At 68.6% G+C, this 57306-nt stretch carries 53 protein-coding genes and 1 pseudogene (2 of these 54 only partly in view); 20 read left to right on the plus strand and 34 right to left on the minus strand.

The window, feature by feature from the left end:
- A protein-coding gene (locus ABW16_RS04920; RefSeq protein ID WP_047317998.1) for a PPE family protein crosses the window boundary here: on the minus strand, positions 1–307 show its 5' portion. The gene continues 1244 nt to the left of window position 1, outside the view; 307 of the gene's 1551 nt are visible here — the first part of the coding sequence; it begins with the start codon at positions 305–307; the stop codon falls past the left edge of the window.
- A gap of 169 nt (positions 308–476) precedes the next feature.
- On the opposite strand from ABW16_RS04920, the gene ABW16_RS04925 reads away from it, so the two are divergent.
- On the plus strand, positions 477–977 hold the full coding sequence (locus ABW16_RS04925; RefSeq protein WP_047317999.1) for an NUDIX hydrolase: 501 nt from the start codon (positions 477–479) through the stop codon (positions 975–977).
- Here the strand turns inward: ABW16_RS04925 and ABW16_RS04930 are convergent.
- The gene (locus ABW16_RS04930; protein ID WP_047318000.1) at positions 952–1875 is read right to left on the minus strand and encodes a heme o synthase; all 924 of its coding nucleotides are present in this window, start codon (positions 1873–1875) and stop codon (positions 952–954) included. The two genes, ABW16_RS04925 and ABW16_RS04930, sit on opposite strands and share 26 nt — an antisense overlap.
- A gap of 207 nt (positions 1876–2082) precedes the next feature.
- Here ABW16_RS04930 and tkt point away from each other — a divergent pair, with 207 nt between their 5' ends.
- The 6 genes from tkt to ABW16_RS04960 are packed head-to-tail and all read left to right on the plus strand — an operon-like array spanning position 2083 to position 8983.
- Positions 2083–4182, plus strand: coding sequence for a transketolase (tkt, locus tag ABW16_RS04935; RefSeq protein ID WP_047318139.1), 2100 nt, complete (start codon positions 2083–2085; stop codon positions 4180–4182).
- Between the two features lie 45 nt (positions 4183–4227).
- A complete protein-coding gene (tal, locus tag ABW16_RS04940; protein WP_047318001.1) occupies positions 4228–5340 on the plus strand; it encodes a transaldolase in 1113 nt (370 codons plus the stop codon).
- A 4-nt stretch (positions 5341–5344) separates the two neighbouring features.
- Positions 5345–6901: a glucose-6-phosphate dehydrogenase gene (gene zwf, locus ABW16_RS04945; RefSeq protein ID WP_047318002.1), complete on the plus strand. Its 1557-nt coding sequence runs from the start codon at positions 5345–5347 to the stop codon at positions 6899–6901.
- Positions 6898–7809: a glucose-6-phosphate dehydrogenase assembly protein OpcA gene (gene opcA / locus ABW16_RS04950; protein WP_047318140.1), complete on the plus strand. Its 912-nt coding sequence runs from the start codon at positions 6898–6900 to the stop codon at positions 7807–7809. Before zwf ends, opcA begins: the two co-directional genes overlap by 4 nt.
- Positions 7806–8552, plus strand: coding sequence for a 6-phosphogluconolactonase (gene pgl / locus ABW16_RS04955; RefSeq protein WP_047318003.1), 747 nt, complete (start codon positions 7806–7808; stop codon positions 8550–8552). The genes opcA and pgl overlap by 4 nt, the downstream gene beginning before the upstream one ends.
- Before the next feature lie 32 nt (positions 8553–8584).
- Entirely contained in the window at positions 8585–8983 is a 399-nt protein-coding gene (locus ABW16_RS04960; protein ID WP_047318004.1) for an ATPase, read from the plus strand.
- A 6-nt stretch (positions 8984–8989) separates the two neighbouring features.
- Here ABW16_RS04960 and ppsA read toward each other — a convergent pair whose 3' ends face one another.
- Both ppsA and ABW16_RS04970 read right to left on the minus strand, forming a co-directional pair.
- Entirely contained in the window at positions 8990–11281 is a 2292-nt protein-coding gene (gene ppsA, locus ABW16_RS04965) for a phosphoenolpyruvate synthase (RefSeq protein ID WP_047318005.1), read from the minus strand.
- Between the two features lie 28 nt (positions 11282–11309).
- The gene (locus tag ABW16_RS04970) at positions 11310–13346 is read right to left on the minus strand and encodes an erythromycin esterase family protein (RefSeq protein WP_047318006.1); all 2037 of its coding nucleotides are present in this window, start codon (positions 13344–13346) and stop codon (positions 11310–11312) included.
- A gap of 245 nt (positions 13347–13591) precedes the next feature.
- Between ABW16_RS04970 and ABW16_RS04975 the strand changes: the two genes are divergently transcribed.
- Together ABW16_RS04975 and ABW16_RS04980 are read left to right on the plus strand one after the other, a co-directional pair.
- The gene (locus ABW16_RS04975) at positions 13592–14026 is read left to right on the plus strand and encodes an Hsp20/alpha crystallin family protein (RefSeq protein WP_047318007.1); all 435 of its coding nucleotides are present in this window, start codon (positions 13592–13594) and stop codon (positions 14024–14026) included.
- Between the two features lie 24 nt (positions 14027–14050).
- Complete coding sequence (locus ABW16_RS04980) at positions 14051–14953, plus strand: universal stress protein (RefSeq protein ID WP_047318008.1); 903 nt, start codon at positions 14051–14053, stop codon at positions 14951–14953.
- Between the two features lie 27 nt (positions 14954–14980).
- Here the strand turns inward: ABW16_RS04980 and secG are convergent, their stop codons facing one another.
- From secG to ABW16_RS05045, 14 genes and pseudogenes are all read right to left on the minus strand, one after another.
- Positions 14981–15214: a preprotein translocase subunit SecG gene (gene secG, locus ABW16_RS04985; RefSeq protein ID WP_047318009.1), complete on the minus strand. Its 234-nt coding sequence runs from the start codon at positions 15212–15214 to the stop codon at positions 14981–14983.
- Between the two features lie 43 nt (positions 15215–15257).
- Positions 15258–16043: a triose-phosphate isomerase gene (gene tpiA / locus ABW16_RS04990; protein WP_047318010.1), complete on the minus strand. Its 786-nt coding sequence runs from the start codon at positions 16041–16043 to the stop codon at positions 15258–15260.
- Positions 16040–17275, minus strand: a complete 1236-nt coding sequence (locus tag ABW16_RS04995) for a phosphoglycerate kinase (protein ID WP_047318011.1) — start codon at positions 17273–17275, stop codon at positions 16040–16042. Before ABW16_RS04995 ends, tpiA begins: the two co-directional genes overlap by 4 nt.
- Positions 17276–17282: 7 nt before the next feature.
- Positions 17283–18305, minus strand: coding sequence for a type I glyceraldehyde-3-phosphate dehydrogenase (gene gap, locus ABW16_RS05000; RefSeq protein ID WP_047318012.1), 1023 nt, complete (start codon positions 18303–18305; stop codon positions 17283–17285).
- Between the two features lie 49 nt (positions 18306–18354).
- Positions 18355–20115, minus strand: a complete 1761-nt coding sequence (locus tag ABW16_RS05005; protein WP_047318013.1) for a DUF3556 domain-containing protein — start codon at positions 20113–20115, stop codon at positions 18355–18357.
- 75 nt (positions 20116–20190) lie between these two features.
- On the minus strand, positions 20191–21168 hold the full coding sequence (whiA, locus tag ABW16_RS05010; protein ID WP_024443533.1) for a DNA-binding protein WhiA: 978 nt from the start codon (positions 21166–21168) through the stop codon (positions 20191–20193).
- Entirely contained in the window at positions 21165–22244 is a 1080-nt protein-coding gene (locus ABW16_RS05015; protein WP_047318014.1) for a gluconeogenesis factor YvcK family protein, read from the minus strand. Before ABW16_RS05015 ends, whiA begins: the two co-directional genes overlap by 4 nt.
- Positions 22241–22321, minus strand: a pseudogene (locus ABW16_RS27090) (hypothetical protein); the annotation flags it as partial. The pseudogene ABW16_RS27090 and the gene ABW16_RS05015, both read right to left, overlap by 4 nt.
- A 5-nt stretch (positions 22322–22326) precedes the next feature.
- Positions 22327–23262 (minus strand): RNase adapter RapZ, encoded by a 936-nt coding sequence (rapZ, locus tag ABW16_RS05020; protein ID WP_047318015.1) that lies wholly within the window; start codon positions 23260–23262, stop codon positions 22327–22329.
- Positions 23259–25217: an excinuclease ABC subunit UvrC gene (uvrC, locus tag ABW16_RS05025; protein WP_047318016.1), complete on the minus strand. Its 1959-nt coding sequence runs from the start codon at positions 25215–25217 to the stop codon at positions 23259–23261. Before uvrC ends, rapZ begins: the two co-directional genes overlap by 4 nt.
- A gap of 68 nt (positions 25218–25285) precedes the next feature.
- A complete protein-coding gene (locus tag ABW16_RS05030) occupies positions 25286–25705 on the minus strand; it encodes a PH domain-containing protein (protein ID WP_047318017.1) in 420 nt (139 codons plus the stop codon).
- A gap of 47 nt (positions 25706–25752) precedes the next feature.
- Positions 25753–26235 carry a 6,7-dimethyl-8-ribityllumazine synthase gene (gene ribH, locus ABW16_RS05035; protein ID WP_047318018.1) on the minus strand — a complete coding sequence of 161 codons (483 nt, stop codon included), beginning with the start codon at positions 26233–26235 and terminating at the stop codon, positions 25753–25755.
- A complete protein-coding gene (locus ABW16_RS05040) occupies positions 26236–27513 on the minus strand; it encodes a bifunctional 3,4-dihydroxy-2-butanone-4-phosphate synthase/GTP cyclohydrolase II (protein WP_047318019.1) in 1278 nt (425 codons plus the stop codon).
- A gap of 96 nt (positions 27514–27609) precedes the next feature.
- A complete protein-coding gene (locus ABW16_RS05045) occupies positions 27610–28218 on the minus strand; it encodes a riboflavin synthase (RefSeq protein WP_047318020.1) in 609 nt (202 codons plus the stop codon).
- Between the two features lie 41 nt (positions 28219–28259).
- On the opposite strand from ABW16_RS05045, the gene ABW16_RS05050 reads away from it, so the two are divergent.
- A complete protein-coding gene (locus ABW16_RS05050) occupies positions 28260–28958 on the plus strand; it encodes an LppX_LprAFG lipoprotein (RefSeq protein WP_047318021.1) in 699 nt (232 codons plus the stop codon).
- On the plus strand, positions 28958–30499 hold the full coding sequence (locus tag ABW16_RS05055) for an MFS transporter (protein ID WP_047318022.1): 1542 nt from the start codon (positions 28958–28960) through the stop codon (positions 30497–30499). Before ABW16_RS05050 ends, ABW16_RS05055 begins: the two co-directional genes overlap by 1 nt.
- A 45-nt stretch (positions 30500–30544) precedes the next feature.
- Here the strand turns inward: ABW16_RS05055 and ribD are convergent, their stop codons facing one another.
- From ribD to fmt, 4 genes are read right to left on the minus strand one after another with little or no spacing between them, the layout of a single operon-like run.
- Positions 30545–31576, minus strand: a complete 1032-nt coding sequence (ribD, locus tag ABW16_RS05060; RefSeq protein WP_047318023.1) for a bifunctional diaminohydroxyphosphoribosylaminopyrimidine deaminase/5-amino-6-(5-phosphoribosylamino)uracil reductase RibD — start codon at positions 31574–31576, stop codon at positions 30545–30547.
- On the minus strand, positions 31573–32250 hold the full coding sequence (gene rpe / locus ABW16_RS05065) for a ribulose-phosphate 3-epimerase (protein WP_200900616.1): 678 nt from the start codon (positions 32248–32250) through the stop codon (positions 31573–31575). Before rpe ends, ribD begins: the two co-directional genes overlap by 4 nt.
- Positions 32251–32254: 4 nt before the next feature.
- On the minus strand, positions 32255–33661 hold the full coding sequence (locus tag ABW16_RS05070) for an RsmB/NOP family class I SAM-dependent RNA methyltransferase (RefSeq protein WP_047318024.1): 1407 nt from the start codon (positions 33659–33661) through the stop codon (positions 32255–32257).
- A complete protein-coding gene (gene fmt / locus ABW16_RS05075) occupies positions 33658–34590 on the minus strand; it encodes a methionyl-tRNA formyltransferase (RefSeq protein ID WP_047318025.1) in 933 nt (310 codons plus the stop codon). The genes ABW16_RS05070 and fmt overlap by 4 nt, the downstream gene beginning before the upstream one ends.
- Positions 34591–34846: 256 nt before the next feature.
- On the opposite strand from fmt, the gene ABW16_RS05080 reads away from it, so the two are divergent.
- Both ABW16_RS05080 and ABW16_RS05085 read left to right on the plus strand, forming a co-directional pair.
- On the plus strand, positions 34847–35665 hold the full coding sequence (locus tag ABW16_RS05080; RefSeq protein ID WP_047318026.1) for a class I SAM-dependent methyltransferase: 819 nt from the start codon (positions 34847–34849) through the stop codon (positions 35663–35665).
- 30 nt (positions 35666–35695) lie between these two features.
- Complete coding sequence (locus ABW16_RS05085) at positions 35696–36190, plus strand: MarR family transcriptional regulator (RefSeq protein WP_047318027.1); 495 nt, start codon at positions 35696–35698, stop codon at positions 36188–36190.
- Here the strand turns inward: ABW16_RS05085 and ABW16_RS05090 are convergent.
- The 3 genes from ABW16_RS05090 to ABW16_RS05100 all read right to left on the minus strand — a co-directional run bounded on the left by ABW16_RS05090 (position 36187) and on the right by ABW16_RS05100 (position 40837).
- The gene (locus tag ABW16_RS05090; protein ID WP_047318028.1) at positions 36187–37689 is read right to left on the minus strand and encodes a bifunctional aminoglycoside phosphotransferase/ATP-binding protein; all 1503 of its coding nucleotides are present in this window, start codon (positions 37687–37689) and stop codon (positions 36187–36189) included. The genes ABW16_RS05085 and ABW16_RS05090 overlap by 4 nt on opposite strands.
- A 70-nt stretch (positions 37690–37759) precedes the next feature.
- Entirely contained in the window at positions 37760–38644 is an 885-nt protein-coding gene (locus ABW16_RS05095; protein ID WP_047318029.1) for a universal stress protein, read from the minus strand.
- Positions 38645–38791: 147 nt separating this feature from the next.
- Positions 38792–40837, minus strand: a complete 2046-nt coding sequence (locus ABW16_RS05100; RefSeq protein WP_082133960.1) for an erythromycin esterase family protein — start codon at positions 40835–40837, stop codon at positions 38792–38794.
- A 604-nt stretch (positions 40838–41441) separates the two neighbouring features.
- Here ABW16_RS05100 and ABW16_RS24195 point away from each other — a divergent pair.
- From ABW16_RS24195 to ABW16_RS05115, 3 genes are all read left to right on the plus strand, one after another.
- On the plus strand, positions 41442–42299 hold the full coding sequence (locus ABW16_RS24195) for a DUF732 domain-containing protein (RefSeq protein ID WP_082133968.1): 858 nt from the start codon (positions 41442–41444) through the stop codon (positions 42297–42299).
- 109 nt (positions 42300–42408) lie between these two features.
- Positions 42409–43392, plus strand: coding sequence for an Acg family FMN-binding oxidoreductase (locus tag ABW16_RS05110; RefSeq protein ID WP_047318031.1), 984 nt, complete (start codon positions 42409–42411; stop codon positions 43390–43392).
- An 8-nt stretch (positions 43393–43400) separates the two neighbouring features.
- The gene (locus tag ABW16_RS05115; protein ID WP_268768019.1) at positions 43401–44264 is read left to right on the plus strand and encodes a universal stress protein; all 864 of its coding nucleotides are present in this window, start codon (positions 43401–43403) and stop codon (positions 44262–44264) included.
- Between the two features lie 25 nt (positions 44265–44289).
- On the opposite strand, the gene ABW16_RS05120 is transcribed toward ABW16_RS05115, so the two are convergent.
- On the minus strand, positions 44290–46242 hold the full coding sequence (locus ABW16_RS05120; protein ID WP_047318143.1) for a primosomal protein N': 1953 nt from the start codon (positions 46240–46242) through the stop codon (positions 44290–44292).
- 176 nt (positions 46243–46418) lie between these two features.
- Here ABW16_RS05120 and ABW16_RS05125 point away from each other — a divergent pair, with 176 nt between their 5' ends.
- Positions 46419–47777 carry a DUF4226 domain-containing protein gene (locus ABW16_RS05125; protein ID WP_047318033.1) on the plus strand — a complete coding sequence of 453 codons (1359 nt, stop codon included), beginning with the start codon at positions 46419–46421 and terminating at the stop codon, positions 47775–47777.
- Between the two features lie 24 nt (positions 47778–47801).
- Here ABW16_RS05125 and ABW16_RS05130 read toward each other — a convergent pair whose 3' ends face one another.
- Positions 47802–48524, minus strand: a complete 723-nt coding sequence (locus ABW16_RS05130; RefSeq protein WP_167344261.1) for a lysoplasmalogenase — start codon at positions 48522–48524, stop codon at positions 47802–47804.
- Here ABW16_RS05130 and ABW16_RS05135 point away from each other — a divergent pair.
- The 3 genes from ABW16_RS05135 (at position 48523) to ABW16_RS05145 (ending at position 51394) form a co-directional block, all read left to right on the plus strand.
- Positions 48523–49449 (plus strand): alpha/beta hydrolase, encoded by a 927-nt coding sequence (locus ABW16_RS05135; RefSeq protein WP_047318034.1) that lies wholly within the window; start codon positions 48523–48525, stop codon positions 49447–49449. The two genes, ABW16_RS05130 and ABW16_RS05135, sit on opposite strands and share 2 nt — an antisense overlap.
- Before the next feature lie 4 nt (positions 49450–49453).
- Complete coding sequence (locus tag ABW16_RS05140) at positions 49454–49840, plus strand: VOC family protein (RefSeq protein WP_047318035.1); 387 nt, start codon at positions 49454–49456, stop codon at positions 49838–49840.
- A 69-nt stretch (positions 49841–49909) separates the two neighbouring features.
- Positions 49910–51394, plus strand: coding sequence for a flavin-containing monooxygenase (locus ABW16_RS05145; RefSeq protein WP_047318036.1), 1485 nt, complete (start codon positions 49910–49912; stop codon positions 51392–51394).
- Positions 51395–51469: 75 nt separating this feature from the next.
- On the opposite strand, the gene metK is transcribed toward ABW16_RS05145, so the two are convergent.
- The 7 genes from metK to mihF all read right to left on the minus strand — a co-directional run.
- Positions 51470–52681, minus strand: a complete 1212-nt coding sequence (gene metK / locus ABW16_RS05150; protein WP_047318037.1) for a methionine adenosyltransferase — start codon at positions 52679–52681, stop codon at positions 51470–51472.
- Between the two features lie 198 nt (positions 52682–52879).
- Positions 52880–53494: a TetR/AcrR family transcriptional regulator gene (locus ABW16_RS05155; RefSeq protein ID WP_047318038.1), complete on the minus strand. Its 615-nt coding sequence runs from the start codon at positions 53492–53494 to the stop codon at positions 52880–52882.
- Positions 53491–54849: a hydroxysqualene dehydroxylase HpnE gene (gene hpnE, locus ABW16_RS05160; protein ID WP_047318039.1), complete on the minus strand. Its 1359-nt coding sequence runs from the start codon at positions 54847–54849 to the stop codon at positions 53491–53493. Before hpnE ends, ABW16_RS05155 begins: the two co-directional genes overlap by 4 nt.
- 91 nt (positions 54850–54940) lie before the next feature.
- Positions 54941–56194: a bifunctional phosphopantothenoylcysteine decarboxylase/phosphopantothenate--cysteine ligase CoaBC gene (coaBC, locus tag ABW16_RS05165; RefSeq protein ID WP_047318040.1), complete on the minus strand. Its 1254-nt coding sequence runs from the start codon at positions 56192–56194 to the stop codon at positions 54941–54943.
- A gap of 22 nt (positions 56195–56216) precedes the next feature.
- A complete protein-coding gene (rpoZ, locus tag ABW16_RS05170) occupies positions 56217–56537 on the minus strand; it encodes a DNA-directed RNA polymerase subunit omega (protein ID WP_047318041.1) in 321 nt (106 codons plus the stop codon).
- A gap of 67 nt (positions 56538–56604) precedes the next feature.
- On the minus strand, positions 56605–57207 hold the full coding sequence (gene gmk, locus ABW16_RS05175) for a guanylate kinase (protein WP_047318042.1): 603 nt from the start codon (positions 57205–57207) through the stop codon (positions 56605–56607).
- A gap of 7 nt (positions 57208–57214) precedes the next feature.
- A protein-coding gene (gene mihF / locus ABW16_RS05180) for an integration host factor, actinobacterial type (RefSeq protein ID WP_003932123.1) crosses the window boundary here: on the minus strand, positions 57215–57306 show its 3' portion. It continues 226 nt past the right edge of the window; the window shows 92 of its 318 coding nt (coding positions 227–318); its start codon lies off the right edge, out of view; it ends in the stop codon at positions 57215–57217.

A 57306-nucleotide genomic window follows, 5' to 3' on the forward strand; every position in this document is an offset into this window, starting at 1 on the left:
TCGGCATCGTGGCCAGCGCGCTGACGTAGGCCCCGGCGGCCGTCTCGTACTGGGCCGCGGTCGCCACGCTGTCAGCGCTCGCTTGCGTCAGCCACGCCAAGTACGGCGCATGAGCCGCCACATACGCCTGCGCACTGGGACCTTGCCACGCCCCGGCCTGCACCGACCCCAGCAGCGCCAGGAGTTCATCAGCGGCGTCGGTGTACTCGGCTCCCAGCGCCGACCACGCGGACGCGGACGCCAGCAGTGGGCCGGGCCCCACTCCGGCGCTCAGCAAGGCGGAGTGCACCTCCGGAGGAGATGCCATCCATGCCGGCGCCGGGGCGGTCACGGCCGACCGCTCAACGGACTGTTGAACATGATTTTCATTATCGACAATTGAATACCCGCTGCGACGGTCAACGCAAGAGACACCACCTCCGCGTTGCCTCAGATGACGGCGTGATGTGAATGACCCGACTGGCACGATCAGTCACATGCCAACTCCACAGTTCATCGTCGACCTCCGCACCCACATCGGCCATGCCCCGCTGTGGCTGATCGGTGTGACGGCAGTGGTTATCCGCGGCGACGACGTGCTACTCGTCGAACGCGCCGACAACGGCATCTGGGCGCCGGTGACCGGGATCGTCGACCCAGGAGAAGAGCCGGCTCACGCCGCCGTCCGGGAGGTCGCCGAGGAGACCGGTGTCACCGCGGCGCCCGAGCGGCTGGCCTGGGTGCACGTCACCCCACCCATCACCCACGTCAACGGCGATCAGGCGCAGTACCTCGACCATGTCTTCGTGATGCGCTGGGTGGCGGGCGAGCCCTACCCCGCCGACGACGAGAGCACCGACGCGCGCTGGTACCCGTGCACCGCTCTACCCGACATGCCCGAGCGGATGCGGATGCGTATCAGCGCCGCGCTCGACCCGAGCCGGGAAACCCAATTCGAATGGAGCGAGGAGCCTAGAACAGGGTGGGCAGGCCGATGACGGAGTCCACCGCCAGCGCGCAGAAGACCAGCGCCAGGTAGTTGTTGGACTGCAGGAAAAGCCGCAATGGCTTGACCGGTTCACCACGACGTACGCCCGCGTACAGCTGGTGGGCCATCGCCAGGAACCACGCACCAGCCACCACCGCGACCGTCGCGTACAGCCAGCCCGCGGCGGGCACCAGCGCCAACGTGGCCAGCACAGTCGCCCAGGTGTAGAGAACGATCCGGTGGGTGACCACACGCTCGCTGGCGACCACCGGCAGCATGGGCACCCCCGCCGCCGCGTAGTCCTCCTTGTAGCGCATCGCCAGCGCCCAGGTGTGCGGCGGCGTCCAGAAGAAGATCACCAGGAACATCACCAGCGCGGGCCAGCCGATGGTGCCGGTGACCGCCGACCAGCCGATCACCACCGGCATGCAGCCGGCCGCCCCGCCCCAGACCACGTTCTGGGAGGTACGCCGCTTGAGCATCATCGAGTAGACCAGCACGTAGAACGCGATGGTGGCCACGGCCAGCAAGCCCGACATCAAATAGGTGGTGCGCCACAGCCAGACAAACGAGCCGGCACCGAGCGCCAGGCTGAACACCAGGGCGTTGCGGGTCGGAACTGCGTCGCGAGCCAGCGGACGGCGCGCGGTGCGTTTCATCACCTTGTCGATGTCGGCGTCGACCACGCAGTTCAGCGCGTTGGCGCTGGCGGCAGCCAGCATCCCACCGATCAGCGTGTTGAAGATCAGCAGCGGATTGACCGTGCCACGGTCCGCCAGCAGCATCGCCGGAATGGTCGTGACCAGCAGCAACTCGATGATTCGGGGCTTGGTCAGCGACAGGTAGGCCAACAACGTGCTACGCACAGCGCGTATTCGGCGCGGCTCAGCGCGCTCGCGAATACTCACGTGATGACTCCTAGGATGGCAGCTGCGACGCCAGCTTCTACTACGGACGATGGTAGACCGCCTGGCCAGGTCGGCCGAATCGCAGGGTCAATTCACGGCGAATCCACACGACGACGCCGACCTGCAACACCGCGCGTGCCCGCATTAGGCTGAGAACCAACCCGGCTTGTTGTGAAGACCTATCTCGAAGATGAGGACCCGAAGTTCGTGACCACTGCTGCTGAGATCTCCGCTCTTACCCGCCCGCACCACCCCGCAGACTGGGCCGAGATCGACTCCGTCGCAGTCGACACCGCCCGGGTGCTGGCCGCTGACGCGGTGCAGAAGGTCGGCAACGGCCATCCGGGCACCGCGATGAGCCTGGCGCCGCTGGCCTACACGCTGTTCCAGCGGGTGATGCGCCACGACCCCTCCGACACCGAGTGGCTGGGCCGCGACCGGTTCGTGCTGTCCTGCGGTCACTCCAGCCTGACCCTGTACATCCAGCTCTACCTGGGCGGTTTCGGGCTGGAACTGGCCGACATCGAGGCACTGCGCACCTGGGGCTCCAAGACCCCGGGCCACCCGGAGTTCCGCCACACCAAGGGCGTGGAGATCACCACCGGCCCGCTCGGTCAGGGGCTGGCCTCGGCGGTCGGCATGGCGATGGCCGCTCGCTACGAGCGCGGCCTGTTCGACCCGGACACCGCGCCGGGCGAGAGCCCGTTCGACCACTTCATTTACGTGATCGCCTCCGACGGCGACATCCAGGAAGGCGTCACCAGTGAGGCGTCCTCGCTGGCCGGCGTCCAGCAGCTGGGCAATCTGATCGTGTTCTACGACCACAACAAGATCTCCATCGAGGACGACACCGCGATCGCGCTCTGCGAGGACACCACCGCCCGCTACCGGGCCTACGGCTGGCACGTCCAGGAGGTCGAGGGCGGCGAGAACGTGACCGGCATCGAGGAGGCGATCGCCAACGCGAAGGCCGTCACCGACAAGCCGTCGTTCATCTCACTGCGCACCATCATCGGCTACCCGTCGCCGGGCAAGATGAACACCGGCGCGATCCACGGTTCGGCGCTGGGCGGCGACGAGGTGGCCGCCACCAAGTCCGCACTCGGATTCGACCCGGACAAGGCGTTCGACGTCCGCGAAGACGTGATCACCCACACCCGCGGGCTGGTGGCCCGCGGCAAGGCGGCCCACGCGGACTGGCAGGTGCAGTTCGAGTCATGGGCGGCCCGCGAGCCGGAGCGCAAGGCGCTGCTGGACCGGCTGCTCGCCGGTGAACTGCCCGACGGCTGGGACGCCGAGCTGCCGTACTGGGAGCCCGGCTCCAAGGCCGTGGCCACCCGCGCCGCGTCCGGCAAGGTGCTCAATGCGGTAGGTGCCAAGCTTCCCGAATTGTGGGGCGGCTCAGCCGATCTGGCGGGCAGCAACAACACCACCATGGACGGCGTCAAGTCGTTCGGGCCGTCGTCGATCTCCACCGGCGAATACACCGCCGACCCCTACGGCCGCACCCTGCACTTCGGGATCCGCGAGCATGCGATGGGCTCGATCCTGTCCGGCATCGTGCTGCACGGGCCGACCCGCGCCTACGGCGGCACGTTCCTGCAGTTCTCCGACTACATGCGGCCCGCGGTGCGACTGGCCGCGCTGATGGACATCGACCCGATCTACGTATGGACGCACGACTCGATCGGGCTCGGCGAAGACGGCCCGACGCACCAGCCGATCGAGCACCTGGCGGCATTGCGTGCCATCCCCCGGCTGTCGGTGGTGCGTCCGGCGGACGCCAACGAGACGGCTTACGCCTGGCGCACCGTGTTGGCCCGCGGCGCGGACAGCGGGCCGGTCGGGCTGATCCTGACCCGGCAGAACGTGCCGATCCTCGAGGGCACCGACGCCGAAGGCGTCGCACGCGGAGGCTACGTGCTGGGCGGCCTCGAAGCCGCCGGTAGCGAGGACCCCGACGTGGTGCTGATCGCCACCGGCTCCGAGGTCCAGCTCGCGGTCGAGGCGCAGAAACTCTTGGCGGCCAAGGACATCCACGCCCGCGTGGTGTCGATGACGTGTCTGGAGTGGTTCGAATCGCAGCCGGCCGACTACCGCGACGCGGTGCTGCCGCCGTCGGTGTCGGCTCGGGTGGCCGTTGAAGCCGGCATCGCACAGTGCTGGCACAAGATCGTCGGCGACACCGGCGAGATCGTGTCGATCGAGCGCTACGGCGAATCCGCCGACTACCAAACCCTGTTCCGTGAGTTCGGCCTGACCGCGGAGGCCGTCGTCGCCGCAGCCGAGAGAACCCTGGACAACTGACGTCAATCGGAACCGACTGACCTCTCGATTGAGAAGGAGCGCACCATGACTCAGAATCCCAAGCTTGCCGCTCTCAGCGCCGCCGGCGTCTCGGTGTGGCTCGACGATCTGTCCCGCGACCGGCTCACGTCGGGCAACCTGGCCGACCTGGTCGCCACTCGCAGCGTGGTCGGGGTGACCACCAACCCCACCATCTTCCAGAAGGCACTGGAGAAGGGCCACGCCTACGACAAGCAGCTGGCCGAGCTGGCCGCTCGGGGCGCCGACGTGGACGCGGTGATCCGCACCGTCACCACCGACGACGTACGCAACGCGTGCGAGGTCCTGACCCAGGCGTGGGAGGCGTCCGACGGCGTGGACGGCCGGGTGTCGATCGAGGTCGATCCCCGCCTGGCCCATGACACCGACAAGACCGTGGCTCAGGCCGTCGAACTGTGGAAGATCGTCGACCGGCCGAACCTGTTCATCAAGATTCCGGCCACCAAAGCGGGTCTGCCGGCTATCACCGCGGTACTGGCCGAAGGGATTTCGGTCAACGTCACGCTGATCTTCTCCGTCGAGCGGCACCGCGAGGTGATGGACGCCTACCTGGCGGGCCTGGAGGCCGCCAAGGCCGCCGGACACGACCTGGCCAAGATCCACTCGGTGGCGTCGTTCTTCGTGTCCCGGGTGGACACCGAGATCGACGCCCGGTTGGAGAAGATCGGCTCGGCCGAGGCCCTGGCGCTGCGCGGCAAGGCCGGGCTGGCCAATGCCCGGTTGGCCTACGCCGCCTACGAAGAGGTTTTCGGCGGCGAGCGCTTCACCGCGCTGGCGTCCGACGGTGCACGCGTGCAGCGCCCGTTGTGGGCGTCGACCGGGGTGAAGAACCCGGACTACCCGGACACCCTGTACGTCACCGAGCTGGTTGCGGCCCACACCGTCAACACCATGCCCGAACCCACGCTGGAGGCGGTCGCCGACCACGGGGACATCACCGGCGACACCATCGCCGGCACCGCGCCGGCATCCCAACAGCTCTTCGACCAACTCGCTGCGGTGGGCGTCGATCTGACCGACGTGTTCCTGGTGTTGGAGAACGAGGGCGTCGAGAAGTTCGAGGCATCCTGGGGCGAACTGCTGGACGCCACGGCAACGCAGCTCGAAGAGGCCAAGTGATCTGATGGCCGGCGCCGGGGCAGCGCACAACACCCCCTCGGGGTGGCAGAACCCGCTGCGAGACAAGCGAGACAAACGCCTGCCCCGCATCGCCGGCCCCTGCGGCGTGGTGATTTTCGGGGTCACCGGTGATCTGGCCCGGCGCAAGCTCATGCCGGCGATCTATGACCTGGCCAACCGCGGGTTGCTGCCGGCGACTTTCGCACTGGTCGGGTTCGCCCGCCGCGACTGGGCCGACGAGGATTTCGCCGACGTGGTCTACCAGGCCGTCAAACAGCACGCTCGGACTCCGTTCCGTCAGGTGGTGTGGGACCGGCTGGCATCCGGATTCCGGTTCGTCACGGGCACATTCGATGATGACGAGGCGTTTGCCCGGCTGGCGCAGACCCTGGAGGAACTCGACGCCGAGCGCGGCACCGGGGGCAATCACGCGTTCTACCTGTCGATCCCGCCCGGGGCGTTCCCGGTGGTGTGCGAGAAGCTGCACTCGACGGGACTGGCCCGGCCGCGGGACGGCCGATGGAGCCGGGTGGTGATCGAGAAGCCGTTCGGCCACGACCTGACCAGCGCGGTCGAGCTGAACAGCGTGGTCAACAGCGTGTTCCCCGAGGAGTCGGTGTTCCGGATCGACCACTACCTGGGTAAGGAGACGGTCCAGAACATCCTGGCGCTGCGCTTCGCCAACCAGCTGTTCGACCCGATCTGGAACGCCCACTACGTCGATCACGTGCAGATCACCATGGCCGAAGACATCGGCCTGGGCGGGCGAGCCGGCTACTACGACGGCATCGGCGCTGCCCGGGACGTCATCCAGAACCACCTGCTGCAGTTGCTGGCCCTCACGGCGATGGAGGAGCCGGTGAACTTCTCCCCCGCCGAACTGCAGGCCGAGAAGATCAAGGTGCTCTCGGCCACCCGGCTGGCGCAGCCACTGGATGAGACCACCTCCCGCGGCCAGTACGCCGCCGGGTGGCAGGGCGGCGAGCACGTGGTGGGCCTGCTCGACGAGGAGGGCTTCGCCCACGATTCGCGGACCGAGACCTTTGCGGCCATCACCCTGGAGGTCGACACCCGGCGTTGGGCCGGCGTGCCGTTCTACCTGCGCACCGGCAAGCGGCTGGGCCGGCGGGTCACCGAGATCGCGCTGGTGTTCAAGCGCGCACCACATCTGCCCTTCGACGACACCATGACCGACGAATTGGGCAAGAACGCGCTGGTGATCCGGGTGCAGCCGGACGAGGGAATCACGCTGCGGTTCGGTTCCAAGGTGCCCGGCCACCTGATGGAGGTCCGCGACGTCAACATGGACTTCTCCTACGGGTCGACGTTCTCCGAGGATTCACCGGAGGCCTACGAGCGGCTGATCCTGGACGTGCTGCTGGGTGAGCCCTCCCTGTTCCCGGTCAACGCCGAGGTCGAATTGTCTTGGGAGATACTCGATCCGGTGCTCGAAAACTGGGCCGAGCACGGCAAGCCCGAGCCGTATGTGGCCGGAAGCTGGGGGCCGCAGTCGTCGTTCGAGATGCTGGAGCGCTCCGGCCGGGAATGGCGGCGCCCATGATCATCGAGCTGCCGAACACCACCACCACCGCGATCAACAAGAAGCTCAATGCGATCCGCGAGCAGGTCGGTGCGGCGACGACGGGTCGGGTGCTGACGCTGATCGTGGCACTGGAAACCGACGCGCTGCTCGACGAGTCCATCGACGCGGCCAACATCGCCAGCCAAGAACACCCGAGTCGGGTGATCGTGGTGGTCAGCGGAGACGCCGGTTCCGGCGAGTCCCGCTTGGACGCCGAGTTGCGGATGTTCGGCGATGCCGGCGCCAGCGAGGTGGTGGTGCTGCGGCTGTACGGCCCGCTGGCCGGTCACGCCGAGGCCGTCGTCGTGCCCTTCCTGCTGCCCGATATCCCGGTGGTCGCGTGGTGGCCCGATGTCGCGCCGGCGGCACCGGCCACCGACCCGCTGGGGTCCCTGGCGTTGCGGCGGATCACCGACGCCACCAATGCCCCCGACCCCCGGGCAGCGATCAAGAGCCGCCGAGACGGCTACACCGCCGGCGACACCGACCTATCGTGGAGTCGGATCACCTACTGGCGGGCGCTGCTCGCCTCCGCGCTGGATCAGCCGCCGTTTGAGCCGATCCGCTCGGCGGTGGTCTCCGGGCTGGCGACCGAACCGGCGCTGGACATCCTGGCCGGCTGGCTGGTCAGTCGCATCGACGGGCCGGTTCATCGCGCGGTCGGCGAATTGAAGATCGAATTGACGCGCGACAGCGAGACCGTGACACTGAGCCGCCCCCAGGACGGGGTCACCGCCACCTTGAGCCGCACCGGAAAGCCGGCGGCGCTGGTGCCGTTGCCCCGCCGGGTGACCGCGGAGTGCCTGGCCGAAGATCTGCGCCGACTGGATCCCGACGTCATTTACGGCGCCGCGCTGACCGGCCTCGAAGAAGTGGAGTATCTGTGATCGTCGCGACCTACCCTGACGCCGACGCGCTGGTCGCCGCCGCCGGTGACCGGCTGGCCGATGCCGTCGAATCGGCCATCGCCGCCCGGGGCCGGGCACTGGTCGTGCTGACCGGCGGCGGCAACGGCATCGCGCTGCTGCATCGGCTCGGCGAGCATGCCGCGCGGATCGACTGGGAATGCGTGCATCTGTTCTTCGGTGACGACCGCTTCGTTCCGGCCGCCGACGCCGATCGCAACGACAGGCAGGCGCGCGAAGCCCTCTTGGGCCGCATCGAGATCCCGGCTGCCAACGTGCACGCCATGCCGGCCAGCGACGGTGCATACGGCGACGACCTCGACGCCGCCGCGCGGGGCTACCAGGAGGTGTTGGCGGCCAACGCCGAGCCTGGCCAGCCCGCGCCGGACTTCGACGTGCACCTGCTGGGCATGGGCCCCGAGGGCCACGTCAACTCACTGTTCCCCGACACCGATGCGGTGCGCGAGACGACCCGCCTGGTGGTCGGGGTGCCCGACTCACCCAAGCCGCCGCCGCGCCGCATCACGCTGACACTGCCGGCGATCCGGCGCTCCCGCCAGGTGTGGCTGGTGGTGGCTGGGGCGGCCAAAGCCGAGGCGGTCGCCGCCGCGGTCGGCGGAGCCGACCCGGTGTCGATGCCGGCCGCCGGTGCGATCGGGCGTGAGCAGACGGTATGGCTGCTCGACGAGGCAGCTGCCGCGGAGCTGCCCGCGCAATCTGTCTAGCTGCGCTCGGCAAGACGCATCGCCGCGCCATAATGAGCGACATGGCAGACAGAAGCTCGGGCACCGGCACGGAACGCAAGCGGCTCAAGACCCTGGCTCAGGCGGCGCTGAACGCCGACGTGACCGTCGGGCAGCTCGAGGACGTCCTCAATGGCCTGGGCAACACCATGAACGAACTGAACAGTTCGCTGGCCAATCTCAACGCCACGGTCGAACGCCTCGGCAACGGTCTGGATCACCTGGAGGCGACGATGGCCGGTCTCGACGACCTGGCCCGACGACTGGCAACGCTGATCGAACCGGTGGAGGCCATCGTCAGCCGGATCGATTACCTGGTCGAAGTCGGCGAGACGGCGATGTCGCCGCTGGCGGCGACGGAGAACGCGGTGCGCGGCATGTTCAACGCCATGCGGAATCGGGTGGTGCGCTGACGGCGTTCAGCGATCCGCCCGCGCCGAATCCAGCAGCAGCCGACGCTCGGCGGCGGCCACCGCCCGGCGTGCCGCCGCCGCGGCGTCCGGGTTCACCGACACCGAGGTGATCCCCATCCGGACCAGGTGCTCGGCGAACGCCGGGTCGGTGGACGGCGCCTGGCCGCACAGCGATGACGTGATGCCGTGCATCCGGGCCACCTCGATGATCCGGGCGATCGCGTCGAGCACCGCCGGGTCGGACTCGTCGAACAGTTCCGCGCAGACCTCCGAGTCGCGGTCGACCCCGAGGATCAGTTGGGTCAGGTCGTTGCTGCCGATGGAGACGCCGTCGATGCCCAGCCCGATGTACTCGGGCAGCCAGTACACCACCGACGGCACCTCGGCCATCACCCATCGGTGCAGACCGCGCTGCGATCCCAGCGGGCTGGCATCCACCAGCGCCAGGCACGATTCCAATTCCCAGCGGGTCCGCACGAACGGAATCATCAGGTGCAGGTTCGGGTGCTGTTCGCGGGCCCGGGCCAGCGCTTGGAGCTCCAGGGCGAAGACATCGGGTTCACGCACGTAGCGGTAGCAGCCCCGGTAGCCGATCATCGGATTGTGCTCCACCGGCTCGTAGGCCTCGCCGCCGCGCAGTCCGCGGAACTCGTTGGTGCGAAAGTCGGTGGCGCGGTAGACGACCGGCCGGGTGCCGAACGGCGCGGCGATCCGGCTCAGGGAGGTCACCATCGCGTCGACCAGCGTGGCCTGCTCGCCGTGGGCGATCAGGTCGCGCGGGTGTCGGCCGGAAAGCGCTTCGGTGAGCATGAATTCGGCGCGCAACAGACCCACGCCGTCCACATCCTGCGCGGCGACGGCTTCGGCCGAGTCGGCCATCGCGAGGTTCACGTAGATCTTCGTGCCGGTGACCTCACCACCGCCGCCAACCTGCGGCGGCGGCGCCGAGGGCGCTGACACGCGTACCGCGGACTCAACGCCGGAGGTGACCAGTCCCTGGCTGCCGTCGACGGTCACCGACTGGCCGTTCTGCAACACGGTGGTGGCGTTGCCGGTTCCGACCACGCACGGCACCCCCAGCTCGCGCGCGACGATCGCGGCGTGGCAGGTCATGCCGCCGGCCTCGGTCACCAATGCAGCGGCCCGGCGCAGCGTCGGCAGCCAGTCCGGGTTGGTCATCGGGGCCGCCAGGATCTCGCCGTCGCGCAGCTGGTCGCCGTCGCTCGGAGAACGCAGGATGCGCACCCGGCCGGTGGCCGAACCCGGAGCCGCAGGCAGACCGCGCAGCAGGATTCCCGCTGTCGGCGCGGCGTCGGCCCGGTGGCCGCCGACCGTCGTGATCGGCCGGGCCTGAACCAGCCAGACCCGGCCGGACTCGATCGCCCACTCCACATCCTGGGGGCAGCCGTGGTGGTCCTCCACCGCTACGGCGAGTTCGGCGATGCGACTCACCGTCGCGTCATCGAGGACACGGGCGTCGGCCTGGTCGGGCTCCAGCGCCACCGTGACGTCGTGGCCGTCGGGACCGCGCTCGATCTTGAACGCCTGGTGGCCGACTCTGGTGTCCAGCACCGCCAGGGTCTGCTTGTCGACGACGTAGGTGTCGGGCTGGACTTTTCCAGACACCACCACTTCGCCCTGCCCGACCGCGGCCTCGATCACCACCTGATCGGGTGCTCCGGTGCCAGGGTTGTTGGTGAACGCGACGCCGGATCGTTCGGCCGCGACCATCTGTTGCACCACCACCGCCATCGCGGGGTCGGCGGTGAACCCTCGGCTGGCCCGGTAAGTGACCACCCGAGGGCTGAACAGCGAGGCCCAGCAGCGCAGCACCGCATCGACGACAGCTTCCTCGCCGGTCACGTTGGTGATGCTCGCGTTCATCCCGGCGAACGACGCGTCCCGGCCGTCTTCGCCGGTCGCCGAGGAGCGCACCGCGACACCGCATTGCGGTCCCAGCCGACGGTAGGCCTCGACCAACTCGGCACGAACCGGCTCTGCGATGCCCGCTATGGCCACCAGCTGCTGCATCTTGTGGCACAGTTCGGTCAGTTGGTCGCTGTCGTCGACCTGGGCCAGCGCCGCGCGATGCAGCCGCGCAATTTCGCCGTCCACGCCGGCGGCCTGCAGCGACGTCAGGTAGCCGCTGCGCAGCAGCACGAAGCCCGGCGGGACCGGAAGCCCGGCTGCCACCAGCTCCCCCAGGTTGGCTCCTTTTCCGCCGGCCTCATCGGCGTCTGCTGACCGCAGGGTTGCGAAGTCCCGGACACAGCTGCGGGTTTCGAGGTGGGTCGACATTGCCACTCCTGTGTCATTGACCGGGCTGCTACAGGCCGCTCGGATAGGTTTCCGGGTTCTGCCCGGAAACCCAAAGGCTCGTGACCTCTAGAGGTTCCAGGGCGCGGGTGGTGCCGATATGAATGATCGCATCGAACTGGTCGGCGGACCTGGCGTGGAAGTAGTGGCTCTGTCGTTCGGTGGCGGGCTGGTAGATCACGCCGATGGCGCGGTTCAACCGGACGGCGCCGAGCGCGGCGGTCGCCTCGGACGGGGCGAGCGTCGACACGGCGAACTCCGCTTTGCCGGTGGCGTGCAAGAGCTCTTCGATGCTGCCGTTCAACGCCGGCCGCACGACCTTGTGTTCGGCGGGCCCGCCCCACTCGCTGGCGGCGGTGACGGTGCCGCTGTAGGTGCTGAAGCCGATGAGCCGCACCGCGTCGCCGTACCGCTGGCGCACCAACTGACCGAGTGTGAGCTGGCCGTCGGCGGACATCTCGGTCGCCCTGGCGTCACCGACATGAGAATTGTGGGCCCACACCACGATTCGGGCGGGCGGTGCACCGGGGGCGTCGATACGATGGTCGAGGTGGGCCAGTAGCGCGTCCAAGGTCTCCGCCATGTGCTGGTCGCGTAGGTTCCACGAGGTGACCCGACCGCTGAACATCGATCGGTAGTACACCTCGGCGTTGTGGACGGTGTGCGCGTTCTGCAGGGCGTCGAAGAGCGCGTCCGCAACGGTCAGTCCGTCACGTTCGGCGTAGCTCAGTGCGTTGCGCTGCAACTCGACCAGTTGCTCGATTGCCTCCCGCTCACAGGACGGTCCAGCGCCGAACGCCGCACCATATCCGTAGGCCTGACCGTCGTCGGCGCCGGTGTGGTCGAAACACGCGTAGCGGCGTCGCGCGCGGGTCGCCGCGGCCGGGTCCATCGTCTCCAGGTAGCTGATCACCGCCTGCATCGAACGGTGCAGGCTGTAGAGGTCCAATCCGTAGAATCCGGCTTGCCGGCCGAGGGATCCGGAGCGCTCATTGTGGGCGCGCAGCCAGTCGACGAAGTCACGGACCACGGTGTTGCGCCACATCCACGCCGGGAAACGCTCGAATCCGCTCAGCGCCGCATCGGCGTCGGTGTCCTCCCCCAAGCCGCGAACGTAGCGGTTGACCCGGTAGGCGTCCGGCCAGTCCGCCTCGGCGGCAACGGCACAGAACCCCTTTTCCTCGATCAGCCATCGGGTGATCTCCGCGCGTGCCGCGTAGAACTCGTGCGTGCCGTGCGAGCTCTCACCGATCAGCACGATGCGGGCGTCGCCGATCAGCTCCTCCAACATCGCCCGCGGCGGGACACCGGCCGGGGCATCGATCGCGGCCCCGCGAATCGCCTCGACCGCGGTGGGCCCCGGCTCCCCGCGGGTGGCCGGGGTGGCCAACAGCGTGCGGACCTCCTCGTCGCTGACCTGGCTGAAGTCCCAGAACGACTCGCCGACCGCACGAAACGGGGTGGGCATGGTGGCGCACACCACGTCGTCGACCAGACCGGCGAATTCCCGGCAGGTCGATTCGGGAGCCGCCGGAACGGCGATCACGATGTGTGCGGGCTCGGCGTCCCGCAGCGCCTGCACGGCCGCGAGCATGCTGGCGCCAGTGGCCAGCCCGTCGTCGACCAGGATGACGGTCTTACCGGCAACGGCTACCGGTGGCCGCCCGTCCCGGTAGACCGACTCGCGCCGGGCCAGCTCACGGCCTTCCCGCTCAGCGATGTCACGCAGCTGCTGGGGGCTGATCCGCAGACCGCGCACCACGTCGTCGTTGAGCACCACCCGGCCGCCGCTGGCGAGCGCTCCCGCCGCGAACTCTTCGTGGCCGGGCGCACCCAGTTTGCGAACGATGAAGGCGTCCAACGGTGCCCCGAGTGCGGCCGCGACCTCCCAGGCCACCGGTATGCCTCCCCGCGCCAGACCGAGCACGATCACGTCGTCGCGGCCCCGGTAGGCCGTCAAGAGTCCGGCCAGCACACGTCCGGCTTCGCGACGGTCGCGAAACAGTCGCCGCGCCCGTGGGCTTCTGACATCCGTTGTCTCGGTCATCTCCGTCACCGCCGTCGTGCCTCAGTCGGTCGCCGTCGCACAACACCACTGTGCTCCGGGGCCACCGCCCGATGCCAGGGCCCGAAGTCCCCGCCCGGCGGGGCCGTTCGTCAGCGTCGCCCAGTGCCGCCGACCGTGCCCCGATTGACGACGAGCATCCCTACCCACAGAGGACTTCCGGCCCTGCCCGGAGAGTTTCGGGGCGAGTGGAATCGGAAGTATCCCAACGAGAGGAAGGACAAACCATGAACGACCTGCAAACCCGGCGGCAGCCACGGTCGCTGCTCCCGGAGTTGTCCGAACTGTTCAGCGGGTTCCCGTCCTGGGCCGGGCGCTGGCCCGTGCTGGAAGGGAACCTGATTCGGCTGGAAGACCAGATGGAGGAGGGCCACTACGTGGTGCGCGCCGAGCTGCCTGGCATCGATCCGGCCAAGGACGTCGACGTCACCGTGCATGACGGTCAGCTGACCATCAAGGCCGAGCGCACCGAGAGCAAAGAGGTCAAGGGCCGCTCGGAGTTCTCCTACGGCTCCTTCGTCCGGTCGGTCACGCTGCCGGCGGGCGCCGACGAGGACGACATCAAAGCCAGCTACGACAAAGGCATCCTGACCGTTTCGGTGGCGGTCAGCGAGCCGGCGACCCCAGCCGAAAAGCACATCAAGGTACAGGCCACCAGCTGAGCTGGTTGCCGGAGTGGAGTCGAAATGTCTGGTACCACAGCGGGTTCCGGAATCATTGTCGGGGTCGACGGATCGCCGGCCTCGCGTGAGGCCATCCGGTGGGCCGTCCGCGAGGCGAAGCTGCGCAATGTCGCGCTGAGCATCGTGCACGCAGTTCCGCCGGTGCCCCACGCCGCGGTGGAGTTCGTCTCCGCCGCCGGCCTGGACGCTGTGCAACAGGAGCGGGTCGCCGAGGGACAGCGGGTGATCTCCGACGCGATCGACCTCGCCCGGGCTGCGGAGGCCGAAACTCCTGGCCGCCCGCTGGATGTCAGCGGTGAGGTGATCGAGGGCCCTGCGGTGCCGACCCTGGTGGACCTGTCCAAAGCGGCGCGCCTGATGGTGGTCGGCCCGCGTGGTCTGGGCATGATCGGTGAGATCCTGCTCGGATCGGTCACTACGGAGTTGGTGCGCAATGCGCACTGCCCGGTCGCAGTCATCCACGGCCGGGCGGCCACCGCGGCCCAGCCGAACCGGCTGCCGGTGGTCGTGGGGATCGACGGATCCCCGACGTCCGCGCTCGCCACCGAGATCGCTTTCGACGAGGCGTCATGGCGTGGCGTGGACTTGATCGCCGTGCACGCCAGCGTGGACGGGTCCGCGCTGGCACTTCCCGATGCGGAGTGGGCTGCGTTGACGGGCGGCTCCGAGGCAGTACTGGCGGAATGCCTGGCCGGCTTCCAGGAGCGCTACCCAGACGTGACGGTACATCGCCTACTGGTACTCGACCGCCCGGCCAGGCACCTCATCGATCATTCCAAGTCGGCGCAGCTGGTCGTCGTCGGCAGCCATGGCCGGGGTGGTTTCGCGGGGATGCTACTGGGCTCGGTGAGCAACGCCGTGGTCCACGCGTCCCAGACGCCGGTGATCGTGGCGCGGGCGGGCTGACCCGCTCGATCTGGGTGCGGTGGGCCGTCAGCTGTACTTGATCAGCAGGCCCACCGCGATGATCGAGATCAACCAGATGGCGATGACGAAATAGGTCAACCGGTCCAGGTTCTTCTCGACCACGGTGGAGCCGGACAGGCTGGACTGCACGCCGCCGCCGAACAGGGTCGACAGGCCGCCGCCCTTGGCGCGGTGCAGCAGCACCAGCAGGATCACCAGCAGGCTGGTGATCACCAAGAGAATCTGCAGCGTCAAGATCATGCCGCTACCCTACCGTTCGCCCTGTGCCGGCCCCGGTGCTGGGTCACGGCAACGGCCCGCCGGCGGCCAGCGCCGCCAGCATCGCGAACTGCTCACCGTCGAGCGACGCGCCGCCCACCAGGCCCCCGTCCACATCGGGCTGGCCGATGAGTTCGCCGACGTTCTTGGCGTTGACCGAACCGCCGTAGAGCACCCGGACGGTGTCGGCGATCTTGGGCGAGGCGAGCTTGCCCAGCTCGCCGCGTACGGCCGCGCACACCTCCTGTGCGTCGGCCGCGCTGGCCACCCGGCCGGTGCCGATCGCCCACACCGGCTCGTAGGCGATCACGCTCGCGCCGATCTGCTCGGCGCTCAGCCCGGCCACCGAGCCGCGCAACTGCTCCAGGCAGTACTCAACGTGGTTGCCGGCTTCCCGGATCTCCAGGTGCTCGCCGATGCAGATGATCGGGGTCAGGCCGTGCTTGAGGGCGGCGGCGGCCTTCGCGGCGACCAGCGCGTCGTCCTCACCGTGGTAACTGCGCCGTTCGGAGTGCCCGACGACGACGAAGGTGCAGCCCAGCTTGGCCAGGAACGCGCCGCTGACCTCCCCGGTGTAGGCGCCCGCGTCATGCTGCGATAGGTCCTGGGCGCCGAAGGTCAGCCGGAGCTTGTCCCCGTCGACCAGCGTCTGCACGCTGCGCAGGTCGGTGAACGGCGGCAGCACCGTTACATCGACCTTGTCGAAGTACTTGTCCGGCAGCGCGAAAGCCACCTTCTGCACCAGTGCGATCGCCTCGAAGTGGTTCAGGTTCATCTTCCAGTTGCCGGCGATCAGCGGCTTACGACTCATGACGACCCTCCGGTTTCCAGTACCTGTAGGCCTGGCAGTGGTTTGCCCTCAAGGTATTCCAGGGACGCCCCGCCGCCGGTGGAGATGTGCGAGAAGCCGTCCTCCGGCAGGCCCAGCGCGCGTACCGCGGCAGCGGAGTCGCCCCCGCCGACGACGCTGAAGGCGCCCTTGGCCGTGGCGGCGGCGATCGCCTCGGCCACTCCCCTGGTGCCGGCCTCGAACGCCGGGAACTCGAACACGCCCATCGGCCCGTTCCAGAAGATGGTCTTGGCGTTGCCCAGCAGCGCGGCGAATCGTTCCACCGAACCGGGGCCGACATCCAGGCCCATCTTGGTGTCCGGGATGGCGTCTGCGGCCACGACCTCGCCGGTGGCGGCGGCGTCGAACTTATCGGCGACGACGATGTCCACCGGCAGCCGCAGCACATCGGCGTAGTCATCGAGCAGTTGCCGGCAGGTGTCCACCATGTCGGCCTCCAGCAGCGAGGTCCCGACCTGAAGGCCTTGGGCCGCCAGGAAGGTGAAGCACATGCCGCCGCCGATCACGATGCTGTCGGCCTTGGTCGCCAGCGACTTGATCACGCCCAGCTTGTCGGAGACCTTCGACCCGCCCAGCACCACCGCATAAGGCCGCTCCGTCGACTCGGTCAGCTGCTGCAACACCTGGATTTCCGCGGCGACCAGCGTCCCGGCGTACGACGGAAGCAGCGTGGCGATGTCGTAGACGGAGGCCTGCTTGCGGTGCACCACACCGAATCCGTCGGAGACGAAGGCCCCCGGCGAACCGTCCGGCGCGGCGACCAGCTCGGCCAGTGCCCGGGCCAGAGCCAGGCGTTCGTTGTCGTCCTTGCTGGTCTCCCGCGGGTCGAAGCGGATGTTCTCCAGCAGCAGCACGTCGCCGTCGGTCAGGCCTTCGGCGCGGGCCAGGGCATCGGTGCCGACCACGTCACCGGCCAGCTGGACGTGCCGGCCCAACTGCTCGCCGAGCGCGGCCGCGACCGGCGCCAGCGACAGTTTGGGGTCCGGACCGTCCTTGGGGCGGCCCAGGTGCGCGGTCACCACGACCTTGGCGCCGGCGTCGACCAACGCGCGCAGCGTGGGCACCGACGCGGTGATCCGGCCCAGGTCGGTGATCTTTCCATCGTCGAGCGGGACATTCAGGTCGGAGCGCACCAGCACGCCCCGCCCCGTTACACCCTCGGCGATCAGGTCTTGGACTGACTTGACGGCCACGATCGCGTTACAGCGACTTGCCGACGAGGGCAATCAGGTCGACCAGCCGGTTGGAGTAGCCCCACTCGTTGTCGTACCAGGAGACCACCTTGGCCTGGTTGTCGATGACCTTGGTCAGCCCGGAGTCATACAGCGACGAGTGCGGGTCGGTGACGATGTCGCTCGAGACGATCGGGGCGTCGTAGTACTTCAGGATGCCCTTCATCGGCCCCTCGGCGGCGGCCTTCATGGCGGCGTTGATGTCCGCGACCGACGCCGACTTGCTCAGCTCCGCGGTCAGGTCGGTGACCGAGCCGGTGGGGATCGGCACCCGCAGCGCGTAACCGTCCAGCTTGCCCTTCAGCTCGGGCAGCACCAGCCCGATCGCCTTGGCGGCGCCGGTACCGGTGGGCACGATGTTGATCGCGGCGGCGCGGGCACGACGCAGGTCGGAGTGCGGGCCGTCCTGCAGGTTCTGGTCCTGGGTGTAGGCGTGGATGGTGGTCATCAGGCCCTTGACGATGCCGAACTCGTCGTTGAGGACCTTGGCCAGCGGGCCGAGGCAGTTCGTGGTGCACGAGGCGTTGGAGATGATGTTCTGGCTGCCGTCGTACTTGTCGTCGTTGACGCCCAGCACGATGGTGATGTCCTCGTCGGTGGCCGGCGCGGAGATGATGACCTTCTTGGCGCCGGCGTCCAGGTGGCCCTTGGCCTTGGCGGCGTTGGTGAAGATGCCGGTGGACTCGACGACGACATCCACGCCCAGGTCGCCCCAGGGCAGCGCCGCCGGGCCTTCCTTGACCTCCAGGGCCTTGATCTTGGTGTTGCCGACGACGATGGTGTCGTCGCCTTCAAGGCTGACGTCGTGGGGCAGCCGGCCCAGGATGGAGTCGAACTTCAGCAGGTGCGCCAGGCTGGCGTTGTCGGTCAGGTCGTTGACCGCGACGATCTCGATGTCGGTGTTGTTGCCCAGGGCTTTCTGCGCGTCCAATGCCCTGAAGAAGTTCCGCCCGATGCGGCCGAAGCCGTTCACGCCTACCCGGACCGTCACTGGTCTCTCCTCTGTCTTACTTGAGATTGCTGGTGTGTTCGCCGTCAGCCTAATGCGTGATGCGCCCCACAGGCCCCTCGGTACGGCGGACCGGGAACTCGTCGCCCGGCTCGGGCCACGGCTGGCGACTGAGCATGTCGGCCACCGCCACGTAACCCGCTTCGATCAGCCCAGATTTGGCGTCGACAATCCGGTAGGCCTGTTCTCGCCGATGGATGGGTTGGCCTTCGAGCACGATCACCCGCAGGTCACCCTCGGCGAAGTGGCAGCGGCGCTGCACCGCCGCGAGCAGCTGCTCGTTGTGCAGGTGGCCTTCGCCGAAGTTCCACCCGATCAGCGGGCCCGCGATGATCTCGCCGTCGCGGATGTTGTAGTCGGCCACGTTGGCCTCGCCGTTTAACGCCCGGGGCAACAGTCCGTTCAGTGCGCGGCCCTGCAGGTGCATGGCCCGGAACGCCCCCGGGACTTTGTCGGCGACGAGATCGGCGGTGGCCTGGTCGTAGAACTTCGCCAACTGGCTGATGACCAGCGCCGAGCTCTTGACCACGTTGGCCTCCACGATGTCCTCGGCGCCGTCGCGGAAGCACCAGAAGCTGGCCGCCCAGTTTCCGGCGTAATAGCGCATGGCCGGCAGGAACGAAATCTGCTGCGGAAACATGTTTCCGGCCACCGGGATCACGATGAGCCCGGTGAACAGGATGGCCATCAACAGCGGCGACCTCAGGTCGTAGACGCTGACTTCGGGGTGCTGCCCGAACAGGAAGAACAGCGAGAAGAGAAAGAAGACGTTCCATTCCAACGGGACTCCCATCGGGAGGTTGGACAGGATGTTGAGGTGGAAGATCACCATGAACGCGATCAGGAACCACCGCCACGGGTGATCGCCGGCAACGAGCACCAGTAGCGCCGGCACGACGAATTCGGCTGTGGTGCCCCCGACGTGTGCCATCAGCTGCGGTATCCGAGTGGGCCGCAGGTCGTTGATGTGATCGCGGTACATCCGGTGCTTGAGGCCGGTGAAGATCTTCGAGCGCAGCAGGGCATTGTTGCTCGTCATCACCGCAACCACATACGGGAAGTGGTGGTTGAGCTTGGATGTGGCCGCACCCCACCACAATCCAAGGACGATGAGCTTGAACGCGGCCATCTGGTCCACATACGGAAAGAAGAAGACGAGCAAGGTCAGGCCGTAATGCTCGGCACGAGCGGCCAGAAAGATCGTCTTGTCCCGCAGACCCAGCAGGACCAGGGCGACGATCATCGGCGCCACCAGCAGCGGGTCGAGCAGGCCCGCCGGGCCGGGGTCGCCCTGCCCCGGTGACAGCAACGCCCAGATGCCAGAGCCCAACACCGCGGCGTACAGCGCGACGTCGACCACGGTGCGAGTGTCGCCGCGGGTGAGCGGAACCTTGCCCGGCCAGGGCGGCAATCGGATTGTATTGGGCCGCAACCAGTACAGGACACCGCCGATGGGTGGCCAGAAGCGGGCGGTCAGCGGACCCGATCCGCAGCCCAGGCCCAGAATCTCGAACAGCAGGCTGAAGACGACGAGCTTCTGGTAGACGATCGGCTGTGTCCACCAGTCGGCGATGCGGCCGAGCTCGCCCAGCCCCGGGGTCAGTGCGATGACCGCCGCGGCGCCTACGGCGTAGGCCACGATCTTGAGCAGATAGATCAGGTAGACCCCCGACGGGGTGCCGAAACCCTGTTCGGCCCAGTGCCTGCTGCAGACCTGGGCCCGGGTCGCCCACGGGGTGGCGCGCCACGTTTCGGGGTCGACATCGGGAACCGACGGTTTGATGAACCCCATGCTGTCCTCACTCCCTGCCGTGTGCCCGTTCTGTTATAGCGGTAAGTGCAGGCGTGGGAAGTGGTTTCGGCTCCGCTAGGCGTCTTCCAGCAGCTCCGGGGTGACCGCGGACTCGGTGTCGGGAATACCGTCCTGCTTGGCCTTGCGGTCGGCCATCGACAAAAGCCGCCGGATCCGCCCCGCCACCGCGTCTTTGGTCATCGGCGGGTCGGCCAGCCGGCCCAGTTCCTCCAGGGATGCCTGCCGGTGCTCGACGCGCAGCTTGCCGGCCGAAGCCAGATGATCGGGCACGGTGTCGCCGAGGATCGCCAGTGCACGTTCCACCCGCGCCGCCGCGGCCACCGCCGCCCGCGCGGAGCGGCGCAGGTTGGCGTCGTCGAAGTTGGCCAGCCGGTTGGCGGTCGCACGCACCTCACGGCGGATCCGGCGCTCCTCCCAGACCAGCCGGGTGTCCTGGGCGCCCATCCGGGTCAGCAGCGCCCCGATCGCCTCGCCATCGCGCACCACCACGCGGTCCGCACCACGCACCTCGCGGGCCTTGGCGCTGACCCCGAGCCGGCGGGCCGCGCCGACCAGAGCCAGGGCGGCCTCCGGGCCGGGGCAGCCGACCTCCAGAGCCGACGAGCGACCCGGCTCGGTGAGCGAACCGTGCGCCAAAAACGCTCCCCGCCAGGCAGCTTCGGCATCAGCGACACTGCCGCCGACCACCTGGGCGGGCAGACCGCGCACTGGGCGCCCGCGCAGGTCCAACAGCCCGGTCTGACGGGCCAGAGCTTCACCGTCCTTCGTCACGCGCAGCACGTAGCGGGTGCTCTTACGCATTCCGCTGGCCGTCAGCACGTGCACGATCGCGTTGTAGCCGTACAGGTCGAAAATGTCCTTGCGTAGCCGCCGCGCGATGACCCCCAGGTCCACCTCGGCTTCGACCACGACCCGACCGGCCACGATGTGCAGTCCGCCGGCGAAGCGCAGCAGCGCCGCGACCTCGGCGCGGCGCGCACTCACCGAACTGACCACGAGACGGCTCAGCTCGTCCTTGACTTCGGCCGTCATCGCCACGACTTGTCACCTCCCGGCCCGAGCCCGCTCGGTCCACTCACGCCGGATTGCCGGCCCCCGCCCTCGGCCTGCGTCGCTACCGGCGTCGGAACGGTCAACGTCGATGCGTCGATGCTCCGAACCCCGTCTAGCGCCGCCGCCAACTTTCCTGGGTCATGTAAAGGTGTACCAGGTCGGGCCACATCCACGAACCGAACCTCGGCACCGAACAAGTTGGCGGCACGCCGCAGCTGCTCACGCTCACGCTCGCTGGGCACCCGGCCTGCGTCGATGATGATGTGGTCCACGGTGAATCCGGGCGCGTGTTGAGCCAACACGTGTAGGTGGCGCTCGACGGAGAATCCCGCGGTCTCCCCCGGCTCGGCCACCAGGTTGAGCACCAGGGCGCGTCGGGCCGTGGTGTTCTGCAGCGCCGCGGCCAGTCCCGGCACCAGCAGATGCGGGATCACGCTGGTGAACCACGAGCCCGGGCCGAGTACCACCAGATCCGCGGACATGATGGCGTCCACCGCTTGGCGGGTGGCCGGCGGGTTGCCGGGCAGCAGCCGCACCCGGCGTACCTTGCCCGGGGTGGTCGCGATGGCGACCTGCCCCCGGATCAGCCGGAACAGTCGAGGGTCGGCTTCCAGCCCGGACACGTCGGCTTCGATCTGCAGCGCGATCGGGCACATCGGCAGCACTCGCCCCTTGACGCCCAGCATCCGGCCGAGTTCGTCGAGTGCGGCCACCGGGTCGGCGAGCACTTCGTTGAGACCGGCCAGCAGCAGATTGCCGATCGGATGCCCAGCGAGGGCGCCGCTGCCGCCGAACCGGTGCTGCAAGATGGTCGCCCACAGCTGGCCCGTCGGGGTGTCGGACGCCAGCGCCGCGAGTGCCATGCGCAGATCCCCGGGCGGTACCACGTTCAGTTCGCCGCGCAGCCGGCCCGAGGAGCCGCCGTCGTCGGCGACGGTGACCACCGCGGTGACGTGCGGAGTCAGCCGGCGGGCAGCCGACAGCGTCGCGTACAGGCCGTGCCCACCACCGAGCGCGACGATGCTCGGGTTGCCGTTCGCGGGCTCAACGCTCACTGGCGCCGCTCCTCCTCATCGCTCCGCAAGCTCCGTCCCCCGCAAGCGGGAGGTGCCCCCACTGCATCGTCGCCGGCGCAACTCATTCGCGGCCCAGATCCCGGTGCAGCACCCGCACCGACAGCTCGTCGTTGTCGTCCTGGGCGTCCAGCAGTCGCGCCAGGGCCTCGGCGATGGCCACACTGCGGTGCTTGCCGCCGGTGCACCCGATGGCCAGGGTCATGTACCGCTTTCCCTCTCGTCGATAGCCGCCGACCATCAGGGCCAGAAGCCGGTGGTAGCCCGCGAGGAACTCATCGGCGCCCGGCTGGCTCAGCACGTAGTCGCGCACCGCCGGATGCTGCCCGGTGTGCGGACGTAATTCGTCGACCCAGTGCGGGTTGGGCAGGAAGCGCACGTCCATGACCATGTCGGCGTCCATCGGCAGCCCATACTTGAAGCCGAAGGACTCGACCGTGATGGACGTGGGAGCGCTGACCGCGTCACCGCCGAACATCTCCTCGATGCTCTCCCGCAGTTCGCGCACGCTGAGCACCGAGGTGTCGATGACCAGGTCGGCCACCGCGCGCACCGGCGCCAGCATGATCCGCTCGGCGGCGATGCCCTCGGTGAGGGTCTGCTGGCCCTGCAGCGGGTGGCTGCGCCGGTTGTGCTCGTAGCGGCGAATCAGTACGTCGTCGCTGGCCTCCATGAACAGCACGCGCGGGTTGATGCCGCGGGTGGCCAGTTCGGTGCGCACCGAGTCCAGGTCGCCGGTGAAACCGGCCGAGCGCACATCCATCACGACTGCCAGCTGGGTGATCCGGGAACCCGCCGCCAACCCCAGATCCACCATGCGGGTGATCAGGTCCGGTGGCAGGTTGTCGGCGACGTACCAGCCCAGGTCCTCCAGTACCTTCGCCGCGGTGCCGCGCCCCGCGCCGGACAGACCCGTCACCAGGACGACGTCGATGCCGGCGCCGTCTCCGGGGCCGGCGACATCGCGCTCCCGCACGCCTTTCGGTGATTCCGTGGTCATCCCGACATCCGTTGCTGTTCAGCGGCGCCCGCCGCGCCGTCGGCTCCCAGCGCCTCAAGGACAGCGGCGGCGGTCGCCGCGCCGATCCCCGGGATCGAGGTGAGCTCTTCGACGGTAGCCCTTTTCAGCCGTGCCACCGAACCGAAATGGGAGATCAGCACCTTGCGCCGATGCTCGCCGAGCCCGGGCACCGCATCCAGCACCGACTCCGTCATCCGCTTGGAGCGCTTGCTCCGGTGGTAGGTGATGGCGAACCGGTGCGCCTCGTCACGAATGCGCTGCAACAGGTAGAGCCCTTCGCTCTGCCTCGGCAGGATGATCGGGTCCGGCTCAGACGGCACCCACACCTCTTCCAATCGTTTGGCCAGGCCGATGGTGGCGACGTCGGTGATACCGAGCTCGGCCAGCACAGCGGCCGCGGCATTGACCTGTGGCGCACCGCCGTCCACCACGTAGAGGTTCGGCGGGTAGGCGAACTTACGCGATTTTCCTTCCGGGGCAAGAATTTCGGCGTCCAGGTGGCGGCGGAACCGACGACGTGTCACTTCGGCGATCGAGGCCACATCGTCGGACCGCCCCTCACCGGCGGCCTCCCGAATCGCGAAGTGGCGGTAGTCCGACTTGCGGGGCAAGCCGTCCTCGAACACCACCAGCGACCCGACCACATCGGTGCCCTGCACATGACTGATGTCGACGCACTCAATGCGCAGCGGAGCGTCGGGCAGGCCCAGGGATTCCTGAATATTCTGCAGCGCAGCAGATCTGGCGGTGAAATCCCCTGCCCGTTTCATCTTGTGTTGCTGCAGTGCATCTTTGGCATTGCGCTCGACCGTCTCCGCCAGCACCCGCTTGTCCCCGCGCAGCGGCACCCGCAGCGAGACCCGCGAACCCCGCAGCTTCGACAACCAGCTGGTCAGCTCGTCCGAGTTGGCCGGCAGGCAGGGCACCAGCACCTCGCGCGGCACCGGGTTGGTGGGTTCGTCTGCCGCACCTTCCAATTCGGCCTGGTCCCCGTAGAACTGGGTGACGAACTGCTCGACCAGCTGTTCCAGGGAGCTCTCGGCGTCGCCGGGGTCGCCGGGCTTCTCGACGATCCAGCCGCGCTGTCCGCGCACCCGTCCACCGCGCACGTGAAACACCTGAACCGCCGCTTCCAGCTCGTCGTCGGCGAATGCCACCACGTCGGCGTCGGTACCGTCACCGAGCACCACGGCCTGCTTTTCCAGCGCCCGTTTCAGCGCGGCGACGTCGTCGCGCAAGCGCGCGGCCCGCTCAAAGTCGAGTTCGTCGGAGGCGGCCAGCATCTGCTGCTCCAGACTGCGGACCAACCGGTCGGTCTTGCCGGCCAAAAAGTCGCAGAAGTCGTCCACGATCCGCCGGTGCTCCTCGGCGCTCACCCGCCCGACGCACGGCGCCGAGCACTTACCGATGTAGCCCAGCAGGCAGGGCCGGCCGATCTGCTGATGGCGCTTGAACACCCCGGCCGAGCAGGTGCGGGCCGGAAACACCCGCAGCAGCAGGTCCAGGGTTTCGCGAATCGCCCAGGCGTGCGAGTAGGGACCGAAGTAGCGCACCCCCTTGCGGCGCGGCCCGCGGTAGACCATCAGCCGCGGGTACTCCTCGCCTCTGGTGACCGCCAGCACCGGGTAGCTCTTGTCGTCGCGGTAGCGGACGTTGAAGCGCGGGTCGAACTCCTTGATCCAGTTGTATTCCAGCTGGAGAGCCTCGACCTCGGTGTTGACCACCGTCCACTCCACCTTGCCGGCGGTGGTCACCATCTGGCGGGTCCGCGGGTGCAGGCCGGCGATGTCGGCGAAGTACGACGTCAGCCGGGACCGCAGGTTTTTCGCCTTGCCCACGTAGATGACCCGGCCGTGCGGGTCGACGAACCGGTAGACGCCGGGCGCGACGGGAATGGACCCGGGCGCCGGGCGATAGGTCGCGGGGTCTGGCACGGGTTCCAGGCTACTTTCTGCGGCGAGCAGACGTGAAAGTCGCGGATTTCATGCCAAATAGGGTGCTTTCACGTCTGCTCGCCGGGGGGCCGGTAGCGCGCGACCAGGGCCCGCAAGGCCCGCATGGCCTCGACGGCGTGCTCCTTGTCCGCGGACTGGATGGCCACCAGCGGAATGTATTCGTCGTCGGGCAACTCCAGCCGGGCCCAGCGCTTGCCGGGCGGGAAGGACACGCCGACCACCTGGGACCAGGGAATCAACCGGTCCCCGAGCGCATTGCGGACCGACACCCCGGACTCGCCCGCCCGTACGCGGGCCCGCGTCAACAGCAGCAGCGCACCGGCCACGATGACGCCCAGCACCACCACTGCCACCCGGTCGTAGGTACGAAAGATCACACCGCTGGCGCGGATCGTCAGCAAGAAGCTCACCACGACGTGGATGGTCACGATCAGGATGGCGACCGTCCATAGGCCGTAGCGCATCATGCGCGGACGTACCTGAAGATCCCAGCGCGGGGATCCGGCCCCGGGCGTCACAGCACGGCGCGAAGCTCGCGCAGGGTCAGCGCCGTACTGAGTGCTGCGGCCGCTGCCTGAGCACCCTTGTCCTCGGTCGAATCCGGCAGTCCGGCGCGGTCCAGCGCCTGCTCCTCGTCGTTGACGGTGAGCACGCCGTTGGCCACCGGGGTAGCCGCATCCAGCGACACCCGGGTCAGGCCCTGGGTCACTGCATCACATACGTAGTCGAAATGCGGTGTGGCACCGCGGATCACAACACCCAACGCGACGACGGCGTCATGGTTGCGGGCCACTTCCTGTGCCACCACCGGGATCTCGATCGCCCCGAGCACCCGCACCACTGTCGGTTCGGCGATGCCCGCGTCGGCGGCCACCTTGCGGGCCCCGGCCAGCAGGGCATCACAGATACGGGTGTGCCAGGTGCTGGCCACGATCGCCAGACGCACACCAGAGGCGTCGAGCGCCGGCATGTCCGGCACTCCTGCGGCAGGACTCATCTACAGCGCTCCACCGAATTCGTCCGGCAGCAACGAGGAGTCGTCGAAGTCCTCCAAGCCGGTCAGTTCGTGGCCCATCCGGTCTCGCTTGGTCAGCAGGTAGCGGATGTTCTCCGAATTGGCCCGCACCGGCAGCGGTACCCGCTCGATGATGTGCAACCCGTAGCCGTCCAGCCCGACGCGCTTGGCCGGGTTGTTGGTGAGCAGCCGCATCGAACGAACACCGAGGTCCGAGAGGATCTGCGCCCCGATTCCGTAATCGCGTGCATCGGCCGGCAAACCCAGCTTGAGGTTGGCGTCGACGGTGTCGTCACCGGCATCCTGCAGCTGGTAGGCCTGCAGTTTGTGCAGCAGCCCGATGCCGCGGCCCTCATGCCCACGCATGTAGAGCACCACCCCGCGGCCCTCCTGCGCGACCATCGCCAGCGCCGCGTCCAGCTGGGGGCCGCAGTCGCAGCGCCGGGAGCCGAACACGTCGCCGGTCAGGCACTCCGAGTGCACCCGAACGAGCACGTCGTCGCCGTCGTTGTGCGGCCCGGCGATCTCGCCGCGCACCAGCGCGACATGCTCGACGTCCTCGTAGATGCTGGTGTAGCCGACCGCGCGGAACTCGCCGTGCCGGGTCGGGATGCGGGCCTCGGCGACCCGCTCGATGTGCTTCTCGTGCTTGCGGCGCCACTCGATCATGTCGGCGATGGAGATCAGGGCCAGGCCGTGCTCGTCGGCGAAGACCCTCAGCTCTTCGGTCTGGGCCATGGCGCCCTCGTCCTTCTGGCTGACGATCTCGCAGATCGCGCCGGCGGGCTGCAGGCCGGCCATCCGGGCCAGGTCGACCGCGGCCTCGGTGTGGCCCGGCCGGCGCAGCACCCCGCCGTCCTTGGCGCGCAGTGGCACCACGTGGCCCGGGCGGGTGAAATCGTCGGCGGCACTGGCCGGGTCGGCCAGCAAGCGCATCGTGGTGGCCCGGTCAGAAGCCGAAATCCCGGTTCCGACGTTGTTTTTCGCGTCGACGGTGACGGTGTAGGCGGTGCCGTGCTTGTCCTGGTTCACCGCATACATGGGCAGCAGGCCCAGCCGGTCGCAGATGGCGCCGTCCAGCGGCACGCACAGATAGCCGGAGGTGTAGCGGACCATGAACGCCACCAGCTCGGGGGTGGCCTTCTCGGCGGCGAAGATCAGATCGCCTTCGTTCTCGCGGTCCTCGTCGTCGATGACGACGACGGCCTTGCCGGCCGCGATGTCGGCAACCGCCCGCTCGACGGTGTCCAACTTCGTCATCTGTGCCACCTTGGTTTCGCCGTCGGAAAGCGCCCCGTCGGCGCAACCCGCCCAACCAGTATGAACCACCCCGGACCCACGGTTCGCCCCGTGGACTCATTCCGTGGGCTTTGTCACCAGTCGCTCGACGTACTTGGCGATCACGTCCACCTCGAGATTGACCAGCGTGCCGACCGCGGCCCGGCCCAGCGTGGTCAGCTCCAGCGTGGTCGGAATCAGCGAGACTTCAAAGAAGTCATCGGGATCAGCGCCGAGCCCGGACACCGTCAGCGAGGTCCCGTCGACGGTGATCGAGCCCTTCTCCACCACGTAACGGGCCAGCGACGCCGGCAGCCCGATCCGCACCACCTCCCAGTGCTGCCCCGGGGTGCGGGCCAGGACCCGCCCGGTGCCGTCGACGTGGCCCTGCACGATGTGCCCGCCCAGCCTGCTGTTCAGAGCCGCCGCACGTTCCAGGTTCACCGGGCTGCCGACCTGCAACGATCCCAGGCTGGACCGATCCAGCGTCTCGCGCATCACGTCGGCGCTGAATCGACCGCCGGGCTGCACATCGACCACGGTCAGGCACACCCCGTTGACGGCGATCGAGTCGCCGTGGCGGGCGTCGGAGGTGACGGTGGGGCCACAGATGACCAGGCGCGCAGCGTCGGCGAGGTCCTCACGGCCGACCAGCTCGCCCAGTTCCTCGACGATTCCGGTGAACATCGCACCAGGCTAGACCGCGCCTGCCCGGCGGCCTCTATACGATGTCCCCCATGCGCAGACTTCTCATTGCCCTGGCCACCGCGACCACCGCCGCCGCGCTGTTCGCCGGCTGTTCTTCCAAGGATGCCGGCGGACCGCTGCCGGACGCGACGACGCTGGTCAAGGAATCGGCCACCACCACCGCCAACCTCCAGAGTGCGCATCTGGCGCTCTCGGTGACCGGCCAGATCAAGAACCTTCCGGTCAAGACCCTCGAGGGTGACCTGACCACCCAGCCGACCACCGCGGCCAAGGGCAGCGCGACGATCATGATGCTGGGCTCGGACGTCGACGCCAAGTTCATCGTCATCGACGGTGACCTGTACGCGGCGATCACCGGCGATGACTACGACAACTACGGCGCCGCCGACAAGATCTACGACGTGGCCGCGATCCTGAGCCCGGACAAGGGGTTGGCCAACATGCTGTCCAACCTGACCGACACCAAGTCCGCCGGCCGCGACACCATCAACGGCCAGAAGGCCGTCCGCGTCACCGGCAACGCGCCCGCTGACGCCGTGAACTCGCTGGCGCCGCAGCTGAAGGCCACCGCACCGACGCCCGCCACGGTCTGGATCCAGGAGGACGGTGACCACCAGTTGGTTCAGGCCCAGCTCGACCCCAGCGCGGGCAACGCCATCCAGATGACCCTGTCGAACTGGAACGCACCGGTCACGATTGAGAAGCCGGCGGGAGCGTAATGCGGGTCAACCGCACACTCGCGATCGGCGCCGGCAGCCTCGCCGTCCTGCTCGGTGCCCTCGACACCTACGTCGTGGTCACGATCATGCGCGACATCATGGCTCCGCAGCCGGCCGGTGTCGGCATCCCGATCAACAAGATCCAGCAGCTCACGCCGATCATCACCTGCTACCTGCTGGGCTACATCGCTGCGATGCCGCTGCTGGGCCGGGCGTCGGACCGGTTCGGCCGCAAGCTGCTGTTGCAGGTCAGCCTGGCCACGTTCGCCATCGGATCGGTCGTGACGGCTCTGTCGGCCGACCTGTCGATGCTGGTGGCCGGGCGCACCATCCAGGGCATCGCGGCGGGGGCGCTGCTGCCGGTGACGTTTGCCCTCGGCGCTGACCTGTGGGCGGAGCGCCGCCGGTCGGCGGTGCTGGGCTGGATCGCCGGCGCCCAGGAACTGGGCAGTGTGCTGGGACCGCTGTACGGCATCTTTATCGTCTGGGTGCTGACCAGCTGGCGAGACGTGTTCTGGATCAACGTGCCGCTGACCCTGCTGGCCATGGTGTTGATCCACTTCAGTCTCCCCTCGCAGTCCACGGACGGCCCCCGGGAGCGGGTCGATGTGGTCGGCGGGCTGCTGCTGGCGGTGATCCTGGGACTGTTGACGATCGGCCTCTACAACCCCGACCCCAGCGCCAAGCAGGCGCTTCCCGACCACGGTGTGGCGTACCTGTTGTTCGCGGCGATCGCGCTGGTGGCGTTCACGGTCTGGGAGATCAGGTCACCGACGAAGCTTCTCGACCCGACCGGCGCCCGGATCGGCCCGTTTCTGGCCGCGTTGGGCTCCTCGCTCTGCGCCGGCGCCGCGCTGATGGTCACCCTGGTTGACGTCGAACTGTTCGGCCAGGGCGTGCTGGGAAAGACCCAGAACGAGGCGGCGATGCTGCTGCTGTGGTTCCTGGCCGCACTGCCCGTCGGCGCCGTGGTGGGCGGCGCGATCGCCACCATGGTCGGTGACCGGCTGGTGACGTTCGCCGGGCTGCTGATCGCCGCCGTGGGCTACTGGCTGATCTCGAAGTGGCCGGTGGACCTGATGGCCTACCACCACGAGATTCTCGGCCTGAGCCTTCCGGCGGCACACACCGACCAGTTGCTGGCCGGGTTCGGTTTGGGCCTGGTGATCGGACCGCTGACCTCAGCGGTGATGCGGGCGGTGCCGCCGCGCGAGCACGGCATCGCCGCGGCGGGTGTGGTGGTGGCCCGGATGACCGGGATGCTGATCGGCATGGCCGCGCTGTCGGCGTGGGGCCTCTACCGGTTCAACCAGATCCTGGCCGGCCTGCCCAAGGTGCCCGGCGCCAGCCTCGCCGAGAAGATGGCTGCCACCGCGGCCAACTCCAAGCTGGCCTTCGCGGAGATGTACGGCGAGATCTTCGGGATCACCGCCATCATCTGTGTGGTGGGTGCGGTGCTCGGGCTCTTCATCGGCAGTAACGACGTGCACGCCGAAGATCCCGAGGTGGAGCTTCGCGAGAGTGCGCCGTTGTCCAACTGAGCCCGGCGTGTCGTGTACTGACACGCTCGCTCGCGGACAGGTGCGCTAGTGCGGGACGAGCGATAGCAGCAGGTCGGGGCCGATCTGCTCCATGGTGTCGAAGCGCCAGCGCAATGCCCGGGCAATGTTGGGCACGCCGACGTCGTCGACGGCGGTGACCGGCCCGCCCAGCAGAATCGGCGCCACGTAGGCCAGGATGCGGTCGATGGCTCCGGCCCGCAGGAACGCTCCGGCCAGCGTGGGCCCACCCTCGAGCAGCACGTCGGTGCGGTCGGAAAGCGCCCGCAGCACCTCGGCCGGGTCGTGGGTGCGGATCACCATGGTGCGCGAGTCGTCGTTGAGCACGTGCGCGTCCGCGGAGATCTCGCGTTCCCCGACCACCACCCGCAGCGGTTGACGATCGGCCAGGGTGCCGTCGGGTAGCCGGGCCGTGAGCGTGGGATCGTCGACGAGCACGGTGCCGGTGCCGACCACGATGGCGTCGGCTGCCGCCCGACGACGGTGCAGGTCAGCCCGGGCCGCCTCGCTGGTGATCCACTGACTGGATCCGTCGGCAGCCGCGCTGCGACCGTCGATGCTGGTGGCGTACTTCCAGGTGACGTGCGGCCGACCGGTGCGTTGCTTGTGCAGCCACTCCCGCAACGGACCGGCGCTCACGGCCGCGGCTTGCACACCAGAGATCACCCGCACGCCCGCATCGGCCAGCCGCCCCGCCCCGCCCCCGGCGTCCGGGTTGGGGTCGTCGACGGCGTAGACCACCTGCGCCACCCCGGCGGCCAGCAACGCATCCACGCACGGCGGGGTTTTGCCGTGGTGATTGCACGGTTCCAGCGTGATGACCGCCGTACCGCCGGCGCTCAGGTCGCCGGCCCGGCGCAGCGCCACCACCTCGGCGTGCGCCTCACCGGCCGGACGGGTCCCCCCGACGCCGGCCACCCGGCCGTCGCGGTCCAGAATGACCGCGCCCACCGGAGGATTCGGATAGGTGTTGCCCTTGACCCGCTGCGCCTGTTCGATCGCCAGCAGCATCGCTGCGTCATGGTCGACGGCATGCTCGGCGGCCGGCCTGGTGCTCATGCGCGCAGATGCGGTGACGCAGCCAAGGCCTGGCGGCGCAGTGATTCAACAGCGACGCCCGGGTCGGCGGCGCTGTAGACGGCAGAGCCGGCGACAAAGCAGTCGACGCCGGCCGCGGCGGCCTGTTCGATGGTGTCGGCGTTGATGCCGCCGTCAATCTCCACCAGGATGCTCAACTCCCCGGCATCGACCAGCTTGCGCACCGCACGGACCTTGCTGAGCACCTCGGGGATGAAGGACTGCCCGCCGAATCCGGGCTCCACCGACATCACCAGCAGGGTGTCGAAGTCCCGCAGGATCTCCAGGTAGGGCTCCAGCGGCGTGCCGGGCTTGATGCTGAGTCCGGCTTTGGCGCCCGCGGCGCGAATGTCGCGGGCTACGGCGACGGGATTGTCGGTGGCCTCGGCGTGGAAGGTCACGTTGTAGGCGCCGGCCTCGGCGTAGGGCGGCGCCCAGCGACCCGGATCCTCGATCATCAGATGGCAGTCCATCGGGATGTCGGTGGCCGCCAGCAGGCTCTGCACCACCGGCAGGCCCAGCGTCAGGTTCGGAACGAAGTGGGCGTCCATCACATCGACGTGCAGCCAGTCCGCGCCCTTCACAGCGGCGGCCTCATCGGCGAGGCGGGCGAAATCGGCCGACAGGATCGACGGCGCGATCATGGCTCGTGACATGGGCTCAGATTACTTGTAGCGCCGCAGCGAACATGGCGTCGGTACCGTGCCGGTGCGGCCACAGCTGCACGTGCGGGCCGTCTCCGAGCGCGTCGACCGGCGTGAACAGTTCCCGGGTGTCCAACGCGCGCACCGGATGCCGCCGCAACGCGTCGGCCACCACACCGACCGTCTCGGCCAGGTGCGGCGAGCAGGTCGCATACAGCACCACTCCCCCCGGCCGGGTCAGACCGATCGCCGCGGCCAGCAACTCACGCTGCAGTTTCGCCAGCACCGGGATGTCGGCGGGCTGACGGCGCCACCGGGCTTCGGGCCGCCGGCGCAGGGCGCCCAGACCGGTGCAGGGCGCGTCGACCAGCACCCGGTCGAAGCCGGGTTCCAGACCGGACTCGCGGCCATCGGCGGTCAGCACCTCTACGCCCAGGCCCCGGGTGTTCTCGGCGACCAGTGCGGCCCGGTGCGCCGCCTGCTCCACCGCGGTCACCCGCGCTCCGGTCTGCGCTCCGAGGGCGGCCAGCAGCGCGGTCTTGCCGCCCGGTCCGGCGCACAGGTCCAACCACCGGCCGGTGTCGGCCTCGACCGGAGCCAGCGTGAGGGCACGTGCCACCAGCTGGCTGCCCTCGTCCTGGACCAGGGCCTGACCGGCGCGCACGGCGTCAAGCTGCCCGGGGTCGCCGCCGGGCAGATAGACGGCGTAGGGCGAATACCGGCCGACTTCGCCGCCCACCGCGGCGGCCAACTCGGCCGCAGTCAGGGCGCCCGGTCGGGCCGCGAGATGCACCCGGGGGCGCTCGTCGTCAGCGGCCAGCACCGTATCGAGCTCACCGGCGGCGGCCCCCAGCGCGTCGGCGAATGCCTGCGCGATCCAGCGCGGGTGGGCGCGGACGAACGCGGCGTGGCCGATCGGGTCGCTGTCGGCGTTCGGCGCCAGTTCCGCGGTCCAGGACTGCTCGTCGCGGGTGCTGATGGTGCGCAGCACTCCGTTGACGAAACCTGCTCGTGCAGAGTCGAATTCGATAGCCGCCTGCTCGACGGTGGTCGATACCGCCGCGTGCGGCTCGACGCGGGTGCGAAGGAGTTGATAGCTGCCCAGCCGCAGCAGGTCCAGCAGCACCGGGTTGATGGTGTCGGGTGAGCGCTGCGCGGCCGCGCCGATGATCGCGTCGAGCAGTCCGCGGACCCGGCAGGTGCCGTAGGTCAGTTCGGTGGCGAAAGCGGCGTCGCGGCCGGTGATTCCGCGCTCGGCCAGCAGCGCCGGCAGCGCCAGGTTGGCGTAGGCATCGCGCTGCGAGACCGCCTGCAGCACATCGAATGCGGCGCGCCGCGCCGGGTCCAGCGGCTTCCGGCGGGGTTTGCGCGGGCCGGCCTGGGGGCGCTGCGGCCGGCGCTGGCCTCGTTGCGGTCCGGTCATGACGCCCGCACCTGCGAGTCGAGCCGGGCGCCACGGGCCCAGTCGGCGGCGGCCATGAGTTTCTTTCCGGGTGGCTGGATCTGGCCCAACCGCAGCGGCTCCGACCCGGTGCCGACCCACACGTGTCGCCGGTCGACTTGAATATCCCCGGGTGACAGTCCTTCTGGCCCATCGTCGGCGAGGCCGACGGGACCGACCCTGACGCGCAGGTCACCGATCATGGTCCAGGCGCCCGGATTCGGGGTGACAGCGCGGATCCGGCGCTCGATCACCGCGGCCGGCAAGTCCCAGCGCACCCGTGCATCCTCGACGCTGATCTTCGGCGCATAGCTGACCCCCTCGCTCGGCTGTGGCACCGCGTGTAGCGCGCCGTCGGCGATTCCGTCGAGGGTCGCCGCCAGCAGTTCGGCACCCGAGACCGCCAGCCGTGCCAGCAGTTCACCCGCGGTGTCATCGGCCCGGATCGTCTCGGTCGCGACACCGTATACCGGCCCGGAGTCCAGCTCCGGCTCGATGCGAAACGTCGTCGCACCCGTCACCTGGTCGCCGGCGGCGATCGCCGCCTGCACCGGGGCCGCGCCCCGCCAGGCCGGCAGCAGGGAGAAGTGCAGGTTGACCCAGCCGTGCGTCGGCACCGCCAACAACGCGTCGCGCAGCAGCGCCCCGTAGGCGACCACGGGGCAGCATTCCGGCGCCAGTTCGGCCAGCTCGGCGACCGACTCCGGTGCGTTGGGCTGGGCCGGCCGCAGCACCGGAATACCGTGGTCCAGGGCGCGGCGAGCCACCGCAGACGGCTGCAGGCTCCCCCGCCGGCCGGACGCCGCGTCGGGCCGGGTGAGTACCGCCACCACGTCGTGGCGCGGCGAATCGATCAACCGTTGCAACGACGGCAACGCGGTTTCCGGGGTGCCGGCGAAGACAATGCGCACCGGGACAGTTTAGGGAAGTCGCTGAGGGCGTCTCGTCAGCACGGGAGGGGCCCAGCCAAATGCGCGCAGGCCCCAGCGACGCGCGCCGTCCCCATGCGGGCACAGAGACCCCACAGAACATTGGTAGATGACTACTATTGCGTATAGCAACTATAGACAACTATCACTGTAGTCAGCGGTATAGATCTCGCCTCGGCGCGACGGGCCGCGCGACAACGGCGTCGGTAGAACACGTCCCCTTCGACAGGAGGCTCAGATGACCGTTGACTACCCGACCACGTCGGACACCCTGACGATCCACCGGAATATGTGGGCGATGGGCGACTACGCCCTGATGGCCGAACAGGTAATGGCTCCGATCGGCCCGGTGCTCGTCGATGCCAGCGGTATCAGCGCAGGTGATCGTGTGCTCGATGTGGCGGCCGGATCCGGCAACGTCTCGATCCCGGCCGCAATGACGGGCGCAGCGGTCGTCTCCAGCGACCTCACCCCGGAACTGCTGCAACGATCGCAGTTGCGGACGATCGAGCACAACCTGGCGATCGAGTGGCAAGAGGCCGACGCACAGGCATTGCCGTTTGCCGACAACGAGTTCGACGCGGTCCTGTCGGGGATCGGGGTGATGTTCGCCCCTGACCACCAGCGTGCTGCCGACGAGCTGATCCGGGTCTGCCGCCCCGGTGGCACGATTGCGCTGGCGAGCTGGACTCCGGAGGGGTTCTTCGGCCGGATGCTGGCGGCGATCAGGCCCTATCGCCCCACCCAGACTCCGGGCGTCCCACCGGCGGCGTTGTGGGGACGGGACGATTACGTCGGCAATCTCTTTGGCGACCGAGCCACCATCATCCAGGCCCGGCGATGCATGCTGGTGGTGGAACGCTTTGCCACCGCCCAGGCAGTTCACGACTACTTCAAGACCCACTACGGGCCGACCATCGACGCCTACCGCACCATCGGTGACAATCCCACGCTGGTCGCCGCTCTCGACGCCCAACTCATCGAACTCGCTCAACATCATCTGCACCACGGAGTCATGGGCTGGCAGTACCTGCTTCTCACCGCACGAAAGCGATGAGCGGCAAGAATTGAACAGAGGAAAGTGCTGATGGCCATGGCCGACGTGGCGGCAGACGACGAATCCGTCGATGCGATCACCGATGCACTGCTCACCGCATCGCGACTGTTGGTGGCCATCTCGGCGCACTCAATCGCCCACGTGGACGAGACCATCACGCTCCCCCAGTTCCGGACACTGGTGATCCTCTCCAACCACGGTGCAATGAACCTGGCGACACTTGCGAGCCTGCTTGGCGTCCAGCCCTCGACGACCGGGCGCATGGTCGACCGACTCGTCAGCGCGGGGCTGATCGATCGACTTCCGCACCCCACATCACGACGCGAACTGGTCGCGGACCTCACACCACGCGGGCGGGATGTCGTGCGCCAGGTCACCGCCCAGCGACGTGGCGCAATCGCCCGCATCGTGGAGACGTTGCCGGTACAGGAGCGCCGCGGGCTGGTACACGCCCTTACCGCGTTCACCGCGGCTGGCGGGGAACCCGCAGTGCAGGTGGACGACGTCGATGTCTGGGTGCGTTAACTCTGCCTCCGGATCGCGGCGCGCCACAGCTCCTGAGCCTCCCGGACGCAATCATCGAGCGGTTGCGACGTGTCGACGCGATGCGCCGTGTCCCACTCGAAATCGTGAGCGGCCAGCGCGGCGGCGATCTGCGGTGTCGCGTCGGAGTTGCCCGGTGCCCTGCTTCTGATTCGGTCGGCGGCGACATCAACCGGCACCACACACTGGATCTCGGCGGTCACCGCATGCTTGTCGGCGGCCAGGCGGCAGGCCTCGGCCCGGACCTGCGCATCTCGCCAGGTTCCGTCGAGGACCACCGACTGACCGCTGGCCAGGCACTGGCCCGCCCGATGCAGGATCGCCTGGTAGACGGCAGCGACATTGGCGGGTGCATACAGTCCAGCGTCAAGGTCACCGGGCTCGCCGCTGAGCTGCCCGGCCTCGTGCAACTCCTTACGCACGTCATCGGTGGACAGCACCACAGCCCCGACCTGTTCTGCGAGCTTTCGGGCCAGCGTCGACTTTCCGGTTCCGGGACCGCCACCGACCAGCACCAGCCGAATGGCGCCGCGTTCGAGGTGGCTCAGAGCGATGGCCAAATGGCGGGACGCGGCTGCGTCGGCCCCCGACTTGCCCTGTGTCAGTTGCACGCAGTCGACTTTGGCCCGCACCGTCGCACGGTAGGCGATGTAGAAATCCCGCAGCGACGACGTCGCGGTGTCGCCCGAGTAGGCGGCGTAGCGGGCCAGGAAGTAGTCGCCGAGGTCCTTGCGTCCGAGGAACTCCAAATCCATGGCAAGGAAAGCGGCGTCGTCGATACGGTCGACGAAGCGCAAGTCGTCACTGAACTCCAAGCAGTCGAGCAGCACCGGCCGGTTGTCCGTCCAGAAGATGTCGTCGGCGAGCAGGTCCGCGTGGCCGTCGACGATGCAGCCCTCGTCGATCCGTTGAGCGAACAGATCGGCCCGACCGGCGAGGTATGCGGCGGCGAGGTCTTCGACGCGCCGCACCGTCTCGGCGGGCACCGCCGTGTCGGCGTGGCGGTGCAGTGTGGGGAAGTTGTCGAACCACCGTTGGTGGATCGCGTCGGGCTCACCCTGCCGGTTGATTCGCCGGCTGCGGTCGGATCGATCGTGGAAGTCCGCCAGCACGCGGGCGATGCTGTCGAGCACTGGTTCGATCGGTTCGCCGCGTTTGACCATCGAAGCCAACCGGTCGTCGTCGTGGTAGCGCCGCATCACGATGATCGGTTCGGGCGCTGCTGCTTCGGACGGGCCGCTGAGGTGGGCAACCCCGAAATAGCTGTCGGGGGCGATTCGGCTGTTGAGTTGGACTTCCCGCGCGCACGCCTCTTCGCGCTGCTCGACCGTCCGGAAGTCCAGAAAGTCGGTCTGCACCGGCTTTTTGGCCTTGTAGGCCCGGTCGCCGGCCAAGACGACCACGCCGGAGTGGGTTTCGTAGGCCGCGACGTAGGGCGCCGCTTTCGGCGCGTCCGTGTCGCCGTGTGTCGCGAACTCCATGGCATCCAGTGTTAACCATCGCGGCCAAGTCCGGGGGCGGTCAACGGGCCGCCCCCGGCGTGACCGAAGGTCATTTCGCGTCGGGGCGGACCACGATCACTGGAATCCCGGCGGCCTGGACGACCGCGGAGCTGACCGAACCCAGGAGTTGACTGGCGAAGCCGCCGCGGCCGTGACTGCCGACCACCATCAGTTGAGCGTGCTCGGCGGCCTTGACCAACCAGCGGGTGGGCTGGTCACAAACCACCCGCCGCTCGACGACGACATCCGGGTATTGCTCCTGGTAACCCGCGAGCCGTTCGGCGAGGATTTCGTGTCCCTGAACTTCGTAATCGCGCCGGTCCATGTTGAGGATCGGCATGACCCCGACGTCACTCCAGGCGTGCAACGCCATCAGCGGCACTCCACGGCGAGAGGCTTCGTCAAAAGCCAGCGCCGTCGCCTTCTCCGATACCGGTGAACCGTCGATTCCGACCACCACGGGTGCATCTTTCGGGTAATCGCGATCGGTGCGGATGACCGCGATCGGGCCGTGCCCGTGGTGAATCAGGCTGGTGCTCACCGAGCCCAGCAGCAGGCGGCCGATGGCACCCAGCCCCGTCGAGCCGACGACAGTCATCCAGCTGTCTTTGGTGGCACCGATCAATGTCGAGACCACCTGGGAATGGGCCATCTCGGCGTGCACCTCGGGCGCCGCGGCGTCGCCCCGGCTGGAGTCGACCACGTTGCGCGCCCGTGCGAGGACCTTTTTCGCCTCATCGGCCTGCCAACTGGGAATCCCCTCGGTCATCGGCCCAGGGGGCCAGCCGGACTCCAGCGGCGTCACCACGTGCAGCAAGGTGAGCGGCAACTGGCGCATGATCGCCTCATGCGTCGCCCAGGTCACCGCCGCGTCGGATTCAGGCGATCCATCGACACCCACCACGATTCCGCGTGTCGTGCTGACTTGTGACATCGTTCGGCCCTCCAACTCACGACTGTTCAGCCAGCTGACTAGCCAGCTCTACCGTTGAAATTACTGCGGTCTCGGGTGTTTCGCAGGAGTCGTTGGACCTCAACCGGGGAGGCATTGGCCCATCACGCTGCGCCCGATCCCCGACGGCTAAAGTCCGGTCGGGTAGGTCTCCGGCGTCTGCCCCGCGATCCAGCGGCTCGTCACCTCGAGCGGCTCCAGCGCACGGGTCTGATCGATGTGGATGATCGCGTCGAACTGATCGGCCGGCCGGACGTGGAAATAGTGGCTTTGCCGCTCGGTCGCGGGTTGGTAAATCACGCCTATTGCGCGTCCTAGACGCACCGCATCCAGCGGGTCGCTGGCCGCCAAGGCGGTGGGCATCGACACCAGGAACGCATCCCTGCCGGTCGCGTGCAAGAGATCCTCGATGCTGCCGGTCAGGGCAGGCCGGACCACCTTGCGTTCGGCGGGCCCGCCCCAATCACTGGCGGCGGTGACGGTGCCGGTGTAGGTGCTGAACCCGATCAGGCGCACCTGGGCGCCGTAAGTCTGGCGGACCAGTTGACCGAGTGTGAGCTGACCATCGCCGTGCATCTCCGTCGCTCGGGCATCGCCCACGTGCGAATTGTGTGCCCACACCACAATTCGTGCCGGCGAGGTCGAGTCGCGGTCGCGGTCCAGATGCGCCAACAACGCGTCCAGGGTCTGCGCCATGTGCCGGTCGCGCAGGTTCCACGAGGTGACCCGCCCGCTGAACATCGTGCGGTAGTACTCCTCGGCATTGCGGACGGTTTGGGCGTTCTGCAAGGCATAGAACAGCTCGTCCTCGGCGACCGGCCCGTCCTGCTCGGCGTAGCCCAACGCGTTGCGCTGCAGGTCGACCAATTGCGAGATCGCCTCGCGTTCGCAGGACGGACCGGCGCCGAACGCCGCGCCGTATCCATAGGCCTGGCCGTCGTCGGCGGAGGCGTGGTCGAAGCACGCGTAGCGGGTGCGGGCCCGCGCCGCGGCGACCGGGTCGACCGTGTCGAGATAGCCGACCACTTCCTGCATCGAGCGGTGCAGGCTGTACAGGTCGAGGCCGTAGAAGCCGGTTTGATGCTGCGCTGCCGATCTGCAGTCTCGGTTGTGGGCGTGCAGCCAGTCGACGAAGTCACGGACCACCACGTTGCGCCACATCCAGGCCGGAAAGCGTTCGAATCCGCTCAGCGCCGCGTCGGCGGTCTGGTCGTCGCCGAGGCCGCGGACATAGCGGTTCACCCGGTAGGCATCCGGCCAGTCCGCTTCGGCGGCGACGGCGCAGAAGCCCTTCTCCTCGATCAGCCATTTCGTGATCTCCGCGCGTGCTTCGTAGAACTCGTGTGTGCCGTGCGAACTTTCGCCGATCAACACGATGCGCGCATCACCGATCAGTTCCTGCAATACCGCCCGCGGCGGGACCCCTGCGGGGGCGTCGACAGCGCCGCTGGCCACTACCTCTGCCGCGGCCGGTGCCGGCGGCCGGTCGGCGCGGGTCCGGGTGGTCGGGGTGGCCAGCAGCCGGCGAACCTCCTCGTCGGTGACCTGGGTGAAGTCCCAAAACGATTCACCGACCGCATGAAACGGCGTCGGCATGGTGGCGCACACCACGTCGTCGACGAGGCCGGCGAACTCCCGGCAGGTGGATTCCGGAGCCGCCGGGACGGCGATCACCAGGTGGGCCGGCTCGGCGTCGCGCAATGCCTGCACCGCTGCGAACATGCTGGCACCGGTGGCCAGTCCGTCGTCGACCAGGATGACTGTCCGGCCGGCCACGTCGACGGGTGGTCGGCCGCCACGGTAGGCCGCCTCGCGGCGGACCAACTCCCGGCCCTCACGTTCGGCGACGTCGCGTAGTTGTTGCGGGGTGATCCGCAGGCCGCGCACCATGTCGTCATTGACGACGACCCGTCCCCCACTGGCCAGTGCGCCCACCGCGAATTCTTCGTGGCCGGGAGCACCGAGTTTGCGCACGATGAATGCGTCCAGCGGCACGTGTAGCGCTGCGGCGACTTCCCAGGCGACCGGAATTCCACCGCGTGCCAAACCGAGCACGATGACGTCATCGCGGTCCCGGTAAGCGTCGAGCAGACCGGCCAAGACCCGCCCGGCCTCGCTGCGGTCATGAAATATCCGTCGCGGCTGCCGACTTCTGAGCTCGGCCGCGCTGGTCATCGGAGTTCCTTCATGGCGTCGTCTCCTCTTACTCGACGACTGACATCACTCATTTCACTCGCAAACGCCGGAACGCGAAAGGGGCCGAAGTCCCGATTTCGCGGGGACGTTCGTCTCCGCTGCCGAGGCGAACGTCCGAAGACTGCGTTTCCGAGCGGCCCGGCGCTTCTCAAGGATTGGCCCACAAGTTGCGGACCTTCAACCTCTTGCGGCGGCGCTAAATCCGGTGGTGCAATAGACATATCACTCGAACACGGCAGCTGCCCGAGTCGACAGCCACCGCCCCTTCCAGGAGGCACCACACATGTCCCATCGCAGCAAGCACAAATAACAACGCCTATGTTCTCGGGGCCTACCAGGGCCATTCTGGGCCGTCGGTAACCATGTCGCCGCTGTGCGCGGCTCCGAGATACCCAAGTTGCTCTCCGGTGCGCACCGGGAACGACACGCATAAGCCACAAACAGTCCCGGCAGAGACACCCTCCACCGCCCAGCCCGTTTTCGTCTACCTGGGTCAATTGTCAACGCAGGCAACGGTGGCAGCGGCCTCCCCATCCCGATGGGTCGGCGGCGGGCACGGCCCGTAGACAACGGAGATCCGTTCATGTTTATCCGCGGCGCGACCTACTCTGGCATCGTGTTCGCCGCTATAGCGGCCACCGCTGCTGTGCAGCAGATCAGTACAGCCTCAGCAGATCCGAGTCAGGACGATCAGTTTTTGGCCGTCCTCCAGAACAACCAGATTCCCGCTATCGAGAACGTACCGACGGTGGTTGCCGCTGGCCATACTGTTTGCCGCAAACTCGACGACGGCATGCCAGCGGCCAACATATTGGACGGATTGACCAACGATGCGTTCCAAATGGACCCGCTCTTGCATGCCCAGTCGGCCCGACTCGCTGCCACCATGAGCCGATTCATCGCGGCCGCGGTAGAGGTCTACTGTCCGGGCGATCAAAGCAAGATCGCATCGCTCATGGTCAGCCGCGCTGGACCATCAAGTAGACCGACGCGGCTTTTTACTGTGGTCAATTACCACGCGACGACCATGTCAGGCAGCAACACAGCCGGCACGCACGGCGCGGCGCTCGGCTCACCGGTCGGTGCAGTGGCCACCGGAGACATGTCCCAGCCCAAACCGCCCGAAATTCCGCCACCAAAGTCACCGAAGGCGAAGATCCCGCGTTCGCCCCACGTCGTAACGAAACGACCTCCGCCGCAACAGCCGCCCCCACCACAGATCCAGCCCCCACCGCCGCAACAACCACCGCCGCAACAACCACCGCCCCCACCACAGGACGAACCTCCAGCCGGAGGCCCGCAGCCGGGCACTGCAACCGGCGGGAGCGGGGACGGTGGTGGTAGCGGCGGTGGCAGCGAGAACCGAAGTGGTGGCGGTCCAGCAGAGCCTCCGCAAGTACAACCCAGGCCGCCGGGAATGATCCAACTCGTGCCGTGGTGAAACAGCTATTAGGCCGGGGCACAAATGCGTGCCCGGTGAGTACTAACGGCCCTAACGCCGGCTTCGGATTCGCGCCACCATGGATGGCAGGTAGAGATCGGAGGCCAAGATGTCTGCCTCGCTGGTAGAAACCAAAACGGTCCAGGACGCGGTATGGGCTGCCTGCCGCGCCCCGTCGATTCACAACATCCAGCCCTGGCAGTGGGTCCTTGAGACCGATGAACTTCGGTTGTATCTCGACCGCAATAGGGTCCTGCCGTCCGACGGCGCCGGGCGTGAGGCGGTCATAGGTTGCGGCGCGGCGCTGGATCACCTACGAGTGGCCATGTCCGCGGCCGGCCTGAACTCCAACGTCGAGCGGTTTCCCAATCCCAACGACCTCGACCACCTCGCGTCGATTCAGTTCTCGCCGATGAGCTATGTGACCGACGGGCATCGCAGTCGCGCGGACGCGATTTGGGCGCGCCGCAGTGACCGGTTGCCGTTGGATCCTCCCCCGGACTGGGCAGCATTCGAGCCAGTGCTGCGCAGCCACCTCGATCACTACGACGCGCACCTGGATGTGCTGGCCGAGAGTACGCGCTCCCGATTGGCGCAGGCGTCACGATTCACCGAGTCGCTACGTCTCTACGACTCGGTATACCATGCCGAATTACACCGGTGGACAGTGCCATTCGGGTCGTCCGCGGGTATCCCGTACAGTGCCTTGGCCTCGGCCGCCGAAGGTGAACGAGTCGATGTCGGCCGCCGGTTTCCCACACCGCACCACCCCGAACGCCGGACCCAGATCGGTGCGGACCTGTCGACAGTTGTCGTGCTGTCCACCGAGACCGATACCCGCGCCGACGCCTTGGCCGCCGGTGAGGCGCTCTCCGCGGTACTGCTGGAATGCACCATGGCGGGCTTGGCCACCTGCCCGTTGACACATCTCACCGAAGTTCAGGTCGCCCGGGACATTGTCGAGACCCTGGTGGGTGGCAACACGATTCCCCAAATACTCATTCGGATCGGGCAGGCTCCCGCCACCGAAGAACTGCCCCCGCGCACGGGTCGGCGCCCGCTCGATGACGTTCTGGTCATCCGCGGCAGATAGGACGCGCTGTGTACGGACCACACTGTTCGGCTCCCCGTGTTGTCGTCGGTCTCGACGCCTCACGTGCAGCGATGCAGGCTGCCACGTGGGCCGTCGACGAAGCCGTCGATCGGGATATCCCGTTGTGGCTGCTCTACGCAATCGATGAGGCCGGCGGTCCCCACGATGCGGCGGCTGAAGTCGCCACTGCTGAAAAGACAGTTCGCAGCGCGATCTCGGCGATCGAATCGCTGGGAAAGCCCGTCCGGGCGGAAGCCGAGATCGTGCGCCGTCACCCGGTGCCGGCGCTGGTGGAAGCCTCGCGGTCGGCGGCCCTGGTCTGCGTCGGCTCCATCGGATTCGAACACGCGGCACACGGTCGCATCGGATCCACCGGGTCGGCGGTGGTGGCGTCGGCACATTGCCCGGTTGCGGTCGTGCCGCGGACCCGGCACCTCGGTTCGCGCGGAACCGGGCTGGTGCTTGCCGTCGTGGATGGCTCCTCAGCCAGTGACCGCGTCCTCGAGCTCAGTGTGGCCGAGGCACGCCTTCGCGACGCACCGCTGCGCGTCTTCATCGTGAGGCGGCCCCACCGCAGCCGGCCAGGCGATACGCTGTCGCCGTTGGACCAACGCGTCGTCGCGGACGTCGAACGCCGCGTGGCGAATTGGCGAAGCAAGCAGCCGGCGTTGGATATCGATTGGGTCAGTGACCACAACGGTCTGCTCAACTACCTGGAGCACCTGCAACGCAACGCCACACCGATCCAACTGATCGTCGTCGACCCGCGACGCCCGGGTCCGGTGGATGTTCTGCTAGGGGCCGCCGCTCGCGCGCCCCTGGAAGCCGCCGGCTGCACCGTGATGACCTGCGATCGGACCGGGTGGTTGTGATCCTGGTGCGCTGCTGGGTCGTTGCCTAACCGACGTGCAACGGGTCGATCTGCACCCGCACCGGGTGGTGCGACCCACGCGCACTGAGCACCCCGATGCCGTGGCGCAGCGCCGAAGCCAGCGCCGGGCCGTGATCGCGGCCCACCCGAACCAGCATCCGGATGACATTCAGCTCGTCGGGGACACCGGCCGGCCGCCGCACCCCCGGCGGCAGCGGCACCGGCCCGAGCAGGTCGACGCCGTCGGGCAGCCTCGCCTGCTCCAGCAGGGTCGTCACCGATTCCGGGTCACCGTCGAGGGCCGCGATGTGCACCGCGGGCGGCAGCCCCACCTCCGCGCGGGTGGCCAACTCGGTGTCGGCGTGGCCGACCGGATCCCACCGGATGAGCGCCTGCACCGTCGGAATCGACGATTCGGCGACCACCGTCACCAGCCCGCCGGATCCGCGGTCGCGTACCAAGGCCGCCGCGGCCATCCAGCGGCGCAGCGTGTCCTCGGAGGCGCGCAGATCCTGACGGCCCAGCAGCGCCCAACTGTCCAGCAGTAGCGCCGCACCGTAGCCGTGTGGGGCGACCGGTTCGGCGCCGGGCGTGGCGATCACCAGGGCTGCGCCGTCGTCGATGCGGTCGACGATGGTGTCACCGGCCGAGGTGACGACCGGGGTGCCCGGGAAGGCGCGGCCGAGTTCCTCGGCGGTGCGCCGGGCACCGATGACCACCGCACGCACGGCATCCGAGCCGCAACGCGCACACCGCAGGGCCGGATCGACCCGGCCGCACCACCGGCACAGTGCCGCACCACCGCGCTCCGGCAAGGACAACGGTCCGGTGCAGTGCCGGCAGCGGGCGATCGTTCGGCAGCGACCGCAGGCCAGCGACGGCACGTAACCACGTCTGGGCACCTGCACCAGTACCGGCGCTCCGGCCGCCAGTGCGCTGCGCGCGCTCTGCAGGGCGACCGTCGGCACTCGGGCACTGCGCGCCGCGGCGTCGCGCTCCTCGGCATATCCGGTGTCGTCGAGGGCCACCACCCGCGGCGCGGCGGTGCGCAACACCGCCCGCGGTGCCACCACGTCGTGCGCCCAACCGCTGCCCACCAGGGCGTGCGCCTCGGCAGTGCGGGCGAACCCGCCGACGAGGGCGGCGCAACCCGCCAGGTGCGCCCGCAGCATCGCGACCTCGCGGGCATGCGGATAGGGCGCCCGCGGCTCCGCGAGCGAGTCGTCGCCGTCGTCCCAGACCATCACCAGGCCCAGATCGGCCAGCGGGGCGAACACCGCACTGCGGGTGCCGATCACCAGCCGTGCCCCGCCGCGCAGCACCGACAGCCAGCGCCGATAACGGGTGGCCGGACCCAGGCCCGCCGACAGCGCCACCACCGCCGACTCGTCGATCCGGGACGTCGCGGCACGGTGCAGCGCGTCGACATCCCGCTGGTCGGGCACGATCGCCAGGGCGGTGCGGCCGGCGCGGATCGTCTGGGCGGCGGCGTCGACGAACCGGTCAGTCCAGGTATCCCCGGGCAGCACCTGCCACACTGCGCGCGCGGCCCGGCCTTCGCCCAGCGCGGCCAGGAACGATCCGCCCGCCCCGTACCGCTGCCAGCCCGCGGGATCGACCGGGGCGACAAGCTCGTTCGGGGGCGGTAGGGGTGGCGTCATCGCTTCGCGTTCCACCCGGGCGTGCCGCGGCGGCACCGCCAGCCGCAGTACGTCGGGCCGGCTGCCGGCGTAGCGCGCCGCCACCGCCTCCACCAGCCGACGGACCTCGCCGGTGAGCACCGGCTCGGCCGAGACGACCCGCTCCAGCCGGCCCAGCCGGCCGACATGGTCGGTGTCGGCGCGGCGCTCCCAGACGAAGGCATCGACCAGCCGGCCGTGGAAGCGCACCCGCACCCGCGCCCCGGGCTTCGCTTCCTCGGACTGCTCTGGTGTGACCAGATAGTCGAACTCACGGTCCAGGTGCGGCACCGAGAGCATCGGCAGCACCCGGGCGATGGGTTCGCCCGGTTCCCCGGGCTCGCCGGGTTCGCTGTCGACGCTCACCCCGCAGGTCTAGCAGACGCCGCCGACCCCGGCAGACGGCGGACCACAGGCGACGCGGGCTGTGCATCGGCGAGCACGCTCCCGGCTGCGCTGAATTACCTTGCTGCGGTATGCCCGAACAGTGCGGGACCCACGCGGTCGCGGCCCGAGGCCGTGAGGCGGACCTCGTCTCACGGATGCAGATTGCGGGAGCGGCCGATCGTGTGCTGGGTGCCACGGTCCGCGACGCCGCCGACCACGCCCGCGCGAGCCGCCGACACCTCGACGCGATCCACGGCGAGATCCGTGACGCGCTGGCCGATCACCGGGAACCGGTGTGGGACACCCCGGCGGGCGCCCGCCAGTTCCAGCTCTTCCTGGCCGCCAAGGCCCGGGAGATCTACCGGGTGATCGCCGACGCGGTCGCCGACAACCGGCTCCAGACGAGGCTGTTGCGGTCGGCCGGTGCCGGTTACGGCGTCCCGGCCCGGCTGCGCGACCGGATCAACCGGCAGGCGCTGGCCGACGACATTCGCCGGGTGGCCGACGCGACCTCGGCGATCAGCGCCGCCGAGATGGTGCGCTACCAGAACGCGCTGCGGGTCCGCGACGGGCTCGCGGTCAACTCCGGTGACGGCGCGGACCCGGTGCTGCTGCTCACCTACGAACCGGCGGCGTTCGGCGGGCGCGGGCGCGCCGCGATCGCAATCGGCGATCCGGACGCCGCCGACAACGTCACGGTCTTAGTGCCCGGCGCACGCAGCAGCGTCCGCGACGGCTACCTGTCGCACCCGGACGGGCGCACTGTGTATCGGGAAGTGGTCCGGTCTGATCCGGACCGCACCAATTCGGTGATCATGTGGATGGGGTATCGCGCGCCGGACAGCCTGCTCGACCGGACGGTGACGCAACCGGCCGCCGCCCGGGCCGGGGGCCGGCTCCTGGCCGCCGACATCGGCGCTCTGGCTGCGTCGCACATCGGTTCCTCACACGTCACCGTGATCGGCCATTCCTACGGCTCGACCGCGGTGGCTGACGCCGCGGCGTCATCGGGGTTACGCGCTGACGACGGTGTGCTCGTGGGCTCACCGGGAACCGACCTGGCCCACAGCGCCAACGACTTTCACCTGCCCGCCGGAGGACACGTGTACGCGGGGGCGGCATCCTCGGATCCGATCACCGGTTTCAGTGGCGAGCCGCAACTGCCGCTGCCCGGAACCTCGGCGACGGTTGGCCTGGGCGTCGACCCGGCCGCCGACGGTTACGGGTCCGTTCGATTCAAAGCCGAAACCCGTGGCGTGACGTTGCCGATGACCGGCCACAGCTCCTACTTCGACCCCGGCGGCGAGTCGCTGTTCAGCATCGGCGACATCGCCTCGGGCCACGGCGATGCGCTGGCAAGCCACCACATGACCGCGCCGCACCGCCACCGACTGCCCGCCTTCGACCCGGAACGACTGCGCCCCGGAAGCGGAAATCACCGGCACTGACCGATCTGGCCCGGCGGGCGGATTTCAGTCCGCCGCCGCCTGTTCGGTGCCGGTGGACCGGCCGAAGAAGAACCCGGCCGTGATCAGCAGCTGTGCCGCCGCATAGGCCCACCAGATCGGCACCGCCAGCAGTTCATTGCCCAAGACGAACTGGCTGGCTCCGATCATGGCGTCCGACACCGCGAAGCACACCGCGCCGATCGCGGTCCAGGGCGTGGGCAGCTTGGCCAGCAGCGCGGCGCACACCATCGCGCCGAGCACCAAGACATACACCGTCACCGGCACGGTCATGCCCTCACGCACCATGCCCGGCCAGAACCATGCCAACAGCACCAGGCAGCTCACCCCGACCACGCCCGCCCCGATCAGCCGGCCGCGCGACACCACCGCCAGTGGCAGCAGCGCGCCGAGAAAGCACAGGTGCGCCACCAGGAACGCGGCCAGACCCGCGACGAAGGACGGTTCCCACCACGGGATGGCCAACAGCCAGTCGCCGGTCGCCGAGAAGATCAGGGCCGGGATCAGCCAGCGCGCCTCCCGCAGGATCGGGTGGGCGGCCGCGGCGAATACCAACAGCACCGCCATCGCCGCCTTGAACGCCGGCTGCCCGACCCATTGTCCGGTCAGCGCCTCTCCCGGCCCCGAGCGCAGCGCCACCACCGTCAGGAAGATGCCGTAAGCCACTCCGAGCCATCCCGCCGCTGCCCAGGCAGTGAAGACTCGTCGGGTTGCGTACGGTGTTTCTATGCCAGCAATCGACCCCATAGTGCTGAAGGTACTGGACGCCATCCCGTTCCGACTGACACTGGACGACGGCGCCGAAGCGGCGCGTCGCGCGATGCGTGACCTGCCACATCGCCCTGTGCACCCGGAGCTGCCCAGTGAGGACCGGGTGATCGACGGACCGGGTGGTGACCTGCCGATACGCATCTACCGGCCGGCGGGCACCGAGTCTGGTGCCGCCCCGGTGGTGGTGTTCTTTCACGGCGGCGGCTTCGTCGCCGGCGACCTCGACACCCACGACGGCACCGCGCGAATGCATGCCGTCGATGCGGGTGCGGTGGTGGTGTCGGTGGACTACCGGCTGGCCCCCGAGCATCCGTTTCCGGCCGCTGTCGAGGACGCGTTGGCGGCCACCGAGTGGGTGGTGGCACACGCCGCCGAACTGGGGGTGGATCCGGGCCGGCTGGCGGTGGCCGGGGACTCGGCCGGTGGCAACCTGGCCGCGGTGGTGTCCCAGCTGGCCCGTGACGCCGGTGGACCGGCGATCGCCTTCCAGCTGCTGTGGTACCCGGCCACCACGTACGACGGCAGCTTGCCGTCGTTCACCGAGAATGCCCACGCACCGATCATCGACAGCGATGCGATCGCGGCGTTGACGCTGGCCTACGCCGGACACCTCGACCTGACCAACCCGCCGGCGATGCTGGCCCCGGCACGCGCTGAGAATCTGGCCGGCCTGCCACCGGCCTACATCGCGGTCGCCGGCCACGATCCGCTGCGCGACGACGGCATCCGTTACGGCGAGTTGCTGGCCGCGGCCGGGGTCCCGGTGCAGGTGCACAACGCCGAGACCCAGATTCACGGTTACCTCGGCTACGCCGGAGTGATCCCGTCTGCCACCGAGGCCGCCGATCGCGGGCTGGCCGCTTTGCGGGCCGCCCTGGCGTGATGCGATGCGGCTGAACCAGATCACCGTCGGCAGCACCGACCTGGACCGCACCGAGCGGTTCTACCTGCTGCTGGGTCTGCGGCTGATCGTCAAGACGGACGACTACCTACGGTTCGAATGCCCGTCCGGGGACAGCACCTTTTCGGTGGAGCGCGTCAGCGACGTCGCGGCCGGTGAGCAGGTGCTGATCTACTTCGAAGCCGACGACCTGGATGAGCAATACCAGCGGTTGCGCGGTTCGGTTGAGTTCACCCAGCCACCGACCGACATGCCGTGGCTGTGGCGAGAGGCCCGGCTGAATGATCCCGACGGGCATCGGCTGTGCCTGTTTCATGCCGGCGAGGCCCGCCGGAATCCGCCGTGGCGGCTGGGGCCGCAGGATTTGCCGTAACACGACCCCGATCCCCCGGCGTGCGCGCTACCGTCGACCTCGATCGATACCAGCGACGAGGAGCAGAGCGTGACCGAGCAACCCGACCACGAGATTTTGATCGTCGGAGCCGGCTTCTCCGGAATCGGGGCGGCGATCAACCTCGACCGTGCCGGGATGTCGGACTTCTCGATCATCGAAGCCGGCGACGGGGTGGGCGGCACCTGGCATTGGAACACCTATCCCGGTATCGCAGTGGATATTCCGTCGTTCTCCTACCAGTTCTCGTTCGAGCAGAGCCCGGACTGGTCGCGCACGTATGCACCCGGCCGGGAACTGAAGGCCTACGCCGAGCACTGCGTCGACAAGTACGACCTGCGCTCGCGAATCCGGTTCGGCACCAAGGTGCTTTCGGCGGAGTTCGACGAGGAACGCGGCTGGTGGCGGGTGCAGACCGATCCGGGCGGCCCTGTGACCGCGCGGTATCTGATCAATGCCAGCGGCGTGCTGACCACGCCGAACCTGCCCGACATCGCCGGCGTCGATACGTTCGCCGGAGTGACGATCCACACCGCGCGCTGGGACCACTCGCAGGACCTGACCGGCAAACGAGTGGCGGTGATCGGCACCGGAGCCTCTGCGGTGCAGGTGATCCCGGAGATCGCGCCGATTGTCTCCTCGCTCACCGTTTTTCAGCGGACGCCGATCTGGTGTTTCCCGAAGTTCGATGTGCCGCTGGCCGCTCCGATGCGCTGGGCGATGCGGCTTCCCGGCGGCAAAGCACTGCAGCGGCTGGCCAGCCAGGCCTTCGTCGAGGCGACCTTCCCGATCGCGGCGCAGTACTTCACGGTGTTTCCGCTGGCCAAGCGGATGGAGTCGGCCGGTCGGGCGTATCTGCGCAGGGAGGTGCACGATCCCGTCGTGCGTAAGCAGCTCACACCGCGCTACGCGGTCGGCTGCAAGCGCCCGGGTTTCCACAACGCCTACCTGTCGACGTTCAACCGCGACAACGTGCAGCTGGTGGTCGATCCGATCGAACGGATCACCCCCACCGGCGTGGTCACCGCCGACGGCACGGCTCACGAGGCCGACGTGCTGATCCTGGCCACCGGGTTCAAGGTGATGGACAGCGACAACATTCCGACGTTCGCCGTCACCGGGGCCGGCGGTCAGACCCTGAGCCAGTTCTGGGACGAGCACCGACTTCAGGCCTACGAGGGCGTCAGCATTCCCGGATTCCCGAACATGTTCAGCGTGTTCGGCCCCTACGGCTACGTCGGGTCGTCGTACTTCGCGCTGGTCGAAGCACAGACCCACCACATCGTGCGATGCCTGAAGCGCGCCCGCGGCCGCGGCGCGACCCGTATCGAGATCTCCGAGGCCGCCAACGCCCGCTACTTCGACGAGATGATGAGCAAACGGCACCGGCAGGTGTTCTGGCAGGACAGCTGCAAGTCGGCCAACAGCTATTACTTCGACAAGAACGGTGATGTTCCGCTGCGGCCCACCACCACCGTGGAGGCCTACTGGCGCAGCCGGCGCTTCGATCTCGACGACTACCGGTTCACCGCCTGAGTTTTACTGCGCGGGCAGACGCAAAAGCCCCCAAATCCGGCCGGAAATGGGGGCCTATGCGTCTGCTCGGCGAAATTAGATGGCGCGCTTGAGGTCGTCGACCTTGTCCAGCTGCTCCCACGGCAGGTCGATGTCGGTACGGCCGAAGTGACCGTAAGCCGCCGTCGGCGCGTAGATCGGGCGCAGCAGGTCCAGGTCGCGCACGATCGCGCCCGGACGCAGGTCGAAGACCTCGGGCACGATCTTCTCGATCTTGACCGGGTCGACGGTGGCGGTGCCGAAGGTCTCGATGAACAGACCGACCGGCGCGGCCTTGCCGATGGCGTAGGCCACCTGAACCTCGACGCGCTGCGCCAGGCCGGCGGCGACGATGTTCTTGGCCACCCAGCGCATCGCGTACGCGGCCGAGCGGTCGACCTTTGACGGGTCCTTGCCGGAGAAGGCGCCGCCGCCGTGGCGGGCCCAGCCGCCATAGGTGTCGACGATGATCTTGCGGCCGGTCAGGCCGGCGTCACCCATCGGCCCGCCGACGACGAACTTGCCGGTCGGGTTGATCAGCACACGGGTCGACGAGGAGTCCAGGGTCTCGTGGCCGAGCTCGGCGAGCACGGTGGAGATCACGTGCTCCCGGAGATCGGGGTCCAGGGTCTTGACCAGGTCAATCCCGTCGGCGTGCTGGGTGGAGATCACCACGGTGTCCAGCCGGGTCGGGACGTCGTCCTCGTACTCGATGGTGACCTGGGTCTTGCCGTCCGGACGCAGGTAGGGCAGCGTGCCGTTCTTGCGGACCTCGGTCAGCCGCCGCGACAGCCGGTGCGCCAGTGCGATCGGCAGCGGCATCAGCTCCGGGGTGTCGGCGATCGCGTAGCCGAACATCAGGCCCTGGTCGCCGGCGCCCTGGGAGTCCAGCGGGTCGGCCGCGCCCTCGACGCGGGCTTCGTGGGCGGTGTCGACGCCCTGGGCGATATCGGGCGACTGCGCGCCGATCCCGATGTTGACCCCGCAGGTCACACCGTCGAAGCCCTTGTCCGACGAGTCGTAGCCGATCTCCAGGATGCGCTCGCGCACGGTGTTGGTGATGTTGGCGAACGCCTCGCGGGCGCTGGTCGTCACCTCACCGACCACGTGCACCTGGCCGGTGGTGACCAGGGTTTCCACCGCAACCCGTGAGCGGGGGTCATCGGCGAGCAGTGCGTCGAGCACCGAGTCGCTGATGGCGTCACAAATCTTGTCGGGGTGGCCCTCCGTCACCGACTCACTGGTGAACAGCCGTCCCTTTTCGCTCACAATGTCGCCTTCCGGGTAATCGATCCAAAAGTTAGCTCGGGCTAATATAGCCGTGCGGTCCTCGGGAGAGCCTGGCAGCCCGCTGCCCATCCGCCCGTGCCGCGGGGCGGTTGCTGGTTGCGCTGCCCCCGCGTCCAGTTCTCGACAACGTCCCCCACGACGAGAATCCCGAACGACTCGGCCCTGCGAGCGCCTACTCTACCGTCCTGTCGCCGACGTCGCCGTCTCGACCCGGACCGCCCAGCCGACCAGTGACCGCAGATAACTCAGTACCAATTCGTCCGGGTGTGCCCGCGGGTCGGTGAGATGGAGCAGCGCCAGTTCTTCCAATGCGGACAACAACAGCCGCATCGTCACACCGTCGGCGTCGATCGGGTGGCCCGCTAACCGGGACAGCCGCCCGGCGGCAATGGTCCGTGCATAGCGACGACCCGCTTCCGTGCGGGCCCCCAACTGCGGCGGGGCGCCGGCCGGCGGGCTGAGGATGATGCGCCAACTGGTGGGCGCCGCATGAAGATAGGCCAGGATGCCGCGGCCGAGCGCATCCGGGTCGTCTCCGAGCGGACCGTCCACGCTGCGCATTCCGGCAAACGCGATCGCCGATTCGCGGTCGAGCAGCGCCGTCATCAGTCCGGCCAGATCGCCGAAGTTCTGATACACCACGGTCCGGGTCACCTGCGCCGCGCGGGCCACCCGTTCGATGGTCACCGCGGCGAAACCTTCGGCGGCGACGATGTCGCGGGCGTGGTCGAGCAGCTGCATCCGCCGGGCTTGTGCCGACATCCGCCGCTTCGGTTCCGGGCGCGCGCTCATGGGGATTCCGGCAGTTCGAGCAGCAACTCCACGGCGCGGGCCGCACTCTGCGCGGCGCTCTCCATGGTCGCCGACCAATCGGTGCGGGTCCAGTCGCCGGCGAGCACCAGGCTGGGCACCGAGGTGCGCTGATCCGGGCGCAGCCCATCGGTGCCCACCACCTGCGAGAAGGTGGCTTTGGGCATTTTGACCACCTGTGCAGCAACGACATTCGCCTCGGCCGCGGCCGGATAGTAGCGGCGTAGCATCTCCATCTGCTCGGCCACGATCTGCTCGTTGGACCGGTGAATCTGCTCGTAGGCGCCGCTGGTGGTCAGGCAGTACAGCCAGGCGCCGTCTGGATCGCGGCGCTGCATCCGCTGCCGGTCGAACACCTCGTCGATGACGCCGGTGCCGCCGATCACCGACTCCATCGCCGCCTCGGTGCCCAGCGGCCGGTCCAGGTAGAGGTTGGTGCTCACGATCGGTGTGTAATGCAATTTTTCTGCAGCCGCGTAAATTTCGGCATGCTCGGGCAGATCGTCGAGCAAGCCGGCGATATTCGAGTTCGGCACCGCGCACACCACCGCATCCGCCGCCACTTCGGTGCCGTCCGCCAACTGCACGGCGCGAACGGCGTTGTCCTCCACAACGATTCGCCGGGCCACTGCGCGGTAGCGCACGTCGACGCCGAGCCGGTCGAAAACATTGAGCGCGCCGGAGATATAGAGCGTGTCGAGATCGGTGGTGGGATAACCGATCGTCACCGCACTGCGGTGGCGCAGCCCGAGTCGGATGCCGGTCGCCAGAACATCGGCGAAGACTTTGGCCGAACCGCGGTCCACCGGCTCGGCGGCGATTCCGAGCGCGAGCCAGTCCCACACCGCCTCGCGGGCCCGGGCGGGCATCCCGACGCGTCGGAGCCACTGGTCGGTGCTGAGATCGGGCAAGTCGGCGGGTTGAAACAGCGCCTCGCCCGCCAGGCGCACCGTCGCAGCAGCGGTCCGCAGCCGGTCAAGCAGGCTCGCGTCGGGGTGCGGCCCGAACAGCGTTCGCACCGCGCCCAGTCCGCGAGTCACCAGGGTGGTGGTGGCCCCGCCGGGCCAGCGCAGCGTTCCGCCGGTCGGAAACTCGACCATCGACCGGGTCCCGACGCTGGTCAGGTACCGGAACAGGTGGTCGTATCCGCTGGCGATCACGTGCTGGCCGTTGTCGGCGAGGTCTGCGATCCCCGGCACCTGCATCGCCTGGGTGCGCCCGCCGAGCCGGCCGCGCCGCTCCAGCAGCGTCACTTTCTTGCCCGCCTCGGCCAACCAGACCGCCGCGGCCAGCCCGGCCAGGCCACCGCCGACCACCACGTAGCGTCGATCGTCCATGCCCGGCCCCTCTCGACTAACTTACGGCTCGAAAGTTAGCTCAGGAGGGACGCGGGGTCAACGGTCCGACAGCCCTGCGGTGGTGGGCGCGTCAGTCGCGGCTGCCGCCGAGGAACGCCACGACCGCGTCCACAATGCGGCTGGCCATCAACGTCTTGGAGCCCGACTCCAGGGCGGACTCCGTTCCGTCCGCAGCCAGCAGCCACCCGTCGTTGTGGTCGACCTCGAATGCCCGGCCGTCCCCGACCGCGTTGACCACCAACAGGTCACATCCCTTGCGGCGCAGCTTTGCCCGGGCGTGGAACAGCACGTCGCCGTTCTCGTCGCCGGTCTCCGCCGCGAAGCCGACAATGGCCCGCATATTGGGCAGCTGCCCGTCGGCGCGGGCACGTACCGCGCCGGCCAGCACGTCATCGTTGCGGACCAGTTCTATGGTCGGCTCCCCCGCACTGTCGGGGCCCTTCTTGATCTTGGCCTGCGCCACCCGCACCGGACGGAAGTCGGCAACGGCAGCAGCCATCACCAGCACGTGCGCCTCGGGGGCGTGCTTGGACACCGCGTCATGGAGCTGCTGGGCGGAGCTGACGTGCACCACGTGGACCCCGGCCGGATCGATCAGGCCCGCGGTGTGCGCGGCGATCAGGGTGACCTCGGCGCCGCGCTGGGCGGCCACCCGGGCCACCGCGTAGCCCTGCTTGCCCGAACTGCGGTTGCCGATGAAGCGGACGGGGTCGATCGGCTCGCGAGTGCCCCCCGCGGTCACCAGCACCTTCTGCCCGGCCAGGTCGTAGGGCAACGCATCGGCCCGCTCCAGCAGCAGCGACGCGAAGGTGTTGATCTCCTCGGCCTCGGGCAGCCGGCCGGGGCCGGTGTCGGTGCCGGTCAGTCGGCCCGATGCGGGCTCCAGGACGACCGCGCCGCGTTCCCGCAGCGTCGTCACATTGGCGACGGTGGCCGGATGCTGCCACATCTCGGTGTGCATGGCCGGGGCGAACAGCACCGGACAGCGGGCGGTGAGCAGGGTGGCGGTCAGCAGGTCGTCGGCACGGCCGGCAACCGCACGGGCCAAGAGGTCGGCGGTGGCCGGGGCTACTACCACCAAGTCAGCCTGCTGACCGATGGCCACATGGGGTACGCCGGGGACGTCGTCGAAGACCCCGGTGTGCACCGGCTGGCCGGACAGCGCCTCGAAGGTGGCTGCCCCGACGAACCGCAGGGCGCCCTCCGTCGGGACGACGCGAACCGAGTGGCCGGCCTCGGCCAGCTGGCGGACCACGGTGCACGCCTTGTATGCGGCGATGCCTCCGGAGACACCGACGACGACCCGTTTCTGGCCCACCGGCATGACCCGTCCTGCCCGGCTCCGGCTACTCGCCTTCGGTGTATTCGAGCAGGTCGGCGTGGATCTCACGCAGCGCGATCGACAGCGGCTTCTCCTGCAGGCCGGGCTCGACCAGCGGTCCGACGTATTCGAGGATGCCCTCGCCGAGCTGGTTGTAGTAGTCGTTGATCTGCCGCGCCCGCTTGGCCGCGTAGATCACCAGCGCGTACTTGCTCGACGCCCGCTGCAACAGCTCGTCGATGGGCGGGTTGGTGATACCGAGGGGCGTGTCGTAACCGCCGATCAACGCCGGGTCGAACTCGTCGGCGTCGGTCACCACGGCCGAGTCGGTCTGCGAGGTACTCACTTAAGACAATCTCCTGAAGCTCTTTGGCTGGGGGCGGGTCGCGCCTGCTGGTTGTCGTCCGGGCAAATCAGACCGCGCCCGATGCGGTATCCACCAGCAAGGATACCAATTCTGAGCAGGCGGTTTCCAATCGACCGTTGACCACGACCGCGTCGAAGTCTCCTTGTGCCGCCAACTCGGTGCGTGCGGTGGCCAACCGGCGTTGCATGACGTCCGCGGATTCGGTGCCGCGGCCGGCCAGTCTGGCCTGCAGCGTCTCCCAATCCGGCGGGGCCAGAAACACCGTGACCGCCTCCGGCAGGGCCTTCTTGATGGCCCGGGCCCCGGCCAGGTCGACCTCGATCAGAACGGGCCGGCCGGAGCGGGTGGCGGCTAGGACGGGGGCCGCCGGAGTACCTGACCGCTGCAGCCCGCCGTGAATGTCGGCCCACTCCAGGAGCTCATTTTGCTCAACCAGCCGGTCAAACTCCGCCGGCGTAACAAATCGGTAGTCGACGCCGTCCACCTCCCCCGGCCTGGGTGCCCGGGTGGTGGCCGACACACTGAAATACAGGTCCGGAACCCGCTCTCGCAGGCACCGGACCACGCTCGACTTACCGACCGCGGATGGACCGGACAGCACCACAACGCGTCCCGCGTGCCCGCTGCCCGGCCCTCCACCGGTATTCACTGCCGGGTCAGGAGAAGTCGAACTTCTCCAGCAGCGCCTTGCGCTGCCGGTCGCCCAGGCCACGCAGCCGGCGCGTGGGGGCGATCTCCAGCTCGGTCA

It is taken from the genome of Mycolicibacter heraklionensis (assembly GCF_001021505.1).
Taxonomy (GTDB): domain Bacteria; phylum Actinomycetota; class Actinomycetes; order Mycobacteriales; family Mycobacteriaceae; genus Mycobacterium; species Mycobacterium heraklionense.

Excerpts from the sequence above, each read along its gene's own strand:
- coaBC (WP_047318040.1), bottom strand. The coding sequence starts at position 56,194 with ATGCCGGTGGGCCAGAAACGGGTCGTCGTCGGTGTCTCCGGAGGCATC.
- secG (WP_047318009.1), bottom strand. The coding sequence starts at position 15,214 with ATGATCTTGACGCTGCAGATTCTCTTGGTGATCACCAGCCTGCTGGTG.
- ABW16_RS05080 (WP_047318026.1), top strand. The coding sequence starts at position 34,847 with ATGACCGTTGACTACCCGACCACGTCGGACACCCTGACGATCCACCGG.
- ABW16_RS05125 (WP_047318033.1), top strand. The coding sequence starts at position 46,419 with ATGCCCGAACAGTGCGGGACCCACGCGGTCGCGGCCCGAGGCCGTGAG.
- ABW16_RS04925 (WP_047317999.1), top strand. The coding sequence starts at position 477 with ATGCCAACTCCACAGTTCATCGTCGACCTCCGCACCCACATCGGCCAT.
- tal (WP_047318001.1), top strand. The coding sequence starts at position 4,228 with ATGACTCAGAATCCCAAGCTTGCCGCTCTCAGCGCCGCCGGCGTCTCG.
- ABW16_RS04975 (WP_047318007.1), top strand. The coding sequence starts at position 13,592 with ATGAACGACCTGCAAACCCGGCGGCAGCCACGGTCGCTGCTCCCGGAG.
- ABW16_RS04970 (WP_047318006.1), bottom strand. The coding sequence starts at position 13,346 with ATGACCGAGACAACGGATGTCAGAAGCCCACGGGCGCGGCGACTGTTT.
- ABW16_RS05050 (WP_047318021.1), top strand. The coding sequence starts at position 28,260 with ATGTCCCCCATGCGCAGACTTCTCATTGCCCTGGCCACCGCGACCACC.
- ABW16_RS05095 (WP_047318029.1), bottom strand. The coding sequence starts at position 38,644 with ATGTCACAAGTCAGCACGACACGCGGAATCGTGGTGGGTGTCGATGGA.
- ABW16_RS05110 (WP_047318031.1), top strand. The coding sequence starts at position 42,409 with ATGTCTGCCTCGCTGGTAGAAACCAAAACGGTCCAGGACGCGGTATGG.
- ABW16_RS05155 (WP_047318038.1), bottom strand. The coding sequence starts at position 53,494 with ATGAGCGCGCGCCCGGAACCGAAGCGGCGGATGTCGGCACAAGCCCGG.
- ribD (WP_047318023.1), bottom strand. The coding sequence starts at position 31,576 with ATGAGCACCAGGCCGGCCGCCGAGCATGCCGTCGACCATGACGCAGCG.
- tpiA (WP_047318010.1), bottom strand. The coding sequence starts at position 16,043 with ATGAGTCGTAAGCCGCTGATCGCCGGCAACTGGAAGATGAACCTGAAC.
- whiA (WP_024443533.1), bottom strand. The coding sequence starts at position 21,168 with ATGACGGCCGAAGTCAAGGACGAGCTGAGCCGTCTCGTGGTCAGTTCG.
- ribH (WP_047318018.1), bottom strand. The coding sequence starts at position 26,235 with ATGAGTCCTGCCGCAGGAGTGCCGGACATGCCGGCGCTCGACGCCTCT.
- ABW16_RS05040 (WP_047318019.1), bottom strand. The coding sequence starts at position 27,513 with ATGACGAAGTTGGACACCGTCGAGCGGGCGGTTGCCGACATCGCGGCC.
- ABW16_RS05135 (WP_047318034.1), top strand. The coding sequence starts at position 48,523 with ATGCCAGCAATCGACCCCATAGTGCTGAAGGTACTGGACGCCATCCCG.
- ABW16_RS05120 (WP_047318143.1), bottom strand. The coding sequence starts at position 46,242 with ATGCTCTCGGTGCCGCACCTGGACCGTGAGTTCGACTATCTGGTCACA.
- zwf (WP_047318002.1), top strand. The coding sequence starts at position 5,345 with ATGGCCGGCGCCGGGGCAGCGCACAACACCCCCTCGGGGTGGCAGAAC.
- rpe (WP_200900616.1), bottom strand. The coding sequence starts at position 32,250 with ATGTCACGAGCCATGATCGCGCCGTCGATCCTGTCGGCCGATTTCGCC.
- ABW16_RS05090 (WP_047318028.1), bottom strand. The coding sequence starts at position 37,689 with ATGGAGTTCGCGACACACGGCGACACGGACGCGCCGAAAGCGGCGCCC.
- opcA (WP_047318140.1), top strand. The coding sequence starts at position 6,898 with ATGATCATCGAGCTGCCGAACACCACCACCACCGCGATCAACAAGAAG.
- ABW16_RS05005 (WP_047318013.1), bottom strand. The coding sequence starts at position 20,115 with ATGGGGTTCATCAAACCGTCGGTTCCCGATGTCGACCCCGAAACGTGG.
- ABW16_RS05055 (WP_047318022.1), top strand. The coding sequence starts at position 28,958 with ATGCGGGTCAACCGCACACTCGCGATCGGCGCCGGCAGCCTCGCCGTC.
- ABW16_RS05100 (WP_082133960.1), bottom strand. The coding sequence starts at position 40,837 with ATGACCAGCGCGGCCGAGCTCAGAAGTCGGCAGCCGCGACGGATATTT.
- ABW16_RS05045 (WP_047318020.1), bottom strand. The coding sequence starts at position 28,218 with ATGTTCACCGGAATCGTCGAGGAACTGGGCGAGCTGGTCGGCCGTGAG.
- ABW16_RS05085 (WP_047318027.1), top strand. The coding sequence starts at position 35,696 with ATGGCCATGGCCGACGTGGCGGCAGACGACGAATCCGTCGATGCGATC.
- ABW16_RS05070 (WP_047318024.1), bottom strand. The coding sequence starts at position 33,661 with ATGACCGGACCGCAACGAGGCCAGCGCCGGCCGCAGCGCCCCCAGGCC.
- ABW16_RS05030 (WP_047318017.1), bottom strand. The coding sequence starts at position 25,705 with ATGATGCGCTACGGCCTATGGACGGTCGCCATCCTGATCGTGACCATC.
- hpnE (WP_047318039.1), bottom strand. The coding sequence starts at position 54,849 with ATGGACGATCGACGCTACGTGGTGGTCGGCGGTGGCCTGGCCGGGCTG.
- ABW16_RS04980 (WP_047318008.1), top strand. The coding sequence starts at position 14,051 with ATGTCTGGTACCACAGCGGGTTCCGGAATCATTGTCGGGGTCGACGGA.
- ABW16_RS05140 (WP_047318035.1), top strand. The coding sequence starts at position 49,454 with ATGCGGCTGAACCAGATCACCGTCGGCAGCACCGACCTGGACCGCACC.
- rapZ (WP_047318015.1), bottom strand. The coding sequence starts at position 23,262 with ATGACCACGGAATCACCGAAAGGCGTGCGGGAGCGCGATGTCGCCGGC.
- ABW16_RS04960 (WP_047318004.1), top strand. The coding sequence starts at position 8,585 with ATGAGCGACATGGCAGACAGAAGCTCGGGCACCGGCACGGAACGCAAG.
- ppsA (WP_047318005.1), bottom strand. The coding sequence starts at position 11,281 with ATGTCGACCCACCTCGAAACCCGCAGCTGTGTCCGGGACTTCGCAACC.
- ABW16_RS24195 (WP_082133968.1), top strand. The coding sequence starts at position 41,442 with ATGTTTATCCGCGGCGCGACCTACTCTGGCATCGTGTTCGCCGCTATA.